Origin of the sequence: Methylobacterium sp. J-026 (assembly GCF_022829585.1) — a bacterium.
Lineage (GTDB): Bacteria > Pseudomonadota > Alphaproteobacteria > Rhizobiales > Beijerinckiaceae > Methylobacterium.
Map to the genome: position 1 here is coordinate 1 of NZ_JAKSYC010000190.1, position 57,168 is coordinate 57,168.

At 69.9% G+C, this 57,168-nt stretch carries 52 protein-coding genes, 2 tRNA genes and 2 pseudogenes (1 of these 56 only partly in view); 33 read left to right on the plus strand and 23 right to left on the minus strand.

The annotated features are described in order from the left end of the window. The 19 genes and pseudogenes from tuf to greA form a co-directional block, all read left to right on the plus strand. Window positions 1–145, plus strand: a pseudogene (gene tuf, locus MKK69_RS17470) (elongation factor Tu); the annotation flags it as partial. A gap of 161 nt (window positions 146–306) precedes the next feature. Further along, window positions 307–1,197 (plus strand): hypothetical protein, encoded by an 891-nt coding sequence (locus MKK69_RS17475; RefSeq protein WP_243969859.1) that lies wholly within the window; start codon window positions 307–309, stop codon window positions 1,195–1,197. 211 nt (window positions 1,198–1,408) lie between these two features. After that, window positions 1,409–1,485 (plus strand) — tRNA-Trp (locus MKK69_RS17480). 181 nt (window positions 1,486–1,666) lie between these two features. Then, window positions 1,667–1,963 carry a preprotein translocase subunit SecE gene (secE, locus tag MKK69_RS17485; protein ID WP_243969861.1) on the plus strand — a complete coding sequence of 99 codons (297 nt, stop codon included), beginning with the start codon at window positions 1,667–1,669 and terminating at the stop codon, window positions 1,961–1,963. Window positions 1,964–2,021: 58 nt separating this feature from the next. Next, window positions 2,022–2,555 (plus strand): transcription termination/antitermination protein NusG, encoded by a 534-nt coding sequence (gene nusG, locus MKK69_RS17490; RefSeq protein ID WP_243969957.1) that lies wholly within the window; start codon window positions 2,022–2,024, stop codon window positions 2,553–2,555. A gap of 206 nt (window positions 2,556–2,761) precedes the next feature. Further along, entirely contained in the window at window positions 2,762–3,211 is a 450-nt protein-coding gene (rplK, locus tag MKK69_RS17495) for a 50S ribosomal protein L11 (protein WP_243969862.1), read from the plus strand. 11 nt (window positions 3,212–3,222) lie between these two features. Further along, entirely contained in the window at window positions 3,223–3,921 is a 699-nt protein-coding gene (rplA, locus tag MKK69_RS17500; protein ID WP_243969864.1) for a 50S ribosomal protein L1, read from the plus strand. A gap of 73 nt (window positions 3,922–3,994) precedes the next feature. Then, window positions 3,995–4,285: a GIY-YIG nuclease family protein gene (locus MKK69_RS17505; protein WP_243969865.1), complete on the plus strand. Its 291-nt coding sequence runs from the start codon at window positions 3,995–3,997 to the stop codon at window positions 4,283–4,285. Window positions 4,286–4,526: 241 nt separating this feature from the next. Continuing rightward, the gene (locus MKK69_RS17510) at window positions 4,527–6,182 is read left to right on the plus strand and encodes a B12-binding domain-containing radical SAM protein (protein ID WP_243969867.1); all 1,656 of its coding nucleotides are present in this window, start codon (window positions 4,527–4,529) and stop codon (window positions 6,180–6,182) included. Window positions 6,183–6,217: 35 nt separating this feature from the next. After that, window positions 6,218–6,487: a type II toxin-antitoxin system ParD family antitoxin gene (locus tag MKK69_RS17515; protein ID WP_243969868.1), complete on the plus strand. Its 270-nt coding sequence runs from the start codon at window positions 6,218–6,220 to the stop codon at window positions 6,485–6,487. Next, entirely contained in the window at window positions 6,477–6,653 is a 177-nt protein-coding gene (locus tag MKK69_RS17520; protein ID WP_243969870.1) for a type II toxin-antitoxin system RelE/ParE family toxin, read from the plus strand. Before MKK69_RS17515 ends, MKK69_RS17520 begins: the two co-directional genes overlap by 11 nt. Window positions 6,654–7,308: 655 nt before the next feature. Further along, window positions 7,309–7,827, plus strand: coding sequence for a 50S ribosomal protein L10 (gene rplJ, locus MKK69_RS17525; protein WP_243969872.1), 519 nt, complete (start codon window positions 7,309–7,311; stop codon window positions 7,825–7,827). A 49-nt stretch (window positions 7,828–7,876) separates the two neighbouring features. Next, the gene (rplL, locus tag MKK69_RS17530; RefSeq protein ID WP_243969874.1) at window positions 7,877–8,254 is read left to right on the plus strand and encodes a 50S ribosomal protein L7/L12; all 378 of its coding nucleotides are present in this window, start codon (window positions 7,877–7,879) and stop codon (window positions 8,252–8,254) included. Between the two features lie 248 nt (window positions 8,255–8,502). Beyond that, on the plus strand, window positions 8,503–12,627 hold the full coding sequence (rpoB, locus tag MKK69_RS17535) for a DNA-directed RNA polymerase subunit beta (protein WP_243969875.1): 4,125 nt from the start codon (window positions 8,503–8,505) through the stop codon (window positions 12,625–12,627). 174 nt (window positions 12,628–12,801) lie between these two features. Continuing rightward, on the plus strand, window positions 12,802–17,010 hold the full coding sequence (rpoC, locus tag MKK69_RS17540) for a DNA-directed RNA polymerase subunit beta' (protein WP_243969877.1): 4,209 nt from the start codon (window positions 12,802–12,804) through the stop codon (window positions 17,008–17,010). Between the two features lie 288 nt (window positions 17,011–17,298). Continuing rightward, on the plus strand, window positions 17,299–18,393 hold the full coding sequence (locus tag MKK69_RS17545) for a cell wall hydrolase (protein WP_243969959.1): 1,095 nt from the start codon (window positions 17,299–17,301) through the stop codon (window positions 18,391–18,393). Between the two features lie 213 nt (window positions 18,394–18,606). Then, entirely contained in the window at window positions 18,607–19,197 is a 591-nt protein-coding gene (locus MKK69_RS17550; protein WP_243969879.1) for a hypothetical protein, read from the plus strand. Between the two features lie 80 nt (window positions 19,198–19,277). Then, window positions 19,278–20,265: pseudogene (locus tag MKK69_RS17555) on the plus strand (MDR family oxidoreductase). 43 nt (window positions 20,266–20,308) lie between these two features. Continuing rightward, window positions 20,309–20,782, plus strand: a complete 474-nt coding sequence (greA, locus tag MKK69_RS17560; RefSeq protein ID WP_243969881.1) for a transcription elongation factor GreA — start codon at window positions 20,309–20,311, stop codon at window positions 20,780–20,782. Between the two features lie 6 nt (window positions 20,783–20,788). Here greA and MKK69_RS17565 read toward each other — a convergent pair whose 3' ends face one another. Further along, the gene (locus tag MKK69_RS17565) at window positions 20,789–21,661 is read right to left on the minus strand and encodes a LysR family transcriptional regulator (RefSeq protein ID WP_243969883.1); all 873 of its coding nucleotides are present in this window, start codon (window positions 21,659–21,661) and stop codon (window positions 20,789–20,791) included. Between the two features lie 147 nt (window positions 21,662–21,808). Here MKK69_RS17565 and wrbA point away from each other — a divergent pair, with 147 nt between their 5' ends. Continuing rightward, on the plus strand, window positions 21,809–22,405 hold the full coding sequence (gene wrbA / locus MKK69_RS17570) for an NAD(P)H:quinone oxidoreductase (protein ID WP_243969885.1): 597 nt from the start codon (window positions 21,809–21,811) through the stop codon (window positions 22,403–22,405). A gap of 142 nt (window positions 22,406–22,547) precedes the next feature. Here wrbA and MKK69_RS17575 read toward each other — a convergent pair whose 3' ends face one another. After that, entirely contained in the window at window positions 22,548–23,546 is a 999-nt protein-coding gene (locus MKK69_RS17575) for an L-threonylcarbamoyladenylate synthase (RefSeq protein WP_243969887.1), read from the minus strand. A gap of 133 nt (window positions 23,547–23,679) precedes the next feature. On the opposite strand from MKK69_RS17575, the gene MKK69_RS17580 reads away from it, so the two are divergent. The 4 genes from MKK69_RS17580 (at window position 23,680) to MKK69_RS17595 (ending at window position 28,967) form a co-directional block, all read left to right on the plus strand. Continuing rightward, the gene (locus tag MKK69_RS17580) at window positions 23,680–25,419 is read left to right on the plus strand and encodes an acyl-CoA dehydrogenase (RefSeq protein WP_243969889.1); all 1,740 of its coding nucleotides are present in this window, start codon (window positions 23,680–23,682) and stop codon (window positions 25,417–25,419) included. Between the two features lie 9 nt (window positions 25,420–25,428). Continuing rightward, the gene (locus tag MKK69_RS17585) at window positions 25,429–26,196 is read left to right on the plus strand and encodes an enoyl-CoA hydratase-related protein (protein WP_243969890.1); all 768 of its coding nucleotides are present in this window, start codon (window positions 25,429–25,431) and stop codon (window positions 26,194–26,196) included. A gap of 32 nt (window positions 26,197–26,228) precedes the next feature. After that, window positions 26,229–27,035: an SDR family NAD(P)-dependent oxidoreductase gene (locus tag MKK69_RS17590; protein WP_243969960.1), complete on the plus strand. Its 807-nt coding sequence runs from the start codon at window positions 26,229–26,231 to the stop codon at window positions 27,033–27,035. 243 nt (window positions 27,036–27,278) lie between these two features. Further along, a complete protein-coding gene (locus MKK69_RS17595; protein WP_243969892.1) occupies window positions 27,279–28,967 on the plus strand; it encodes a B12-binding domain-containing radical SAM protein in 1,689 nt (562 codons plus the stop codon). 729 nt (window positions 28,968–29,696) lie between these two features. Here the strand turns inward: MKK69_RS17595 and MKK69_RS17600 are convergent. From MKK69_RS17600 to MKK69_RS17620, 5 genes are all read right to left on the minus strand, one after another. Beyond that, complete coding sequence (locus MKK69_RS17600) at window positions 29,697–31,382, minus strand: methyl-accepting chemotaxis protein (protein ID WP_243969894.1); 1,686 nt, start codon at window positions 31,380–31,382, stop codon at window positions 29,697–29,699. A 97-nt stretch (window positions 31,383–31,479) separates the two neighbouring features. Continuing rightward, a complete protein-coding gene (locus tag MKK69_RS17605) occupies window positions 31,480–32,484 on the minus strand; it encodes a magnesium transporter CorA family protein (RefSeq protein ID WP_243969896.1) in 1,005 nt (334 codons plus the stop codon). Window positions 32,485–32,797: 313 nt separating this feature from the next. Further along, window positions 32,798–33,070 carry a hypothetical protein gene (locus MKK69_RS17610; RefSeq protein ID WP_243969898.1) on the minus strand — a complete coding sequence of 91 codons (273 nt, stop codon included), beginning with the start codon at window positions 33,068–33,070 and terminating at the stop codon, window positions 32,798–32,800. Between the two features lie 51 nt (window positions 33,071–33,121). After that, complete coding sequence (locus MKK69_RS17615) at window positions 33,122–34,357, minus strand: class I SAM-dependent RNA methyltransferase (protein ID WP_243969900.1); 1,236 nt, start codon at window positions 34,355–34,357, stop codon at window positions 33,122–33,124. Next, window positions 34,354–35,136, minus strand: coding sequence for a TlyA family RNA methyltransferase (locus MKK69_RS17620; protein ID WP_243969902.1), 783 nt, complete (start codon window positions 35,134–35,136; stop codon window positions 34,354–34,356). The genes MKK69_RS17615 and MKK69_RS17620 overlap by 4 nt, the downstream gene beginning before the upstream one ends. Window positions 35,137–35,245: 109 nt before the next feature. Between MKK69_RS17620 and MKK69_RS17625 the strand changes: the two genes are divergently transcribed. Then, on the plus strand, window positions 35,246–35,785 hold the full coding sequence (locus MKK69_RS17625; protein WP_243969903.1) for a superoxide dismutase family protein: 540 nt from the start codon (window positions 35,246–35,248) through the stop codon (window positions 35,783–35,785). A 557-nt stretch (window positions 35,786–36,342) separates the two neighbouring features. Here the strand turns inward: MKK69_RS17625 and MKK69_RS17630 are convergent. The 6 genes from MKK69_RS17630 to MKK69_RS17655 all read right to left on the minus strand — a co-directional run bounded on the left by MKK69_RS17630 (window position 36,343) and on the right by MKK69_RS17655 (window position 40,320). Continuing rightward, a complete protein-coding gene (locus tag MKK69_RS17630) occupies window positions 36,343–36,795 on the minus strand; it encodes an acyl-CoA thioesterase (RefSeq protein WP_243969905.1) in 453 nt (150 codons plus the stop codon). 26 nt (window positions 36,796–36,821) lie between these two features. Then, window positions 36,822–36,959, minus strand: coding sequence for a hypothetical protein (locus MKK69_RS17635; protein WP_243969907.1), 138 nt, complete (start codon window positions 36,957–36,959; stop codon window positions 36,822–36,824). 247 nt (window positions 36,960–37,206) lie between these two features. Continuing rightward, window positions 37,207–37,473 (minus strand): hypothetical protein, encoded by a 267-nt coding sequence (locus MKK69_RS17640; RefSeq protein ID WP_243969909.1) that lies wholly within the window; start codon window positions 37,471–37,473, stop codon window positions 37,207–37,209. Between the two features lie 166 nt (window positions 37,474–37,639). Continuing rightward, window positions 37,640–37,825, minus strand: a complete 186-nt coding sequence (locus tag MKK69_RS17645; RefSeq protein ID WP_243969910.1) for a YegP family protein — start codon at window positions 37,823–37,825, stop codon at window positions 37,640–37,642. A gap of 167 nt (window positions 37,826–37,992) precedes the next feature. Further along, on the minus strand, window positions 37,993–38,466 hold the full coding sequence (locus MKK69_RS17650) for an SRPBCC family protein (RefSeq protein WP_243969912.1): 474 nt from the start codon (window positions 38,464–38,466) through the stop codon (window positions 37,993–37,995). 312 nt (window positions 38,467–38,778) lie between these two features. Continuing rightward, window positions 38,779–40,320, minus strand: coding sequence for a DEAD/DEAH box helicase (locus tag MKK69_RS17655; RefSeq protein WP_243969914.1), 1,542 nt, complete (start codon window positions 40,318–40,320; stop codon window positions 38,779–38,781). Between the two features lie 479 nt (window positions 40,321–40,799). Between MKK69_RS17655 and MKK69_RS17660 the strand changes: the two genes are divergently transcribed. Then, window positions 40,800–41,351: a helix-hairpin-helix domain-containing protein gene (locus tag MKK69_RS17660; RefSeq protein WP_243969916.1), complete on the plus strand. Its 552-nt coding sequence runs from the start codon at window positions 40,800–40,802 to the stop codon at window positions 41,349–41,351. Between the two features lie 200 nt (window positions 41,352–41,551). Continuing rightward, window positions 41,552–41,824: a hypothetical protein gene (locus MKK69_RS17665; protein ID WP_243969918.1), complete on the plus strand. Its 273-nt coding sequence runs from the start codon at window positions 41,552–41,554 to the stop codon at window positions 41,822–41,824. Window positions 41,825–42,072: 248 nt separating this feature from the next. Here MKK69_RS17665 and MKK69_RS17670 read toward each other — a convergent pair. Then, window positions 42,073–42,157 (minus strand) — tRNA-Leu (locus MKK69_RS17670). Between the two features lie 120 nt (window positions 42,158–42,277). Continuing rightward, entirely contained in the window at window positions 42,278–42,583 is a 306-nt protein-coding gene (locus MKK69_RS17675) for a FliM/FliN family flagellar motor switch protein (RefSeq protein WP_243969920.1), read from the minus strand. Window positions 42,584–42,671: 88 nt separating this feature from the next. Between MKK69_RS17675 and lipB the strand changes: the two genes are divergently transcribed. Continuing rightward, entirely contained in the window at window positions 42,672–43,403 is a 732-nt protein-coding gene (gene lipB / locus MKK69_RS17680) for a lipoyl(octanoyl) transferase LipB (RefSeq protein ID WP_243969922.1), read from the plus strand. 175 nt (window positions 43,404–43,578) lie between these two features. On the opposite strand, the gene MKK69_RS17685 is transcribed toward lipB, so the two are convergent. After that, a complete protein-coding gene (locus MKK69_RS17685) occupies window positions 43,579–45,699 on the minus strand; it encodes a carbohydrate porin (RefSeq protein WP_243969924.1) in 2,121 nt (706 codons plus the stop codon). A gap of 348 nt (window positions 45,700–46,047) precedes the next feature. Between MKK69_RS17685 and MKK69_RS17690 the strand changes: the two genes are divergently transcribed. From MKK69_RS17690 to MKK69_RS17705, 4 genes are read left to right on the plus strand one after another with little or no spacing between them, the layout of a single operon-like run. Beyond that, the gene (locus tag MKK69_RS17690) at window positions 46,048–46,632 is read left to right on the plus strand and encodes an iron transporter (protein ID WP_243969927.1); all 585 of its coding nucleotides are present in this window, start codon (window positions 46,048–46,050) and stop codon (window positions 46,630–46,632) included. A 17-nt stretch (window positions 46,633–46,649) separates the two neighbouring features. After that, entirely contained in the window at window positions 46,650–46,997 is a 348-nt protein-coding gene (locus MKK69_RS17695) for a cupredoxin domain-containing protein (RefSeq protein WP_243969929.1), read from the plus strand. Next, window positions 46,994–48,427 carry a 4Fe-4S binding protein gene (locus tag MKK69_RS17700; RefSeq protein ID WP_243969931.1) on the plus strand — a complete coding sequence of 478 codons (1,434 nt, stop codon included), beginning with the start codon at window positions 46,994–46,996 and terminating at the stop codon, window positions 48,425–48,427. Before MKK69_RS17695 ends, MKK69_RS17700 begins: the two co-directional genes overlap by 4 nt. A gap of 49 nt (window positions 48,428–48,476) precedes the next feature. Then, on the plus strand, window positions 48,477–49,301 hold the full coding sequence (locus tag MKK69_RS17705) for an FTR1 family protein (RefSeq protein WP_243969933.1): 825 nt from the start codon (window positions 48,477–48,479) through the stop codon (window positions 49,299–49,301). Window positions 49,302–49,387: 86 nt separating this feature from the next. Here the strand turns inward: MKK69_RS17705 and MKK69_RS17710 are convergent, their stop codons facing one another. After that, window positions 49,388–49,876 carry a hypothetical protein gene (locus MKK69_RS17710; RefSeq protein WP_243969935.1) on the minus strand — a complete coding sequence of 163 codons (489 nt, stop codon included), beginning with the start codon at window positions 49,874–49,876 and terminating at the stop codon, window positions 49,388–49,390. 412 nt (window positions 49,877–50,288) lie between these two features. Continuing rightward, entirely contained in the window at window positions 50,289–51,134 is an 846-nt protein-coding gene (gene sseA, locus MKK69_RS17715; RefSeq protein ID WP_243969937.1) for a 3-mercaptopyruvate sulfurtransferase, read from the minus strand. Between the two features lie 397 nt (window positions 51,135–51,531). Between sseA and MKK69_RS17720 the strand changes: the two genes are divergently transcribed. Further along, on the plus strand, window positions 51,532–51,765 hold the full coding sequence (locus tag MKK69_RS17720) for a GcrA family cell cycle regulator (RefSeq protein ID WP_243969938.1): 234 nt from the start codon (window positions 51,532–51,534) through the stop codon (window positions 51,763–51,765). Window positions 51,766–51,784: 19 nt separating this feature from the next. On the opposite strand, the gene MKK69_RS17725 is transcribed toward MKK69_RS17720, so the two are convergent. The 5 genes from MKK69_RS17725 to MKK69_RS17745 all read right to left on the minus strand — a co-directional run. Continuing rightward, a complete protein-coding gene (locus tag MKK69_RS17725; protein WP_243969940.1) occupies window positions 51,785–52,762 on the minus strand; it encodes a type II secretion system F family protein in 978 nt (325 codons plus the stop codon). A gap of 113 nt (window positions 52,763–52,875) precedes the next feature. Continuing rightward, window positions 52,876–53,868: a type II secretion system F family protein gene (locus MKK69_RS17730; RefSeq protein WP_243969942.1), complete on the minus strand. Its 993-nt coding sequence runs from the start codon at window positions 53,866–53,868 to the stop codon at window positions 52,876–52,878. A gap of 5 nt (window positions 53,869–53,873) precedes the next feature. Continuing rightward, window positions 53,874–55,316: a CpaF family protein gene (locus tag MKK69_RS17735; RefSeq protein ID WP_243969944.1), complete on the minus strand. Its 1,443-nt coding sequence runs from the start codon at window positions 55,314–55,316 to the stop codon at window positions 53,874–53,876. A gap of 30 nt (window positions 55,317–55,346) precedes the next feature. Then, window positions 55,347–56,624 carry a CpaE family protein gene (locus MKK69_RS17740; protein ID WP_243969945.1) on the minus strand — a complete coding sequence of 426 codons (1,278 nt, stop codon included), beginning with the start codon at window positions 56,622–56,624 and terminating at the stop codon, window positions 55,347–55,349. A 69-nt stretch (window positions 56,625–56,693) separates the two neighbouring features. After that, window positions 56,694–57,168, minus strand: the 3' portion of a protein-coding gene (locus tag MKK69_RS17745; protein ID WP_243969947.1) for a CpaD family pilus assembly protein. It continues 272 nt past the right edge of the window; 475 of the gene's 747 nt are visible here — the last part of the coding sequence; the start codon falls outside the window, past its right edge; the stop codon is at window positions 56,694–56,696.

The window sequence follows — 57,168 nt, forward strand, 5'->3', positions numbered from 1 at the left end:
CACCGAGATGGTGATGCCGGGCGACAACGTGACCATGGACGTGGTGCTGATCGTGCCGGTGGCCATGGAGGAGAAGCTGCGCTTCGCCATCCGCGAGGGCGGCCGCACCGTCGGCGCCGGCGTCGTCGCCGCCATCAACGACTGAAACGCGCGCGAGGCCCGGCGCACCGCGCGCCGGGCCGCAAGCACTCCGGGGTGAGTCCAGTGGATATCGACCCGGATCGATATGAGTCCCGCCGGCCTTCGTCTTGACGGAGCGCCGGCGTTGATTTGTCGTGTCTCCGCGCGGTCTTCGGGGAGACTCGGATGTCGGTCGGCTCCATTCTCCGGGCCGGGTGTCTCATGGCCCTGATCTGTGTGGGAGCGGCGGTCCTGGCCGGCGCGGCCTGGGGTGATGCGCTGACCGACGGACGCTTCCGCGCGGAGGTGGCGGTGCTGATCCAGGGCCTCCGGCCGGGGGCGAAAATCCTTCTGGAGGCGGATCCGGCGCAGATCAGCGTCGGCACGAAGACGATCGACCTCACCAACCTGTATCAGCGCGTCGACGGCCTCTCCGAAACCGAACGCCGTCGGGAGGTGGAGGAGTTCCTCGGCGTCGCCTTCGCGAAGGCCGTCCCCGCGCCGGACACGGGCGACTTCGCGGCGATCCGGTCGCGCCTGCGCCCGCAGCTCGTGCCGAACGAGATCCTCCAACAATACAAGATGCTCGCGCATCGTCGGTTTTCCGAGACGCTGCACGTGGTCTACGTCCTCGACGAGCCGAATCGCTATCAGTACGTGACCCGCGAGATGCTCGCGGGCTGGCAGGTCGATCCCGCATTGGTGGAGACGACGGCCGTAGCGAACCTGGCCGCCACCTCGGCGGATGCGCCGTTCGAGCTCGTGCTCGGGGACGGTGCGCCCCTGTTCGCCATGGCCGATCCCGGCGACGACTTCGCCATCGCGCGGCTGCTCGTGCCGTCCTATCTCGACGAGATCCGGACCGCCCTCAAGACGGACAGCATCACGCTGGCCGGACCGACGCGCAACCTGCTCCTCGCCTGGCCGTCCGGCAGCCCGGCCCGACGCGACCTGGCCGCGGAAGCGACGCGCTACCTGCGCACCGGACCGTATGGCCGCAGCGACGAGCTGTTCTGCTTTGACGGCCACCAGGTCCGGCCGCTGAACACGACGGAGCGGGCGGATCACGGCCGCTGATTCCCGGCGGCTGCGCGGTTCGCCGTAACCGGGGATGCCTCCGGCCGATCGGGCCCGGCAGCGCGGCGCCGAAACCGAGGTCTCGCGCCCTTCGCGGGGCCGCATCCCCACGTGACCGGGATGCAGGGATGCGATTCCGGGTTCGCCGGCCTCCACCATGCCGCCGAACCCCTTGCAAGCCGGTCCACGATGAGGCATTGGGCAACGCGCTAGGAGTGTAGCTCAACTGGTCAGAGCGCCGGTCTCCAAAACCGGAGGTTGCGGGTTCGAGTCCCTCCACTCCTGCCAGACATCCTGCCCGATCCCGCGCGGCGGCCCGGTCGACAAGCCGCCGGAGTTGCGCTAGAGCGGGCCCAATCCGAGATCTGAAGCGACCGTCGGTGCGGGCCCATCCGGGTCCTCGGCGCCGACATTCGCGTTCCCGGAGCGGTCTCTGCCCGGGGCCGAACACGCGACAGACACTGGCACCATGGCATCGAACGAAGCGACCAAGAAGGTGGATCTGGTGCGCGGCGCGGCCCGCGGTCCCGCGAACCCGCCGCCGGCCCGTCCGGCGACGCCGGTCCGGGCGCCGCAGAAGCGCGCGACCCCCGGCGAGTTCTTCGCCCAGGTCCGCGACGAAGCGCGCAAGGTGACGTGGCCGAGCCGCCGCGAGACCACGATCACCACGATCATGGTCTTCGTGATGGTGGTGGTGACGAGCCTGTTCTTCACCGTGGTGGACCAGGCCCTGCGCTTCGTGGTCGGCCTGATCCTCGGCCTCTGAGGCCGGGGCGCGATTGAACGAGGGAGACCTCGCGGACTTGTCGGAGTTGAACGCAACCGTGTCGAAGCGCTGGTACATCGTCCACGCCTACTCGAACTTCGAGAACAAGGTCGCACAGTCCATCAGGGACCAGGCGGCCCAGCGCGGGCTGGCCGAGCTGTTCGACGAGGTCATGGTCCCGATCGAGAAGGTCGTGGAGGTGCGCCGCGGCCGGAAGGTCGACGCCGAGCGCAAGTTCTTCCCCGGCTACGTGCTGGTGAAGTGCGACCTGACCGACGAGGTCTACCACCTCATCAAGAACACCCCGAAGGTCACGGGCTTCCTCGGCGCCGACAAGTCCAAGCCCGTGCCGATCCCCGATTCCGAGGCCGAGCGGATCAAGGGCCAGGTCGCCGAGGGCGTTGACCGGCCGAAGCCGTCCGTCTCGTTCGAGATCGGCGAGACCGTCCGGGTCGCCGACGGCCCCTTCGCCAGCTTCAACGGCACCGTCGAGGAGATCGACGAGGCCCGCTCCCGCCTCAAGGTGGCCGTGTCGATCTTCGGCCGCGCCACCCCGGTGGAGCTCGAATACGCCCAGGTCGAGAAGGCCTGATCGTAAGAGGCGAATGGCGAATGGCGAATGGCGAATAGGGGGCTTCGGCCTTCCACGCGCCATTCGCCATTCGCCGCTTGCCGATCACCCGCGGGAGATCCGCCCGGCCTCGCCTCCGGGATCCACGGATCGCACCGCGACCTGCAACCGTCCGACCCGCCCGCGCTTAGGCAGCCCGGCGGCGGACGCAGTTTGGGAGATATCCCATGGCGAAGAAGATCACGGGTTACGTGAAGCTTCAGGTCCCGGCCGGCGCGGCGAACCCGTCGCCGCCGATCGGCCCCGCGCTCGGTCAGCGCGGCCTCAACATCATGGAATTCTGCAAGGCCTTCAACGCGAAGACCGCGCAGATCGAGAAGGGCACCCCGATCCCGGTGGTCATCACCGCGTATCAGGACCGCTCGTTCACCTTCGAGATGAAGCAGCCGCCGGTCACCTTCTTCCTGAAGAAGGCCGCCGGGCTGAAGATCGGCAAGAAGCCGGCCTCCGGCTCGAAGACCCCCGGCAAGGGCCCGACCGTCGGCAAGATCTCCGAGGCGCAGCTGCGCGAGATCGCCGAGAAGAAGATGCCCGACCTCAACTGCGACTCGGTGGAGTCGGCCGTTGCCATGATCCGCGGCTCCGCCCGGGCCATGGGCCTCGAAGTCACGGCCTGAGGGAGGACATCATGGCTAAGGAAGGCAAGCGCATCCGCGCCGCCCGCGAGGGCATCGAGGTCACCAAGCTCTATTCCCTCGACGAGGCGATCAAGCTGGTGAAGGAGCGGGCCACCGCGAAGTTCGACGAGACCGTCGAGGTCTCGATGAATCTCGGGGTCGATCCCCGCCACGCCGACCAGATGGTCCGCGGTGTCTGCAACCTGCCGAACGGCTCCGGCCGGACGGTCCGCGTGGCGGTCTTCGCCCGTGGCGCCAAGGCGGACGACGCCAAGGCGGCAGGCGCCGACATCGTCGGCGCCGAGGATCTCCTGGAGATCGTCCAGGGCGGCAAGATCGAGTTCGACCGCTGCATTGCGACCCCGGACATGATGCCGCTGGTCGGCCGTCTCGGTAAGGTGCTGGGCCCGCGCGGCCTGATGCCGAACCCGAAGGTCGGGACCGTCACCATGGACGTGAAGGGCGCCGTCGCCGGCGCCAAGGGCGGCTCGGTGGAGTTCCGCGTCGAGAAGGCCGGCATCGTCCATGCCGGCGTCGGCAAGGTCTCGTTCGACGCCGACAAGCTCGTCGAGAACATCAAGGCCTTCGCCGATGCGGTCGCCAAGGCGAAGCCCGCGGGCGCCAAGGGCACCTACGTCCAGCGCATCGCCGTCACCTCGACGATGGGCCCGGGCGTGAAGGTCGAGCCGAACACGGTGCTGACCGCCTGAGGCAAGGCATAGCATCTACGCTGCGGAGCGCCCGGCCGGAAACGGCCGGGCGTTTTCCGTTGCGGGGGCGCGGATGGAGCGGCTGTCCCACGTGTACATTCTGCCGAGCCGGCGGACCGGCACGCTGTACACCGGCTCGACCACGGATCTGGCGCGGCGTGTTTGGGAGCATCGTACGGGCGCCATGCCGGGGTTCACCCGGGATTACGGCGTGACCATGCTGGTCTGGTACGAAGCCTATCCGCGGATCATCGATGCCCGGGTACGGGACTATGCGATCAAGCGCTGGCGGCGGGCCTGGAAGCTCGCGCTGATCGAGGAATTCAATCCCGCGTGGCGCGACCGGTATGACGATTTGGTCTGATGAGCCGCTTCGCGGCGAGTCTTGTGCTGGGTCCCGGATCAGGTTCCGCTGTCGCTGCACCTGTCCGGGAAAGGGTGGTGCAGGATGAAACACCCACCCTTTCCCGGGCGCATGGAGCGCTAGCGGAATGCGACCCGGGACCCAGCACACAAATCGCCGCGACAGCGGCGCCACTTTCCTCACGGTATTCTTAACGGTGAAGGGGGGCGCCAATGCGCGCGGCTGTGCTAGATAGGCCGCCATGCGATGCACCCTGACGGTCACCTCCAAGCGACGCATTCTCTGCGTCTTCCCCGCCTACACGCCGTCCTTCGGGACATTCTCCCACGCCTATCCGTTGATGGGCGGGGTGAAGGCGTTCATGCCGCCGCAGGGGCTGCTGCTGATCGCGGCCTACATGCCCGAGGCGTGGGAATGCCGGTTCATCGATGAGAATATCCGCCGCGCCGGCCCGGCCGACTTCGCCTGGGCCGATGCGGTCTTCGTCTCCGGGATGCACATCCAGGAGCCTCAGATCCACGACATCCGCGACCGTGCCCGTGCGGCCGGCAAGGTCACCGCGCTCGGCGGCCCCTCGGTCTCCGGGGCCCCGGAGAAGTACGGCGATTTCGACTACCTCCACGTCGGCGAGATCGGCGACGCCACGGACCAGCTGGTCGCGCGCCTCGACGCCGACCTCACGCCGCCCCCCGCCCAGGTGGTGCTGGAGACCAAGGACCGCCTCGCCCTCGCCGATTTCCCGGCCCCGGCCTACGAGGCGGCGCCGCTCAAGCGCTACCTGATCGGCTCCCTGCAATTCTCCTCGGGCTGCCCCTATCGCTGCGAGTTCTGCGACATCCCGCAGCTTTACGGCCGCCAGCCGCGGCTGAAGAGCCCCGAGCAGATGTGCGCCGAACTCGACGCCATCATCAGCCAGCCGGGCCACCCGGCGGTGGTCTACTTCGTCGACGACAACTTCATCGCCAACCGCAAGGCGACCCGCGAGATGCTGCCGCACCTCGTGGAGTGGCAGAAGAAGAACGCCTACCCGCTGCAGTTCGCCTGCGAGGCGACGCTGAACATGGCCAAGCAGCCCGAGATCCTCGAGCTGATGCGGCAGGCGAACTTCATGACCGTGTTCGTCGGCATCGAGACGCCGGAGGCGGACGCCCTCAAGGGCATCGACAAGACCCACAACGCCGCCGTGCCGATGTACGAGGCGATCGAGACGCTCAATTCCTACGGGCTCGAGGTGACCTCGGGCATCATCCTGGGGCTCGATTCCGATTCGGACCAATCCGAGCAGAACCTGATCGACTTCATCGACCGCTCGGCGATTCCCGTGCTGACCATCAACCTGCTCCAGGCCCTGCCCAAGACCCCGCTCTGGGACCGGCTTACCCGCGAGGGCCGGCTCATCCACGATGCCAGCCTCGAATCGAACGTCCTGTTCAAGCGCCCGCACGACACCGTCGTGAGCAGCTGGCGCCGGGCCATCGCCCATGCCTACACGCCCGAGAAGATCTTCGAGCGGTTCAAGCACCAATGCGCGGTGACCTACCCGAACCGGATCACCACGCCGACGGCGGGCAAGCTGACCCGCACCAACCTGCGCCGGGGCCTGATCCTCGGCTTCAACATCATCACGCGGGTCGGGATCTTTTCGGATTATCGCAAGCCGTTCTGGAGCGCGGCCGGCTACGCGCTGAAGCGGGGGCAGATCGAGGCGGTGTTCAACATGGGCTTCGTCGCCCACCACCTGATCCGCTTCACCCGGGAGGCCCTGCGCGGCGAGCACAACGCCTCGTTCTACGCCGCTAGGGCCGCGGAGGCGAAGGAGGCGGAGAAGGCCGCCCGCGACCGGACCTGGTGGGAGGCGGCCCGGCGCAAGCTGGTGCCGGAGCGCGAGGCGGCGTAGCCTGTGCCACGAGCTCCGGATTGCTGTAGCCACGCATGGCTGACATCGACCTGACCTCCGACCTCGACCGCTTCGTGCGAAGCCAAGTCCAGGCGGGTCGATTTCCGACTCCATCCGATGTGATCGCCGTGGGTTTGCGCCGGCTGGAAGAGCACATTGCGATGGAAGCCGAGCACCGGGACGAACTCCTCGCCGCGATCGTTGCCGCCTTCGACGATTCACGACCGGGGATCCCAGTTGCTTCAGCCTTCGCCTGGCTGGAGGAACGGCACGCACGCCGGGTGGACGGCAACGGTGGACTTTGAGGTCACGCTCCGCGCCGAGGCGGTCGCGGATCTCGATGCGCTTTACGATTACATCGCGTCTGACAGCCCGGAACGCGCGATCACATTCATCCGGCGGATCCGGAACCGTTGCGAGTCGCTATCTCAGCTTCCGAAGGCTGGTTTTACCCGGGACGATCGATCTTAGGCCCGGGCTACGGCTCGTCGCATTTGAGCGTCGCGTGGTCATCGCATATGCCCTGCGTGAGACGCGCATCGATGTCCTGCGCATCCTCTATCGCGGGCGCGACGTCGACGCTCTGCTCGGTCGGTCGGCAAAGCCGAGCGAGGCGTGAGTGGCGAGGACAGTCCGAGCCGGCAAACCCTTGCCTGCGGCGGAAAAGTCGCGCTTCGGCCCTTGGCAGGCGGTTTGCTAGGCTCTATACACCGCGCCTTACGCATTTCATCCTCACGGAAGGAGACGGCCGATCGGCCGTTTTCCGCTCGAAATGTCGCCCGGGCAACCGGGTGGCACTGGCCGGTAAGGATCCCAGGGGTGACGAGCCCCGCGGAGCCTTGTCCGGCCATGTCCTGTCCGAGACTGCAGGCGCCGGTTCGCCGGCTTAATCCACCAGCCTGCACAGACGGGGAAGACCGAATTCGACAACGCCTCGCCCCGGCCCCGGCCGCGGGAGGGGTATCGGTTTGAACCCACTCGCCCGAGGCGGCCTCCAGGGGCACGCGCGGGGACAGGGCCGCGAAGCGTCGTTCGGGCGTTCCCGGTCTTACGGCCGAGATCACGTCCGGGCGGCATGTGCAACCGGCGGACCCGAATCCGGGTTCCGCCAACCGGAGAGAGCCCAGTGGACCGGACAGCTAAAGCTGATCTCGTCTCGACGCTCAACGGCGTGTTCAGTCAGAGCGCCGTCGTCGTCGTGGCCCACTACAAGGGCCTCACGGTCGCCGACATGCAGAAGCTGCGTTCGCAGATGAAGCAGGCCGGCGCCACCGTGAAGGTCGCCAAGAACAGCCTCGCCGGCATCGCACTCGATGGCACGGATGTCGCCTCCATCAAGCCGCTCCTGAAGGGCCCGACCCTGCTCGCCTATTCGGGCGATCCGGTCGCCGCCGCCAAGGTCGCGGTCGATTTCGCCAAGGCTAACGAGAAGCTCGTGATCCTCGGCGGCGCGATGGGGACGACTGCCCTGAACCCGGACGGCGTGAAGGCCCTCGCCTCGCTCCCGTCCCTCGACGAACTGCGCGCCAAGATCGTGGGCCTCGTGCAGGCGCCCGCGACCAAGATCGCTCAGGTCGTCAATGCGCCGGCGGCCAAGCTCGCCCGCGTGTTCGGGGCCTATGCCACCAAGGACGAGGCCGCCTGAGGCCCTTCAAAAATCACCTGTTCGAACCGATATCTGAGAGGAATTGAAAATGGCTGATCTTGCCAAGCTCGTCGACGACCTGTCCTCGCTGACCGTTCTCGAGGCCGCCGACCTGGCCAAGATGCTCGAAGAGAAGTGGGGCGTCTCCGCCGCCGCTGCCGTCGCCGTGGCCGCCGGCCCGGCCGCTGGTGGCGCCGCCGCTGCCGTCGAGGAGCAGACCGAGTTCACGGTCGTCCTCGCCGCCGCCGGCGAGAAGAAGATCGAGGTCATCAAGGAAGTCCGCGCCATCACCGGCCTGGGCCTCAAGGAAGCCAAGGATCTGGTCGAAGGCGCGCCGAAGCCCGTCAAGGAGGCCGTCTCCAAGGACGAGGCCGAGAAGCTCAAGGCCCAGCTCGAGAAGGCTGGCGCCAAGGTCGAGCTCAAGTAAGTCGACGATGGGCCGATCCCGGCCCGTCACCCCACGGAGGTCCGTTCCGGGCCTGTCGTGACTGGAGCCCGCGGGTGTCGTGCCCGCGGGCTTTAGGCCGCTTCGGCGGACGGTCCCGTCAGGGGCCGGAGATGAGATTTCGGTTCGGTGGCGCCGCCCGGCGGGGCGCGCGTCACGGCCCGGTGCGGGAGGTCCCTTCGCGGGAACGCTTCCCCGGGCGTGAGGCACGCGGGTAGGAGCGAGGTCACATGGCCAACACGCTGGTCGGTCGCAAGCGCATTCGGAAGTTCTTCGGCAAGATCAAGGAAGTTGCCGAGATGCCGAACCTCATCGAGGTTCAGAAGGCGTCCTACGACCAGTTCCTGATGGTCGACGAGCCCGAAGGCGGGCGCGGCGACGAGGGCCTGCAGAGCGTGTTCAAGTCGGTCTTCCCGATCTCCGACTTCGCCGCCACCGCCCTGCTCGAATTCGTGCGCTACACCTTCGAGGCGCCCAAATACGACGTCGACGAGTGCCGCCAGCGTGGCATCACCTTCGCGGCCCCGCTGAAGGTGACCCTGCGGCTGATCGTGTTCGACGTCGATCCCGACACCCAGGCCAAGTCGGTCAAGGACATCAAGGAGCAGGACGTCTACATGGGCGACATGCCCCTGATGACGGAGAACGGCACCTTCATCGTCAACGGCACCGAGCGGGTCATCGTCTCGCAGATGCACCGTTCGCCGGGCGTGTTTTTCGATCACGACAAGGGCAAGACCCATTCCTCGGGCAAGCTCCTGTTCGCCGCCCGCATCATCCCGTACCGGGGCTCCTGGCTGGACGTCGAGTTCGACGCCAAGGACATCGTCCATGTCCGCATCGACCGGAAGCGCAAGCTGCCGGCGACGTCGCTGCTCTACGCGCTCGGCCTCGACGGCGAGGAGATCCTGTCGACCTTCTACAACCGCGTGGCCTATGACCGCGACGGTGCCGAGTGGCGCGTGCCGTTCGACGCCGAGCGGATGAAGGGCATGAAGGCCACCGTCGACCTGATCGACGCCGATTCCGGCGAGGTCGTGCTCGAGGCCGGCAAGAAGCTCAACGCCCGCAACGCCCGCCAGATCACCGAGAAGGGCACCCGGTTCCTCAAGGCGACCGACGAGGATCTCGTCGGCCAGTACATCGCCGAGGATCTGGTCAACGCGCAGACCGGTGAGATCTGGGCCGAGGCCGGCGAGGAGATCACCGACAAGCTCCTGAAGAGCCTAGACGATGTCGGCATCACCGAGTTGCCGGTGCTCGACATCGACCATGTCAATGTCGGTCCCTACATCCGCAACACCCTGGCGGTGGACAAGAATTCCGGCCGCGAGGGCGCGCTGTTCGACATCTACCGGGTGATGCGCCCGGGCGAGCCGCCGACCCTCGACACCGCCGAGGCGATGTTCCACTCGCTGTTCTTCGATTCCGAGCGTTACGACCTCTCGGCGGTCGGCCGCGTGAAGATGAACATGCGCCTCGACCTCGACGCCGCCGACACCGTGCGGACGCTGCGCAAGGAGGACATGCTGGCGGTGGTGAAGGCGCTGGTCGAGCTGCGCGACGGCAAGGGCGAGGTCGACGACATCGATCACCTCGGCAACCGCCGCGTCCGCTCGGTGGGCGAGCTCATGGAGAACCAGTACCGCCTGGGCCTCCTGCGCATGGAGCGCGCCATCCGCGAGCGCATGAGCCAGGTCGATATCGACACGGTCATGCCGCAGGACCTGATCAACGCGAAGCCCGCGGCGGCCGCCGTGCGCGAGTTCTTCGGCTCGTCGCAGCTCTCGCAGTTCATGGACCAGACCAACCCGCTCTCCGAGGTGACGCACAAGCGCCGCCTCTCGGCGCTCGGCCCGGGCGGTCTGACCCGCGAGCGCGCCGGGTTCGAGGTGCGCGACGTGCACCCGACCCATTACGGCCGCATCTGCCCGATCGAGACGCCGGAAGGTCCGAATATCGGCCTGATCAACTCGCTCGCCACCTTCGCCCGGGTGAACAAGTACGGCTTCATCGAGACCCCGTTCCGCCGCGTCCGCGACGGCGTAGTCACCGACGAGGTCGCCTACCTCTCGGCCATGGAGGAGGCGAAGTACTACGTCGCCCAGGCGAACGCCCAGATGGACGAGGCCCGCAAGCTCACGGAGGACCTCGTGGTCTGCCGCCGGGCCGGCGAGGTGATCGTCGTGGGGCCCGAGCGCGTCGACCTCATGGACGTGTCGCCCAAGCAGCTCGTCTCGGTCGCCGCGGCGCTGATCCCGTTCCTGGAGAACGACGACGCCAACCGCGCCCTCATGGGCTCGAACATGCAGCGCCAGGCGGTGCCGCTGGTCCGCGCCGACGCCCCGTTCGTGGGCACCGGCATGGAGGCGGTGGTCGCCCGGGATTCCGGCGCCGCCATCGCGGCCCGCCGGGCCGGCATCATCGATCAGGTCGATGCCACCCGTATCGTCATCCGCGCCACCGAGGAGGCCGACGCCACCAAGCCGGGCGTCGACATCTACCGCCTGCAGAAGTTCCAGCGCTCCAACCAGTCGACCTGCATCACGCAGAAGCCGCTGGTCCGCGTCGGCGAGTTCGTGAAGAAGGGCGAGATCATCGCTGACGGTCCCTCGACCGAGTTTGGCGAGCTGGCCCTCGGCCGGAACGTGCTCGTCGCGTTCATGCCGTGGAACGGCTACAACTTCGAGGATTCGATCCTGCTCTCCGAGCGGATCGTGAAGGATGACGTGTTCACCTCGATCCACATCGAGGAGTTCGAGGTGATGGCCCGCGACACCAAGCTCGGGCCGGAGGAGATCACCCGCGACATCCCGAACGTCTCCGAGGAGGCGCTCAAGAACCTCGACGAGGCCGGCATCGTCTACATCGGTGCCGAGGTGAATGCCGGCGACATCCTCGTGGGCAAGATCACCCCGAAGGGCGAGAGCCCAATGACGCCGGAGGAGAAGCTGCTCCGCGCCATCTTCGGTGAGAAGGCCTCCGACGTGCGCGACACCTCCCTGCGGGTGCCGCCGGGCGTCACCGGCACGATCGTCGAGGTGCGGGTGTTCAACCGCCACGGCGTCGACAAGGACGAGCGCGCCCAGGCGATCGAGCGCGAGGAGATCGAGCGGCTCGCCAAGGACCGCGACGACGAGCAGGCGATCCTCGACCGCAACACCTATGCGCGTCTCGCGGACGTGCTGATCGGTCAGGCGCCGGTGGCCGGCCCGAAGGGCTTCAAGAAGGACACCACGCTCACCCGCGAGCTGATCAACGACTACCCGCGCTCGCAATGGTGGCAGTTCGCCGTCATCGAAGACCGTCTCATGACCGAGATGGAGGCGATGCAGAAGCAGTACGACGAGTCGAAGAAGCGCCTGGAGCAGCGCTTCCTCGACAAGGTCGAGAAGCTGCAGCGCGGCGACGAGCTGCCCCCCGGCGTTATGAAGATGGTCAAGGTCTTCGTGGCGGTGAAGCGCAAGATCCAGCCGGGCGACAAGATGGCCGGCCGCCACGGCAACAAGGGTGTCGTGTCGCGGATCGTGCCGATCGAGGACATGCCGTTCCTGGAGGACGGGACGCATGCCGACATCGTGCTCAACCCGCTGGGCGTGCCCTCGCGCATGAACGTCGGACAGATCCTGGAGACGCACCTCGGCTGGGCGGCTGCGGGCCTGGGTCGCAAGGTCTCCAAGGCGGTGGATGCCTATCTGAAGTCGCACGACATCGCGCTGCTGCGTCAGGAGATGGAGGCGATCTACTCGCCGGGCGAGCTCGACGGCCTGACGGACGAGGAGCTGGCCGAGGCCGGCAACAACGTCCGCCGCGGCGTGCCGATGGCCACCCCGGTGTTCAACGGCGCCAAGGAGGCCGATATCGAGCAGATGCTGGAGATGGCCGGCCTCGACCGCTCGGCGCAGTCGACGCTCTACGACGGGCGTACCGGCGAGCCCTTCGACCGCAAGGTGACGATGGGCTACATCTACATGCTGAAGCTGCACCACCTGGTGGACGACAAGATCCACGCCCGGTCGATCGGCCCGTACTCGCTCGTCACCCAGCAGCCGCTGGGCGGCAAGGCGCAGTTCGGCGGTCAGCGCTTCGGCGAGATGGAGGTTTGGGCGCTGGAGGCCTACGGCGCGGCCTACACGCTGCAGGAGATGCTCACGGTGAAGTCGGACGACGTGGCCGGCCGCACCAAGGTCTACGAGGCGATCGTCCGCGGCGACGACACCTTCGAGGCCGGCATCCCCGAGTCGTTCAACGTGCTCGTCAAGGAGATGCGCTCGCTCGGCCTCAACGTCGAGCTCACCTCCTCCAAGAAGGCCGCCAACGACCAGCTCGAGCCGCCGGCGGACGCCGCCGAGTAGCGATCGTCGCAAGAGACCTCCCGTGGCGGCGGATCGACGCCGCCACGGTCGAGCGGGGAGGGGCGGGGCCTCCGGTGACGACGGTCAGCGGCGCTCGAACGGGGCGCGGCGCCGGATCTTTTTCAGGACACGATGGCCCGGCGCGGGGCGATCGGCGTCAGCAAGGAGCGGATCATGAACCAAGAGGTCATGAACCTTTTCAACCAGCAGGCCACACCGGTCAGCTTCGATCAGATCAAGATCTCGATCTCGTCGCCGGAGAAGATCCTCTCCTGGTCGTACGGCGAGATCAAGAAGCCGGAGACGATCAACTACCGGACCTTCAAGCCCGAGCGCGACGGCCTGTTCTGTGCGCGCATCTTCGGGCCGATCAAGGACTACGAGTGCTTGTGCGGCAAGTACAAGCGCATGAAGTACAAGGGCGTCATCTGCGAGAAGTGCGGCGTCGAGGTCACCCTCGCGCGCGTCCGGCGCGACCGGATGGGCCATATCGAGCTGGCCGCGCCCGTCGCCCACATCTGGTTCCTGAAGTCGCTGCCGTCGCGCATCGGCCTCCTGCTCGACATGGCCCTCAAGGACCTCGAGCGGATCCTGTACTTCGAGTCCTACTGCGTCATCGAGCCGGGCCTCACCCCCCTGAAGGAGCGTCAGCTCCTGTCGGAGGAGGAGTATCTGCGCGCCCAGGAGGAGTATGGCGAGGATAGCTTCACCGCGATGATCGGCGCCGAGGCCATCCGGCGCATCCTGCAGGAGCTCGACCTCGACAAGATCGCCAACGATCTGCGCGAGGAGATTGCGGTCACCACCTCGGAGCTGAAGCCCAAGAAGCTCCTGAAGCGGCTCAAGATCATCGAGGCCTTCCAGATGTCCGGCAACAAGCCGGAATGGATGATCCTGACGGTCGTGCCGGTGATCCCGCCGGACCTGCGCCCGCTGGTCCCGCTGGATGGCGGCCGCTTCGCGACCTCCGACCTGAACGACCTCTACCGCCGGGTCATCAACCGCAACAACCGCCTGAAGCGGCTGATCGAGCTGCGCGCCCCCGACATCATTATCCGCAACGAGAAGCGGATGCTGCAGGAGGCCGTCGACGCCCTGTTCGACAACGGCCGCCGCGGCCGCGTGATCACGGGGGCCAACAAGCGCCCGCTGAAGTCGCTCGCCGACATGCTGAAGGGCAAGCAGGGCCGGTTCCGCCAGAACCTGCTCGGCAAGCGCGTCGATTATTCCGGCCGCTCGGTGATCGTGGTCGGTCCGGAGCTGAAGCTGCACCAGTGCGGCCTGCCCAAGAAGATGGCGCTCGAGCTGTTCAAGCCGTTCATCTACGCGCGGCTGGACGCCAAGGGCTTCTCCGCCACGGTGAAGCAGGCGAAGAAACTGGTCGAAAAAGAAAAGCCGGAGGTCTGGGACATCCTCGACGAGGTGATCCGCGAGCACCCGGTGATGCTGAACCGCGCGCCGACGCTCCACCGCCTCGGCATCCAGGCCTTCGAGCCGAAGCTGATCGAGGGCAAGGCGATCCAGCTGCACCCGCTGGTCTGCGCCGCGTTCAACGCCGACTTCGACGGCGACCAGATGGCCGTGCACGTCCCGCTGTCGCTCGAGGCGCAGCTGGAAGCGCGCGTCCTCATGATGTCGACCAACAACATCCTGCACCCGGCCAACGGTCAGCCGATCATCGTGCCGTCGCAGGACATCGTGCTGGGCCTCTATTACCTGTCGATCGTGGCCGACGGGGCGCCGGGTGAGCACAAGCCGGGCAACACCAAGAACCCGATGCAGGGCGTCTACGGCGAGATGGGCGAGCTGGAGCATGCTCTCGCCGCCAAGGCCGTGTCGCTGCACTCCAAGATCAAGTGGCGCTGGACCGGCATCGGCCCAGACAACGAGCCCCTGACCAAGACCTACGAGACCACCCCGGGCCGGGTGATCCTGTCGGGCGCCCTGCCCAAGCACGCCAAGGTGCCCTTCGACGTCGTCAACAAGCTGATGACCAAGAAGGAGATCTCGGCGATGATCGACACCGTCTACCGCCACTGCGGTCAGAAGGAGTCGGTGATCTTCTGCGACCGGATCATGGCGCTGGGCTTCAATCACGCGTTCAAGGCCGGCATCTCGTTCGGCAAGGACGACATGGTCGTGCCGGACAACAAGTGGTCGATCGTCGACACGACCCGCGCGCTCGTGAAGGATTACGAGCAGCAGTACAACGACGGCCTGATCACCCAGGGCGAGAAGTACAACAAGGTGGTCGATGCCTGGGCCAAGTGCTCGGACAAGCTCGCCGCCGAGATGATGAACCGCATCTCCAGCGTCCAGAAGGACGAGAACGGCGCCGACAAGCAGGTCAACTCGATCTACATGATGAGCCATTCGGGTGCCCGTGGCTCGCCTGCCCAGATGAAGCAGCTCGCGGCGATGCGCGGCCTCATGGCCAAGCCGTCGGGTGAGATCATCGAGACGCCGATCATCTCGAACTTCAAGGAAGGTCTGGACGTGCTGGAGTACTTCAACTCCACGCACGGTGCCCGTAAGGGCCTCGCCGACACCGCCCTGAAGACCGCGAACTCCGGTTACCTGACCCGCCGCCTCGTCGACGTGGCCCAGGACGCGGTGATCCGCGAGGTGGATTGCGGCACGACCAACGGCATCAAGATGCGCGCCATCGTGGATGCCGGCCAGGTCGTGGCGACGCTCGCCACCCGCATCCTCGGTCGCGCCACGGCCGAGGATCTCGTGGCCGCGGACGGCACGGTGATCGTCAAGACCGGCGAGACCATCGAGGAGCGGCACCTGCCGGCGATCAACGCCGCCGGCATCCAGGAGGTGAAGATCCGCTCGGTGCTGGTCTGCGCCACCAAGAGCGGCGTCTGCGCCACCTGCTACGGGCGCGACCTCGCCCGCGGCACGCCCGTCAACATGGGCGAGGCCGTCGGCGTCATCGCGGCGCAGTCGATCGGCGAGCCGGGCACCCAGCTCACGATGCGGACCTTCCACATCGGCGGTGCCGCCCAGATCGCCGACTCGTCCTTCATCGAGTCGAGCTTCGAGGGCACGATCAAGGTCCGCAACCGGACGATCGCCAAGAACACGGACGGGGACCTGATCGCCACGGGCCGCAACGTGGCGGTGGTGATCGTGGGCTCGGACGGGGTCGAGCGGGCGGTCCACCGCCTGCAATACGGCGCCAAGCTCCGGGTCGACGAGGGTGACAAGATCAAGCGCGGGCAGCGGATCGCCGAGTGGGATCCCTACACCCGTCCGATCCTCACCGAAGTCGACGGCCTCGTGGCCTACGAGGATCTGGTCGACGGCCAGTCCATGACCGAGACCACCGACGAGTCGACCGGCATCGCCAAGCGCGTCGTCGTCGACTGGCGCGGCTCGGCCCGGACCTCGGACCTCAAGCCCGCGATGGTGGTGGTCGACAAGGAGGGCAAGGCGCTCAAGCTGCCGCGCGGCTCGGACGCCCGCTACTTCCTGCCGGTCGACGCCATCATCGGCTTCGATCCCGGGGCGAGCGTGAAGGCCGGCGACATCCTGGCCCGCGTCTCGACCGACTCGGCCAAGACCCGCGACATCACCGGCGGCCTGCCGCGGGTGGCGGAGCTGTTCGAGGCCAGGCGCCCGAAGGACGCGGCGATCATCGCCGAGAAGTCGGGCACCATCGCGTTCGGCCGCGACTACAAGAACAAGCGCCGGCTCACGCTGACGCCGCATGACGGCTCGGAGGCGGTCGAGTACCTGATCCCGAAGGGCAAGCACATCCACCTGCAGGACGGGGACGTGGTCGAACTCGGCGATTACATCGTCGACGGAAACCCCGCGCCGCACGACATCCTGGCGATCAAGGGCGTGGAGGAACTCGCGGCCTACCTCGTCAACGAGATCCAGGAGGTCTACCGGCTGCAGGGCGTGTCGATCAACGACAAGCACATCGAGGTGATCGTCCGGCAGATGCTGCAGAAGGTCGAGGTGACCGACGGCGGCGATTCGGACATCCTCTCGGGCGACCAGATCGATCGCACAGAGCTGACCGACTTCAACGAGAAGCTGCTCGCCGAGGGCAAGAAGCCGATCCAGGGCGTCCCGGTCCTGCTCGGCATCACCAAGGCGTCGCTGCAGACGAAGTCGTTCATCTCGGCGGCCTCGTTCCAGGAGACCACCCGCGTCCTCACCGAGGCGGCGGTCAACGGCAAGGTCGACACCCTGGAAGGCCTGAAGGAGAACGTGATCGTGGGCTCGCTCATCCCGGCCGGCACCGGTTCGATGGTGGCGGATATCCGCTCCATCGCCCGCCGCCGCGACGCGATGATCCTGCAGCAGAAGCAGGCCGGCAGCGCCGCCGATCCGATCGAGGAACTGCCGCCCGCCGCCGAGTGACGCCCGTTACGACGCAAGGGGGTTCGAGACGAGACAGGGCGGCCTCCGGGCCGCCCTTTTTCGTGGGCGCCACCGCGGGTGGGTCGAACCGGGCCGGTCCGCCCGGCCCCGACTTAACCGGGGCTCAACCATACCGGGCGATAAATTCCGCTCGGCCGCAGAAACACCCTGGAAACGGGGAGGATCGGGCCGGTTCGGGTGCTTGAGTACGGGTCTGGCGTCGTGGGCATGAGACGAGGACGACGGGAATCGAGCCTGCGCTGGCTCTCGGCCGCCATGACGCCCTGGATGGCCGGGCTCGGCCTCCTGGTCTCGTTCACGGCCGATGCCGGCACGGAGAACGCCATCGGGGCGAGCCGGCGCGCGGTGATCGACGCCGACACCGTTCCGCCGCTGCCCCCGGGCACGGTGCTGATCGGATCCGCCCTGCGCGCCCTCGGCGACGCCCCGCCCCAGACGGTGTTCAAGACCGGCGCACACGTCTTCCCGGTGGTGCAGCGGGCCGGCAAGGGCAACCCGGCCCGGCCGCCGGCCGAGAGCTTCGCCCGGCGGGCCGCCGCCCTGCGCGAGGCCGGGGGCGCCCTGGTGTTCGGCGACGTCACCAGCAGCGTCACCGGCGTGCTGACGCAAGGTTCGGCGGTCTGGGACCCGGATTCCGAGGAGCCGGGCTTCGTCTCGGTGCCCGATCTCGGCCTCACCACCGGCGCCGGCAGCGCCGCCTCGACGGGCGAGGGGACGGCCGACCTCACCGAGGACGGCGACCCCGCGCGGTTCGACGGCTCGACCCCGCCGGTGCCCCGGGCCGTCGCCCTATCGTCGACCACCCCGGCGCCCGCCGACGCGATCCCCGTCGAGGTGGCGGCGGCGAGCCTGGCGCTGCCCGATTTCGCGATCCGCACCGAGCGCCCGGACAGCGCCCAGCCGGTGCCGGAGGATGCGCGGCGGCGCTACGCCGACCTGATCGACCCGGAATCCCTCGACAAGGAACAGCGCTGCCTGTCGGAGGCGGTCTATTTCGAGGCCCGGAGCGAGCCCGAGGCCGGTCAGGCGGCCGTCGCCCAGGTGGTGCTCAACCGGGTGAAGAGCGGCCTCTACCCGGCGAGCGTCTGCGGCGTCGTCTATCAGAACCGGCACCACTACATGGGCTGCCAGTTCTCCTTCGCCTGCGAGGGCAAGTCCCTGCGCATCACCGATGCCGGCGCCTGGGAATCGGCGACCCGCATCGCCCGCTCGGTGATCGAGGGGCGGACCTACCTGGCCGAGGTCGGGGCCGCCACCCATTACCACGCCGATTACGTGCGGCCGGGCTGGGCCCGCCGCCTGCGCAAGATGGACGTGATCGGCCGGCACATCTTCTATCAGCTCCGGGCCGGCCAGACCTGACCGCATCCGCTCAGGACTTCATAAGAGATTCTGACCAGGATCCGAACAATCCTACCTAGGTAGACGACATCTAAGCAGTCGAAACCGAGGGTTAATTTTACCTTCGTTCCCGATAATGCTTGCGCGTCGGGCAACGAGTCTGGCCTCTGGTGCGTCGAGACGTGCGCCGCGTTCGCGCCGCGTCTCGCCCGTATCGCGTACCCGAGGATGTCCATGACCGCGCCGGTCGCTCGCACTCTTGTTCTCGCCGCCCTCGGCGGCCTGCTGCTCGCCGCGCCGGCCCGGGCCGGCGGCTGCTACGGCTCCGAATGCTACCGCCACGTGGTCGCGCCGCCGGTCTACGACACCGTGCAGGAGACGATGCTCGTGCGCCCGCCGCGGACGGTCTACCGCACCGTCCCGCCGGTCTACGACACCGTGTCCGAGCGCGTGATGGTCTCGCCGGGCGGCCGCTTCTGGCAGACGAGCCGCGGTCCCGGCGGCGAGTTGATCGGCTGCTGGGTGACCACGCCGCCGCGCTTCGCGGTGCGGACCCGGACCGTGCTGGTGCGGCCCGCCGAGTCGATTCCCGAGACGATCCCGCCGGAATATGCCAGCGTCAGCCGGCGCGTCCTCGTGGCGCCCGCCCGGGCCGGCTGGGTGCCGGTCGGCGGCGGCTACGGCGGATACGGCTATCGTCCCGCCGCCTATGGCGGCCCGCTGATCGGTTCGATCCCGGACGCCCTCGGCATGACCGGCGCCAGCTCGTCGGACGTCGGCGTCGCCCTCGGCTTCTCCAACGGCAGCCGCTACGAGGGATACTGATCCCCCCGGGACCGCCTTGATTCCGGACGTCCCGGCGACACCTCACGGCGAAAGGCGATCCGCGCCGGCGGGAGGTGACGATGGGAACGTTCAAGGCCTGGGTGGTCGAGAAGGGCGAGGCCGGCCAGAGCCTCGCGTTCCGGGACTTCGACGAGGCCGACCTGATGGACGGCGACGTTACCGTGCGGGTGACGCACTCGACCCTGAACTACAAGGACGGCCTCGCGCTCACCGGCCAATCGCCGGTGGTGCGCCGCTTCCCGATGATCCCCGGGATCGACTTCTCCGGGATCGTCGAGACTTCCGAGCATCCCGAGTACAAGCCCGGCGACGCCGTCGTGCTCACCGGTTGGGGCGTCGGCGAGACGCATCTCGGCGCCTACGCGCAGCGCGCCCGGGTCAAGGGCGACTGGCTGGTGCCGCTGCCCGAGGGTCTCACCGCCGAGCAGGCCATGGCGGTCGGCACCGCGGGCTACACGGCGATGCTGTGCTGCCTGGCGCTGGAGGCGCACGGGGTGACGCCCGACCACGGTCCGGTGATCGTCACCGGCGCCTCCGGGGGCGTCGGCTCGGTGGCGGTGGCGCTGCTCGCCCGGGCGGGCTGGCACGTGATCGCCTCCACGGGCCGGGACGGGGAGGCCGACTACCTGAAAAGCCTCGGCGCCGCCGAGATCCTCGACCGGGCGGAGCTGTCGAAGCCCGGCAAGCCCCTGGGCAAGGAGCGCTGGGCGGCGGGCGTCGACGCGGTCGGCTCCACCACGCTGGCCAACGTGCTCGCCATGACCAAGGCCGACGGCGCCGTGGCGGCCTGCGGCTTGGCGCAGGGTAATGGACCTGCCGACCTCGGTGGCGCCGTTCATCCTGCGCGGGGTCTCGCTGCTCGGCATCAACAGCGTCACCACCCCGCAGGCGAAGCGGCGCGCGGCCTGGGCCCGGCTCGCCCGCGACCTCGACCTCGGCAAGCTCGCCGCCATGACCAGCCGGGTGCGCCTGGAGGAGGTCGGTCAGATGGGCGAGGCGATCCTGGCCGGCAAGGTGCGCGGGCGGACGGTGGTCGAAGTCGGTTGAGGGCGGCTGGAACCTGTGCCGTTCCCGGCGTGTTACCGTGCTTATGAGCGTCGCATTCGTCAAAGAGCCTGAGGGCGGGGAAGCATTCGAGAACCTGCCGGACCGGCCGGTCTCGCCCCACACCAATTTCGTCACCGCGGAGGGCCTGGCCCAGATCGAGGCTGAGGTCGCGCGTCTGGAAAAGGAGGTCGCCTCCCTGGATCCCGCCGACAAGGCCGAGGATTCCCGGATCGGGCGCGATTTGCGCTACTGGGCGGCTCGAAAGAACACCGCGCAGCTCGTGGAGCCGATGAGCGGCGACACGGTGCATTTCGGCTCGACCGTCACGGTGGTCCGCGAGGACGACGCCGGCAAGGAGACGCGCCAGACCTTCCGGATCGTCGGCGAGGACGAAGCCGATCCGCACAAGGGTTCGATCTCCTACGTGGCGCCCCTCGCCAAGGCCATCACCGGCAAGACGATCGGCGACGTGGTCGAGGTGAACGGCCACGCTGTCGAGGTGGTGGAGATCCGCTGAGCCGGCTTACCGGCCTTCGAAGCGCGGCCGGAGCGGCAGGATCGCCGCCGCGAAATAGTCCATGAAGGCCCGGACCCGGGCGGCATGGCGCAGATCCGGATGGGTTAGCAGCCAGAGATCGGCCCCGAGGTCCGGCTGCAGGCCGCCGAGCCGCCGCAGGGCTGGGTTCGCGTCAGCTTCGAAGCAGGGCAGGGGACCGATTCCGAGTCCTGCCGCCACCGCGGCGTCGAGCCCGGTCACGGTGTTGAGCCGGAGCACCACCCGTTCTGGCGGGATCCGCCCTTCGCCGTCGCGGGCGAACAGGCCGCCCGCGACGGCCGGTCCCGGTACGACCCAGGCCTCCCGGCTCAGGTCGCCGTAGTCCCGGTCGGCCCTGCCGTAGATTGCCCAGGCCAGCCCCGTCAGGCGGCGCCCGACCAGAGTCTCGCTCGGACCCCGGCTCGCGCGGATCGCAACGTCGGCATCCCGGCGTGACAGGTTGAGGGCCTCCTCCGCGAGGATCAGATCGATGCGGATCGCGGGATAGCGGATGCAGAAATCCGCGAGGATCGGCATGAGGAGACCCGTCGCGAAGCCGGTGGGCGCCGTCAGCCGCAACTCCCCCGCGGGTGTCTCGCCCTGGCCGGCCACGGTCCGCGCGAACCGGGTCACGTCCGTCTCGATCCGGGCCGCGGCCTCGATCATCGCCTGCCCGGCGGCCGTCGGCACGTAGCCGGCGCGCAGGCGCTCGAACAGCCGCACGTCGAGCCGCGCTTCGAGGGCCCCCAGGCGCCGAAACGCGGTCGAATGATTGATCCCGAGGTCCTGGGCGGCGGCGGCGAGGCCGCCGCCATCGGCCACCGCCTTGACGAAGCGGAACTCGTCCCAGTCGAGCGGCACGTCGCGATCCTTGCAGAATAGCAAGACCATTCTTGCACGCGAGGGCATTCATGCAAGGCGCAAAACGCGGCATGGAGAAGCGACCACGCCGCTGCGTGATTCGGTCGACCGCTGGCGGTTGGATCAGGAAAGACGGGAGATCACCGCATGGCCAAGGTTCTGGTGCTGTACTACTCGACCTACGGGCACGTGGAGCAGATGGCCTACGCCGTCGCCGAGGGCGCCCGCGAGACGGGGGCCGAGGTCGCCGTGAAGCGCGTCCCGGAGCTGGTTCCGGAGGAGTTTGCCCGGCAGAGCCACTTCAAGCTCGATCAGGCCGCCCCGATCGCCACCGTCGACGAGCTGGCCCAGTACGATGCGATCATCTTCGGCACGCCGACCCGCTACGGCAACATGGCCGCACAGATGAAGCAGTTCATCGACCAGACCGGCGGCCTGTGGATGAAGGGCGCGCTGGTCGGCAAGGTCGGCTCGGTGTTCACCTCGACCGCGTCCCAGCACGGCGGGCAGGAGACCACGCTGACGAGCTTCCACACGGTGCTGTTCCACCACGGCATGGTGGTGGTCGGCTTGCCCTACAGCTTCCAGGGTCAGGGTGGGGTCGAGGCGGTCAAGGGCGGCACGCCCTATGGCGCGAGCACGATCGCGGGTGGCGACGGTTCCCGGCAGCCCAGCGCCGTGGAACTGGAGGGCGCCCGCTTCCAGGGCCGCCACGTGGCGGGGATCGCGGCCAAGCTTGCCTGAGGCGAAAACCCAAGAAAAAAGGCTCGGATTGCTCCGAGCCTGGAAGGGAAAAGGCCATTGGGGGCTGAGAAGGCCTTCGTGACCAATCAACAGGCGCCGGCGGGATCCGTTCCGCGTCCGTCGAAAAAAATCCTCGGCGCATTCACCGGGGCGCGGCGGCCCGGGCCAGCCGGTCGCGGATCGCCTCGCCGAGGCCGTCCGCCGGGATCGGCACCACCGCGATGGTGGCGGCCCCCGAGGCGTCGAGGTCGCGCAGCACCCCGAACAGGCGGGACGCCGCCTCGGCCGGGTCCCCCGCAGGGCTCAGGTTCAGGGTGGCGCAGGCCCGCGCGTGACCCTCGGGCTGGCCGGCGCCGAACAGCAGCAGCGCCTCCCCGGGCTCAAGGCTCACGATGTCGAGGCGCACCCGCGCCCGCGGCGCGTAGTGCGAGGCGAGCAAGCCCGGCCCCGCCGGCCGGTCGGCATCGTCCGCAGCGGGACCGTCCGGCTCGAAGCCCAGGACCGCGCGCAGCGCCGCCCGGGTGGTTCCCCCCGGCCGCAGCAGCCGCGGCGTGCCGCCGAGGCAGGCCACCACGGTCGATTCGACGCCCACCGGCGTATCGCCGCCGTCGAGCACCGCGGCGATCCGCCCTGCGAGATCGGCGAGGACATGGTCCGCCCGGGTCGGGCTGACCCGGCCCGAGCGGTTGGCCGAGGGCGCCGCCACCGGCCCGCCGACCCGATCCAAGAGGTCCCGCGCGAGCGGATGCGCCGGCACCCGCAGGGCGACGCTCGGAAGGCCGGCGCGGGCGAGGTCGCAGACCCCCGTGCCCGGTCGCGCCGGCACCACCAGGGTGAGCGGGCCCGGCCAGAACGCCTCAGCGAGGCGGCGCGCCGGATCGTCGAACAGGCCCTCCGCCAGGGCCGCGGCCGTATCCGGGAGATGCGCGATCAGCGGGTTGAAGCGCGGCCGGTCCTTGGCGGCGAAGATCCGCGCCACCGCGCGCGCGTCGGTGGCGTCCGCCCCGAGGCCGTAGACCGTCTCGGTCGGGAAGGCCACGAGGCCGCCCGCCCGCAGGAGCGCGGCGGCCTCGCCGAGGCCGGCCGCGTCGGGGGCGAGCCGCCGGGTCGCGGCCGGGACCGTTGACCCGGGATCGTTCATGCGGGAAGCCGTTCCACGGGGTGATGGCGGCGCGCCGCGCGCGCGCCTATCCTCGGCCCGCCGTAGCCCCGCTCCGCGGGCGCGGTCAAACCCGCCCCGGGTCGAATGGGCGGACCGCGACGAGGAGGATCGTATGAGTTACCGCGCCCCGGTCCCCGAGATGCTGTTCAGCCTCCGCCACGTGGCCGGGCTCGGGGCGTTCGATCAGGAGGATGCCGAGGCGATCCTCACCGAGGCCGGGCGGATCGCCGCCGGGGTGATCGCCCCGCTCAACCGGGTCGGCGACCGGCACGGCACGCCGTTCGCGGACGGGCGGGTCACCACGCCGCCGGGCTGGCGCGAGGCCTACCGCACCTTCACGAAGGGCGGCTGGAACGGGCTCTCGGCGGAGGCCGATCACGGCGGCCAGGGCCTGCCGAAGCTGATCGAGGCCGCCTGCACCGAGATGTGGAACGGCGCCAACCTCGCCTTCGGCCTCTGCCCGCTCCTGACCCAGGGCGGCATCGAGGCGCTGGCGGCCCACGGCTCCGACGCTCTGAAGGCGCGGTATCTCGAGAAACTGGTCTCGGGGGAATGGCCCGCCACCATGAACCTGACCGAGCCGCAGGCGGGCTCCGACCTCGCCCTGCTGCGGACCCGGGCCGTTCCGGCGGGCGACGGCACCTACCGGATCACCGGCACCAAGATCTACATCACCTACGGCGAGCACGATCTCTCGGACAACATCGTCCACCTTGTCCTGGCCCGGCTGCCGGAGGCGCCCGTGGGCACGCGGGGCATCTCCCTGTTCCTGGTGCCGAAGGCGCTGCCGGACGGGAGCCGCAACGACCTCCGCTGCGCGGGCGTCGAGCACAAGCTCGGGATCCACGCCTCGCCGACCTGCTCCATGGCCTTCGGCGACGACGGCGGCGCCACCGGCTGGCTGATCGGCCAGGAGAACAAGGGGCTGGCCTGCATGTTCACGATGATGAACGCGGCGCGGCTCAACGTCGGCCTCCAGGGCGTCGGCGTCGCCGAGGCCGCGACCCAGCGGGCGCTCGCCTACGCGCGGGAGCGCCGCCAGGGCCGGGCGATCGGCGCCGCCGAGGCGACGAGCCCGATCGCGGCCCATCCGGACGTGCAGCGCATGCTGCTGACCATGAAGGCCTATACGGCTGCGGCCCGGGGCATCTGCTACCTCACCGCCGCCGCCCTCGACGCGTCGAAGGGGGCGGAGGGCCAGGCCGGCCTGGACCGCGCCTCCCTGCTGACCCCGGTGGCGAAGGCCTTTTCCACGGACCTCGCCAACGAGGTGACCTCGCTCGGCGTGCAGGTCCATGGCGGCATGGGCTTCGTGGAGGAGACCGGGGCGGCGCAACTGATGCGCGACGCCCGCATCCTCGGCATCTACGAGGGCACCAACGGCATCCAGGCCATCGACCTCACCGCCCGCAAGCTGCCGCTCAACGGCGGCGCCACCGCCCGGTCGCAGATCGCCTGGATGCGCCGGGCCGCGGAACAGATGCTCAAGGCGGGCGACCCCGCCTTCGGCCATATGGCGGCGCGGCTGCGGGACGGGATCGGCAGCCTCGACCGGGCGACCAGTCACCAGCTCGCGGCTCTGGGCTCGAACCGCCCGGAGGCGGCTTTGGCCGGGGCGAGCCCGTATCTGCGCCTGTTCGGCCTGGTCCTGGGAGGGGCCTGCCTGGCGCGGAGCGCGCTGGCGGCGAGCGCGGCCCTGAAGGCCGGCGAGACCGACCCCGCCCATGCTGGCCGCATCGCGCTCGCCCGGTTCTACGCCGAGAATCTCCTCGTGGCCGCGGGCGGGTTGGAGCAGAGCGTTGCCGAGGGCGGTGCCTTCACGGACGAGGCCGCGCTGGCGCTGGCGGTTTGAGGGGACGACATGGCCGACACCATCGCGATCGACGATCTCCAGGGCGGCGTTCGCCTGATCACCCTGAACCGCCCGGAGAAGAAGAACGCGCTCACCGGTGCGATGTACGACGCCATGCGCGACGCCCTCGCCGAGGCCGACGCTTCGGACAGCATCGGCGCCGTGGTCTTCACCGGCCAGCCGGGCATGTTCAGCGCCGGCAACGACCTCGCCGACTTCATGGGCCGGGCCGGGGACGGGTTCAGCGCCTCGCCGGCGCTGGCCTTCATCCGCCAGCTCGCCCGGACGCGCACCCCGCTGGTGGCGGCGGTCGACGGGATCGCGGTGGGCATCGGCGCGACCCTGTGCCTGCACTGCGACCTCGTCTACGCCAGCCCGGCGGCGCGGCTGCGCATGCCCTTTGTGGAACTCGGCCTCGTGCCGGAGGCGGCGTCGAGCTACCTGCTGCCGCTGCGGGTCGGCCGGCTCCGGGCGACGGAGCTGCTGCTCCTGTCTCGCCCCCTCGACGCCGACGAGGCGCAGGCGCTCGGCCTCGTCAACGCGGTGCTGCCGGCCGACATGCTGGTCGAGCAGGCCCTCGCCCAGGCGGCCAAGCTCGCCGCCCTGCCGCGCGGGGCGCTGGCCGCCTCCCGGGCGCTGATCCGGGGCGACCAGGCTCAGGTCGAGGCGGCCCTGGAGGCGGAGGCCAAGGCCTTCGACGCGCAGCTGCGCTCGCCGGAATCGCACGAGCGGCTCGCCGCCTTCCTGTCGCGCGCCAAGCCTGCTTCGTCGGCGTGAGCACGCCCGATCTGTCCCGGAAAATCTGCCTGGTGGCGGGGGCGTCGCGGGGCGTCGGGCGGGGGCTCGCCCGGGCCCTGGGGGAGGCCGGGGCCACGGTGATCGTCACCGCCCGCTCCAGCGAGACCGGGGCACGCACCGAGATGCGGCCCGAATCGATCGAGGACACCGCCCGGATGGTCGATGCCGCGGGCGGGCGCGGACACCACTACCTGTGCGATCACCGCTCCGAGCGCGCCACCGACGCGCTGGTGCACTGGATGCTGCGGCGCTTCGGCCGCATCGACGTGGCGGCCTGCAGCGTCTGGGGCGGCAACGAGGGCTATGACGGCGAGCGCTACCCCGACGGGGCCGGCTGGGGCACGCCGTTCTGGCGCCGCTCGGCCGAGCCGTATCTGGGCTTCCTGGAGGCGGGGCCGCTGCCGGCCCTGCTGCTCGCCCGCGCGGTCGCCCCCGCCATGGTGGCGGCGCGCGCGGGGCTGATCGCCCTCGTCTCCTTCGGGACGGAGGCCTATCTCGGCGACATCTTCTACGATTCGGCCAAGGCCGCCACCAATCGGCTGGCCCTGGCCTTCGCCCGGGAACTCGCGCCGCACGGCGTCACCGCCCTGGGCCTGTCGCCGGGTTTCGTCGCCACCGAGCGGGCGCACGATCTCGGACAGGACGAACACGCCACCGAGGGCCCGCTCTACGCGGGCCGGGCGCTGGCCGCCCTCGCGGCCGACCCGGATGTCGCCGCCCATGCCGGGGCGGTGCTGCACGCGGGCGATCTCGCCCGGATCTACGGCTTCACCGATGCGGACGGGACCCGGCCGGAGCGCTTCCAGGTCGCGCCGTGAGTGTGCGGCGCGGGGCCTGTCGCGGAAATGGCGCAGCCGCCCGACAATCGCGGCGCCGCAGCCGTCGCGCGGCCCCGCGGGCTTGATTCGGGGCGCTGGGCCGGGCGTCCTGGCGGCAGCGGCACGTCGGATTGCTGCGGGAGCGAAAAACGGCCTCAATTCGCCCGCAGGTCAGGGGGCGATTCTGCGCCCGGTCGAATTGGGATCGGGCGGGGCCGCCTGTAGGGAATGAGGTTGACTGGCATGTCGGATGCGAACACGGCCCCGCGCGTGCTGATGGTGTTCCCGAAGTTCTACGAAAACTCCATGTGGAACTTCAAAGAGGCGATGGAGCTGCAGGGCGCCCGCGCGCCCGCGCCGCCGCTGGGCCTAATCACGCTGGCCGCGATGCTGCCGCCGCGCTGGCAGGTGTCGCTCGTCAACCGCAACTGCGAAGAGCTGAGCGACGACGAGATCCGGGCCGCCGACCTCGTGATGACCGGGGGCATGCTCCCCCAGGAGCCGGATTGCCTGGTCGTCATCGACCGGTGCGTGGCGCTCGGCACGCTGGTCTGCGTCGGCGGTCCCGCCCCGACCTCGACGCCCGAGGTCTACGACAAGGCCGATTTCCTGGTGCTGGGCGAGGCCGAGGGCATCCTCGACACCTTCGTGGCCGCCTGGGAGGCCGGTGAGCGCCGCGGCCGGTTCACGGCGGAGAAGTTCAAGGCCGACGTCACCACGAGCCCGATTCCGCGCTTCGACCTGCTGACCTTCAGCCACTACCTCTACATCGGCGTCCAGTTCTCCCGCGGCTGCCCGTTCACCTGCGAGTTCTGCGACATCATCGAGCTCTACGGCCGCGCGCCGCGGACCAAGACCACGCCGCAGATGCTGGCCGAACTCGACCGGCTCTACGGCCTCGGCTACCGCGGCCATGTCGATTTCGTCGACGACAACCTGATCGGCAACAAGAAGGCGATCAAGCTGTTCCTGCCGCACCTGATCCGGTGGCAGGAGGAGCACGGCTACCCGTTCAAGTTCTCCACCGAGGCCTCGCTGAACCTCGCGGACGACGAGGAACTGCTCGGGATGATGCGGGACGCGAACTTCTTCGCCCTGTTCACCGGGATCGAGACGCCCGACGAGGCGACGCTGATCCAGACGCAGAAGAAGCAGAACACCAAGCGGTCGATCGCCGACAGCGTGCACAAGCTCTACGAGCACGGCATGTTCGTCACCGCCGGCTTCATCGTCGGCTTCGACACCGAGAAGGACAGCATCAGCAAGGCGATGTCCCTGTGCATCAGCCAGACCGGCATCCCGATCGCCATGGTCGGCCTGCTCTTCGCCCTGCCGAACACGCAGCTCTCGCGCCGCCTGCGCAAGGAGGGCCGCCTCTACGAGAACTACGCGGCGACCACCGCCGACCAGGGCGACCAGTGCACGCAGGGGATCAACTTCGTGACCCTGCGGCCGCAGCGCGACGTGCTGGGCGATTACCGCGACGTGCTGGAGGAGATCTACGATCCGGCCAACTTCTTCGACCGGGTCCGGGTCGTGGCGCGGCGGGTGAAGCGGCCGAAATTCGCCGCCCAGAAGCTCAACTGGCGGCACATCGCCCACGACCTCTGGTCGCTGGCCCGGGTGTGCTGGCGGATGACCGTGCGGCGGCCGGAACTGGCCAAGCACTTCTGGAGCGTGTTCCTGGAGACCGCCCGCCACAACCCGGCCGCCCTTGAGGCGGTGGTGTCCAACATGGTGATCTACCTGCACGTCTACCCGTTCTCGCGCTACGTGATCCGCGAGATCAACGGCCGGATCGCCGAACTCGACGCCGGCCGCTGGGTGCAGCCGCCGGTCCTGGCTCCGGAAGCCGAGGTCAGCGGCAAGGCGGCGCCGGTGGGCAAGGTGGTGGCGCGGGCGGAGGTCAAGCACCTCGCCGCGGTGGCCTGACGGATCGGCAGATCCAATTCGCCCCATCCCGGCGGTCTGCGCAGGTTGGGGCTCGGGCGGTCGGGCAGGCTGCGACGCGCGGTCGATCGTGCGGCGGCTATTGGATTGACAAATCGCGATCTGATCGATCGCCCGGTCGACGGGCAGGGCGGTACCGAACGGTCACGCGCCCTCCCGTCCCCCTCTGCGGGGCAACGATGTTCACACATCGCTGGCCGACGCGTTCTCTCTGCCCCCTTGCGGCTACGGGCGACACAGGGTCAAGGCAGGCGGCGCATGACCCGGCGCGACAGGCCCCCTCTCCCGGGCGGGAGAGGGGACCCGCGCCCCGCCGATCTGACCGGCGAACTCGCTGAGACCTCAGACCTGTGTCGCCCGCAGCCCTTGCGGGGCGGCGTTGGAGGTGGGGGGCGGTGCAGGATCGAACGCTGCGGTGCCGTCTGAGCCACCCCCACCCCTGACCCCGCCCCGCAAGGGGGGGAAAGCGCTCCTTCTTCAGAGTGTTGGTGTCAGACTGAGACGTGCGAATCCGTTGGCTCTGCGGGGAAGGGAAGGCGCGGGGTGGCTTTGGACTGCCACACCCGTCGACCGGGCGATGATCCCAAACGCAATGTGTGAGACCGGTAGCCCGCAGAGGGGCGCGCCGCTGAATCCGGCCGGTGCCCTCATCCGGCAGGGATGGTGAAGATCGTCGCTCGCAACCCGCGCCCCGCAGCGGCGGCGTCGCCGTCAGGCGGCCCGGACCGTCGCCAGGAAGGTGTCGATCTCCCGGCGCAGGTCCGCCGATTGCTCCGAGAGGCTCGCCGCCGAGGCCAGCATCCGCGTGGCGGCCGTGCCGGTCGCGTCGGCGGCCTGCGCCACCGCGTCGATCGTCCCGGTGACCGCGCCGGTCCCGGCGGCCGCCTCGGCGACGTTGCGGGCGATCTCCCGGGTCGCCGCGCCCTGCTGCTCCACGGCGGCCGCGATGGAGGTCGCGACGCCGTCGATCTCGCGGATCCGCGCCGCGATGCCGTCGATCGCCCCCACGGTCTGACCGGTCGCCTCCTGGATGCGCCCGACCTGACCGGTGATCTCCCCGGTGGCCTTGGCGGTCTGGGCGGCGAGCTGCTTCACCTCGGCGGCGACCACCGCGAATCCCCGCCCGGCCTCGCCGGCCCGGGCGGCCTCGATGGTGGCGTTCAGCGCGAGCAGGTTGGTCTGGCCCGCGATATCGGTGATCAGCCGGACCACGTCCCCGATCCGGCCCGCCGCCGTACTCAGCTCCTGGACGAGGCCCGCGGTCTCCCCGGCCTGAACCACCGCGCCCCGGGCGAGATCGGCGGAGCCGTCCACCTGACGGCTGATCTCCTGGACCGAGGCGCCGAGTTCCTCGGCCGCCGCCGCCACCGTCCCGACATGCGTGGCAGCTTCCTGCGCGGCGCCCGACACCGTCGCGGCACGCTCGGCCGTGTCCGTGGCCGTGCCGGACATCGCCTCGGCCTCGGCGCGCAGGCCGAGCGCGGCGTCCGCCACCCGCGCCAGCACGCCGCCGACGGCGGCCTCGAAGGATTCCGCCATGGCGTGGACGGCGCGCCGGCGCTGGATCTCCGCACCTTCGCGGGCGAGGGCGGTCTCCTGTTCCAGGGCGCGGCTGCGGATCAGGTTGTCCTTGAACACCTGGACGGCGGCCGCCATCGCGCCGATCTCGTCGCGGCGGCCCGTATGCGGGACCGGCACGGTCTCGTCGCCCTCGGCCAGCCGGCCCATCGTGCCGGTCATCCGCTCGATCGGGCGGGCGATCCCGAAGATGGCGAAGAGCATCGCCGCGGCGGCGACCGCGAGACCGACCACGGTGGCCGCCAGGGCGATGCGCTTGGCCTGCGTGGCTTCCTGCGCGGTCTCGGCGACGTTGGCTTCGGTCTGCGCCCGGGCCGAGGCGATCGCGGCGGTGAGGCTGGCGACCGCGGCCTCGTTCTGCGCGCCCGTGGCGGGATCGAGCACCAGCGCCAGGGCGCCCGCCCTGTCGCCCGCGATCATCAGCTCGACCACCTGGAGCTGGATGTTCTGGTAGGCGTTCCAGGCCGTGGTGAAGCGCTCGTAGGTCGCCCGGTCGGCCGGCGCCGTCAGGTGGGTCTGGAAGGCCTGGCGCAGGTCGGCGAGCGACCCGAGCGTGTCGGTCAGCGCCGTCTGGTTCTTGTCCAGGGCGACGTCATCGGGGGAGGCCACCGCGATCCTGTAGAGGTTCAGCCGCGCGTCCCGGACGGCCGTCCCGATGGATTCGGCCAGGTTCTGGGCGGGCAGGGCCCGTTCGGAGACCGCCCTGGCGTTCTGCTCGATCTCCGACAGGGAGACGACGCCGGCGATGCCCTGGCCGACGGCGGCGAGCGCCAGCAGGCCGATCGCGCCGGAGAGGACGGTCTTCAGGGAGAATCGCATGGCCACATCCGTCTTCGCGGACGGGCCGCGGTTTCAGGCTCGGACGTTCTCTCAGAGACTTCTTAATTATTTACTGGATCTGCCCCAGCACTCTTGGCTACAGCCACTTCTTCCACCGGAAGAAAAAGTACGGGAATACGGCGGCAATCACCATCATGACCAGCGCCATGGGGTAGCCGTACGAGAGATCTAGTTCCGGAATGGACTTAAAGTTCATGCCGTAGATCGAGGCGATCAGGGTCGGCGGCATGAAGACGACCGCCATGACCGAGAATAGCTTGATGATGTTGTTCTGCTCGAGATTCACGAGGCCGAGCGTCGCGTCGAGGAGAAACTGGATCTTGTTGTTGAGGAAGGTCGCGTGTTCCTCCAGGGATTGAAGATCCCGCAGGGTGGAGCGGACATCCTCCCGCAGATCGCGCGGCGCCTTGTTGGTCCGGTAGGTCGCCGAGAGCGAGAGCAGGATCCGCTCCATGGAGACCAGGCTCTCGCGCTGCTTCGAGATCAGGTCACCGTGCCGGCCCAGCGCCCGCAGCGTGTCCTGGAGGGCGGTGTTGCGGGCGGAGGGGTCGTCCTGCACCTCGAAGATCTTGCCCGACAGGCGGTCGATCCGCTCGCCCTGGAGCTGGAGCACGTCGGCGGCCCGGTCGATCACCGCCTCGATCAGGCCGGCCAGGATGGTCTCGCCGGAGGTGACGGAACCGCCGCCATTGCCCATCGAGCGGCCGGCGCGCTGCGTGTACATCCGGAAGGCCTGCGGCTCCTCGTAGCGCACCGTCACGAGCCGGTTGCCGCGCAGGACGAAGGTGATGCCGGCCAGGCCCGGCTCCTCGGATTCGCTCACCTTCGACAGGACCCGCCCGGTCATGTAGCGGGCGCCCTCCTCGACGTAGAGCAATTCGGAGGGCTCGATGTCCTTCATCTCCTCGCGGGTCGGCACCTCGATGCCCGCGAAGGCCTCGACCTTCAGCTCCTCCTCGCGGCTCGGGCGGATCAGGTCGAGCCAGACGGTGTCCTCGGGGATCGTGTCCTGAAGATCGATGACGCGGCGTTCAAGCAGCGTGGATCCGGCGCCGATGGCGGGCTGGTGGATGAAGATCACGAACGGGTCTCGGATGCAGGACGGTCACGACACAGCGCCGGGTTGAGTCCGAATCCGGCACGGGGATGCCCGGCGCAAGCGGCGCCGCGGGTGTGGCGGTGTTTTCTGACGCTTCCGTGACATCGCGACCCGCATTGCGGGGACGGCGGCCAGATCGGGCGCGGATTCAGGCGGTGTGGCCGCTGCGCCTCCGCATGCGGGCCGGTCCCCGCCGCCCGGATCCCCCCGGACATCGGACCCGGGACATGCCGCCCGATCACGGACAGGCGCCGTCTCGTCCCGGAAACCGATGCCCACCGCTCGGGCGGCTGCGCTAATTGCAGCCGTCGCAGATGCTGCCGTCGATCGTGTCGGTCAGCGTCCGCTCGCGACGCCGTTCCGTCCGGGTCGGGACCTCGCCCGGTCCCAGGGAGGTGCCCGGGGGCTTGGTCACGCCGAGGCGGTTGGTGTTCGGCGCCGTGACCGTCGAGGCCGGTCCGCCGCCCGTGCCGGTCTGATCCGGCGCGACGGTCTGTGCCGCCAGCGAGACGGGAACGGCGAGGCTCAGGGCTGCCAGGGCCAGGGGGCGCAGGGATCCTCGGGTCATGGAACCTCCAATCGCCGAGAGAACGTGAGACTCGGCGGCCGGTTGCGTGGCTCACGGGCGCCGCGCGGCGCGGCGGAACACCCCGACCATCTCGATATGGGCCGCGTGTCGGAACTGATCGACCGGCGTGACCGTCTCGAGCCCGTAGCCGCCGGCCGCGAGGGTCGCCGCGTCCCGGGCGAAGGTGCCGGCGTCGCAGGCGATGCCGACCACCAGCGGCACCCGCGACCCGGCGAGCTGCCGGGCCTGGGCCTCCGCGCCGGCCCGGGGCGGGTCGAACACCACCGCGTCGAAGGCGTCCAGCTCGGTCGGCAGCAGCGGCCGGCGGAACAGGTCGCGGCGCTCAACGGTGATCCGCCGCAGGCCCGTGGCCGCGCGGGCGGCCCGGTCGAGGCCGGCCAGGGCCGCCGCATCGGATTCCACGGCGTGGACGGCGGCCTGCCTGGCCATCGCCAGGGTGAGCGGTCCGCAGCCCGCGAACAGGTCGGCGACCCGCCGCGGACGCGGTCCGAGGGCCGCAAGGGTCAGCGCGGTGAGGGCGGCCTGCCCGGCGGCTGTGGCCTGCAGGAAGCCGCCGGGGGACGGGTAGAGGGGCGTGCCGCTGCCGGCCACCGAGACCGGTTCGGCCTCCATCAGGCGCTCGCCGTGGAGCGACAGCCGGGCGAGGCGGAGTTCGCCGGCGATCCGCACCAGGGCGGCAGCGACGCCGGCGCTCACCGGACCGTGGCCGCGCAGGTCGATGTCGAGCCCCTGGTCGGTGGCGGTGACCGCCACGTCGAGGGGTTTTCGGCCGTGGCCGAGGGGGGCGGCGAGGCGGCGTGCCGCCTCGGGTGCCGCGTGCAGCGCCGGCACGGTGATCGGGCAATGGTCGATCGGCACCAGCGCGTGGCTGCGCGCCGCCATCAGCCCGGCCTCGGCCCGGCCGTCGACCGCCCGGACATGGAGCGTGAGCCGCCGCCGCCCGGCGCCGTGCGCGTCGATCGCGGGTTCGGGCTCCACGGCGAGCCTGGCCTGGGACAGGGCCTGCGCGACGAGGCCCCGCTTCCAGGCCAGTTCGGCCGGCCGCGCGAGGTGCTGCGTCCGGCAGCCGCCGCATTGCATGACGTAGGGGCAGAACGGCGCCACGCGATCGGGGGAGGGCCGCTCGACGCCGAGAAGCTCGGCGCGACGCCCGTCCCGCCGGATCGCGACCTGCTCGCCGGGCAGCGCGTAGGGGACGGGGGTCCCGTCCTCCGCGATGCCGTCGCCCCGGGATCCGAGTTCCTGAATCGTGACCGTCTCGCTCACGGCAGCCTCGCGCCGACTAGGAACTCGGCATTGCCGTCGCCGCCGGTGACGGGCGAGTCGATCAGCCCGAGGATCGCGGCGCCGAACCCCTCCAAAGCGGCGCGGATCGCCGCGCAGACCTCGGCATGGACCGCCGGATCGCGGACCAGGCCGCCGCGGCCGATCCGGGCGCGCCCGGCCTCGAATTGCGGCTTGATCAGCGCCACGATCGCCGAGCCCGGCGCCAGCAGCCCCGGGAGGGCCGGGAGGACGAGGCGCAGGCCGATGAAGCTCACGTCGACGCTGGCGAAGTCCGGGGGCGGCGTCAGCCTGGCCGGGTCGAGGCTGCGGATGTCGGTGCCCTCCAGGTTCGTGACGCGGGGATCGGCGGCGAGCCGCGGATGGAGCTGCCCCCGGCCGACATCGACCGCGTGGACATGGCGCGCACCCCGGGCGAGCAGCACGTCGGTGAAGCCGCCGGTCGAGGCGCCGACGTCGAGGGCGGTGCGGCCGGCCGGATCCAGATGGAACGCGTCCAGGGCCGCCGCCAGCTTGAGGCCGCCGCGGGAGGCGTAGGGATGCTCAGGGCCGGCCTCGATCCGCGCCCCGGGGGCGATCGGCTCCGAGGCCCGCGCCAGTGGCCGGCCGTCGACGCTGACCCGCCCGGCCCGGATGGCTGCCTGCGCCCGGGCTCGGCTCTCGAAATGACCGTGCTCCACCAGGAACAGGTCGGCCCGCCGGGCGCCCGGGCGATCGTCCGCGGGCGGGGCGCGGTCCGGGAGGGGCCGGTCTCGGGTCATCAGGGCTTCGTGCGGTCCGGGCAGATCTGCGGCAGAGGTCTGGACGCGCGGCCCTGTCGCGGGCCGGCGCGCTCCCTAACTAGACCGGACCGCACAGGAGAGCCACCGCATGACCCGTACCCTGCCGCTGCTCGCATTGCTCGGGACCCTCGCCGCGGGCGGCGCCCACGCCCAGGAACCCCCGAAGGAGGCGGCCAAGCCGGTCGAGACCTTCACGGCGCCGATTAAGAACGCCAAGGGCGACACGATCGGCACGCTGGCGATCCGCGACGGCGCCAACGCCCTGGTGCTGCGCGTCGCCCTTCAGGCCGGCGCCCTGCCGCCCGGCTGGCACGGCCTGCATTTCCACGCCGTCGGCGACTGCTCGGATCCGAAGTTCCTCAATTCGAAGGCGCATGTGAACCACGATCAGAGCAAGCACGGCCTGCTCAACCCGGACGGCCCCGACGAGGGTGACCTGCCGAACCTCTACGTGGCGCAGGACGGCTCGGCCAACGCCGAGGTCTGGAGCGAGACGCCGCTCAACGGCGAGGGCGGTCTCAAGGACGGGGACGGCTCGGCCCTGATCATCCATGCCAACGAGGACGACCACACCACACAGCCGATCGGCGGCGCCGGCGACCGGGTCGCCTGCGCGGTGATCAAATAGACGGTCGGGCCGGTTCGAAGCACGGTCCGCGACGGCGGTGTGGGCGTCGCAGCACGAGGTTCGAGATGCCTCCGCCGCTCGGGCACACCCATTCACGGCGCACGCCCCGAATGGGTGTTTCCGGAAGGGGAGTCGGTTCCAGCGCTGACACGCGCCCTCCCACACAGAGGCGACCGGACTTACACGTCTCGATCTGACTCCAACCTTCCGAAAGAAAGGCGCTTTTCCCTCCCCGCAAGGGCTACGGGCTACAGAAGTTTGAGGTCTCAGCGAGCTCGCCGGTCAGATCGGCGGGGCGCGGGTCCCCTCTCGCGCACGGGAGAGGGGGCCTGTCGCGCTGGGTCATGAGCCGCGTGCCTCGAACCGGTGTCGCCCGTAGCCGCACGGGGGAGGAGAGCACGTCGCGCGTGTCAGATTACGATGCGCGCATCCGGTAGCGCGCGGAGGGGGGAGGGGGACGCGCCTGCAGTCCGGCCGGTGTCCCCGTCCGACCCTCATAGCCCGCTCGGAGGCTTCGGCACCTCGCCGCCGCGAGCGATCGAACGCGGGGCGTTGCGCTAGGTCGCCGCCTGGGGCGACGGCATCGCTGCCGGGATCGGCCGCGGGCGGCCGGCCTCGTCGATGGCCACGAAGGTGAAGGTCGCCTGCGTGACCCGCTCGCGCACCTGGGTGCAGAACCGCCGCGCCCAGGCCTCGACCTCGATCTTCATCGAGGTCCGGCCCACATGCGAGACCCGGGTGTAGACGCACAGCACGTCGCCGACCCGGACCGGGCGGATGAAAGTCATGGCGTCCAGCGCCACGGTGACGACCCGGCCCTGTGCCCGGTCGACCCCCGCGATCCCGCCGGCCTGATCCATCTGCGACAGCACCCAGCCGCCGAAGATGTCGCCGTTGGCGTTGGTATCGGCCGGCATGGCGATGGTGCGCACGGTCAGGTCGCCCCGGGGCAGATCGACCTCCGGCGGCGGCGGGACGCTGGCGGCCTGCGCGAGTCCGACGTGCTGCATGCCGTCCATCCGTCCGTCGCGCGCCGTCAGGGAAGCAGGCCGGCGAGCTTGAGCCCCGCCGCCAGCAGGATGGCGGCCGCGCTCAGGATGCATTCGAGCGGGATCAATTGCCAGAGGTCCGGCGTCGCCGCCGCCGGCTCGGCGCGCTGCGCAAGATCGTTCATCAGGCGTCCTCCCGGGCCGGCCGATCTGTCGTCGCCGGTCCCGTTCCCTGCATCATACCGCATGGACGCCGCGGGTGCATCCCGAATCGGGATCCGCATGCCTCGTCCCGGATGTCGGAACCGGAGCGCTGTATCGCTCCTCCCGGACGCAGCGCATGGCCCGAAGGCGGCCGATCACCGGCCAGGACGATAACCGAAAGGTCCGGCGGCTTGGGGGAGCCGCCGGACCAATCCTGTCAGCGATCGCTTAGTAGTAGAACCGGCGGCGGTAGTAGGGCCGGCGCCAGTAGGGCCGCGGTCCATAGAACCGGCGGCGGAAATAGGGCCGGCGGTAGTAGGGCCGCGGGCCGTAGAAGCGGCGACGGTAGTAGTACTGGGCCTTCTCGGTCATCGCCGGGGCGGCATTGGCCGGCAGGGCGAGGCCCGGACCGACGGGCGCGGCGGACGCTCCCTCCGGCGCCGCGGCCGCGAAACCCAGCACCAGCAGGGCCGCGAGCAGGAATTTCCTCAGCACGGTGTCGACTCCCTTTGTGTGATTGCGTCTCGGACGACGAACCGCACGGGAAGCGAGAACCCACCGCCCGGTCCGAAACGCTGCAACGCATGGGCGAAGCGAAGCGTTGCAGCGTAACCGCTGCGACGTGTCGGACAGGGTTGACGGTGGGTTGAGGGCCGCGGCCTCAGGCGATCTTGGTGGTCATGTCCTCGATCCGGGCCTCGGCGCATTGTCGCACCAGGGCGATGCCGTGCTCGCAATCCTCGCGGCGGACGTAGCCCTCGCCCGAATCGGCGATGACCTCGCCGTTGCGCGCCCGCAGGCGCCAGCGCCACTCGCCCTTGGCATCCCGATAGAGTTCGAACCGCATGGTACCGGCTCCCTGATCATCCGCCGGATGAGATGGGTTGCCGGGCCCGGAAGGGAAGGCGTCCACCACGCCGATGGCCGCGCCCGCATAAAGGGGGCCCGAGGCTCCGGGTGCGCGGGTGGCGGGAAAACGGGGACCCGTTTTCCCGCACCGAACCGATGGCCCTGTCAGTGCGCCTTGTCGGCGAGGCCCTTCAGTCCGGCCTCGTAGACGCCGGCGATGGCCTCCTTGGCCTTGTCGTCCGGAGCCCCCTTCGCCTTGAACGTGCCCGTCCACGTCACCTTCGAGCCGGTGCCGGCCTTCGCGACCATGATCGTCGAATGGTAGTCGGTCACGGGCAGCGGACCCTCCAGGATCGTGTAAGTGTAATCCATCTTCTTGTCGCTGCGCGCTTCTTCTTCTTCGACGATCGTTCCGCCGCCCTTCAGGCTGAGCGTGCGGACGTCTTTGCCGCCCTTCTTGGACAGGGCGCATTTCTCGATCACGGGGTGCCAGTCGCCGATCCCGCAGAACCCGCCGACGGTCTTCCAGACCGTCTCCGGCGCTGCGGCGATGTCGACCGATTTCGTGACTTCGAGGGCCTGAGCCGAAGAGAGCGACGCCACGATGATTGCGGCAGCCGGTACGAAAACCCTGAACATTCGGCGTTTCCCCTGACGATTGACGGTTATCGGCCTTGAAGGCCAGTCAATCACCTAGCGCGCCAGGGAGCCGTTACGAGACGAGCGGCCCCGCTTTCGCGGATGTGTGAGCGCGCCGATGCCAGGCCCGGAGGGGCCCATGGGACGCTGCGCGGTGCCGAACGACGAGACGCGGCACCCCCGGCGTTGCGCCTCCGAGGACGTGGACCCGTGACCCTGGTCCCGGCCACCCACCGCAGGGGCCTCTGACAAAAACCGCCCGGGACGATCCCGTCCCGGGCGGTTGTTCAGATGTCTACGGTGCGGTCAGGTTCAGGAGCGGGGCGCCCGCTCCAGCCAGCCGATGTTGCGGCCCTCGCCGCCGCCACCGCCGCCGCCGCTGCGCGGGCGGGCATCCGTCCGCTGGGGCCGGCCGTCCCGGCTGGGGCGGGCCTGCTGGCTCGGGCGCTGCTCACCCTGCGGCCGGGCGGGCCGGTCCGCGCGGGCATCGCGACCCTGCACGGCCTGACCGCGGCCGTCGCCACGGGCATCGACCCGTCCGTCCTGGGGCCGGGCCTGCCGGGGCGCGCCCTGGCCGCCGAAGCCGCGTCCGCCCTCCGGGCGCCCCTGCTGGGGCCGGGGCCGCTGGCCCTGACGGCCGCCGCCCGGACGCTGCTGCTGCCGCTCGGGCCGGCGCTCCTCCTCGCGGGCGATCTCGGCCGCTTCCTGGCGGGACGGCGGCGTGAAGCCCTCGGGGAAGCCCCCCACCGGCACCTTCTGGCGGGTGATGCGCTCGATGTCGCGCAGGTAGGCCTTCTCCTCGTCGTTGCAGAACGAGATGGCGAGGCCGTCCGCGCCCGCCCGGGCGGTGCGCCCGATCCGGTGGACGTAGCTCTCCGGCACGTTCGGCAGGTCGAAATTGACCACGTGGCTCACGCCATCGACGTCGATGCCGCGGGCCGCGATGTCCGTGGCGACCAGGACCCGGGAGGCGCCGTCCTTGAAGGCGGCCAGCGCCCGCTCGCGCTGGGGCTGGCTCTTGTTGCCGTGGATCGCCGCCGCCGCGATGCCGACCTTGTCGAGGCCGCGCACGACCCGGTCCGCCCCGTGCTTGGTGCGGGTGAAGACCAGGACGCGCTCGATCGCCGGATCGCGCAGGATGTGGCCGAGCAGCGCCTGCTTGGCGCCGGTATGAACGAAGATCACCTGCTGCTCGACGCGCTCGGCCGTGGTGGCGACCGGAGTCACCGCGACCTGCACCGGATCCTTCAGAAACTGGCTCGCGAGGCCGGCGATGTTCTTCGGCATGGTCGCCGAGAAGAACAGGCTCTGGCGCTTCTCCGGCAGCATCTTCACGATGCGCTTGAGGGCGTGGATGAAGCCGAGGTCGAGCATCTGATCGGCCTCGTCGAGGACCAGGATCTCGACGCCCTCCAGCGTCAGCGACCGGCGCTCGATCAGGTCGATCAGCCGGCCGGGGGTGGCGACCAGGACGTCGACGCCCGGAGCCAGCGCCCGCTCCTGGCGGCTGATGGTGACGCCGCCGAACACCACGGTGGTGGTGTAGGACAGGTGGCGGCCGTAATCGCAGAACGATTCGGCGATCTGGTTGGCGAGCTCGCGGGTCGGCGAGAGCACCAGCACCCGGCAGCCGCGGCGCGGGGCGCGGCGGTCCGAGAGCGAGAGGCGGTGCAGGATCGGCAGCGCGAAGGCCGCGGTCTTGCCGGTGCCGGTCTGGGCGATGCCGCAGAGGTCGCGGCCCTCCATGGCCGGCGGGATCGCCTGGGCCTGGATCGGGGTCGGCGTGACGTAGCCAGCCTCGCCGAGCGCCCGCAGCACGGGCTGGGCAAGGCCGAAATCGGTGAATTGGGTCAAGGATGTATCCGATGCAGCAGGACCGGCCGGGCGCCTCGCGTGATGGGCGAGCAGAGCCGTGTTCGAGTCGGTCCGTTGGCAGGGGGCAGCCCGCGTGATGGGGCGGCCCGGGTGCATGCACGTTATGAAGAGGGGGGCCGGATCACGCCGGGTGGCGCCCGATCCGTCACGCAGCCCCCTCAAGCGGGCCATGACGGCCGCTGACGCTGCACCGCCGATATGCGGGTGTGCGGCTGCGAAGTCAATGCAGCACGGCGCGTCCCGGCGCATGGCACCGCCCCCGCCGGCGCACGGCTCGATAGAAAAACCGGGTCCGATGCCGGGCAACGGCGGCGCCCGGCATGGACACGCCCGGGCGCGGCTCGGACGAACCTTGAATCGCCCGGCGTGATCCGTGAGGAAGCACGGACAATGTCGCGGCTCCGCACCATCATGGGGCCAGCCAAAGAGGGGGAAGAATGACCCGATCTGTTCTGACGGTGAGCGCCGGTCTGGCGGTGATCGCGGTCGTTCTGGCATCCCTGTGGGTCGGGTTTGGCCCGCGCCCTCAGGTCGCCCCGGACAAGCGGGCCTCCGCCGGCATTCCCTTGTCGCAACAGCAGCGATCCCCCGTGGATGCCAAGGGGCAAGCGATCCGGACCATCGCGCCGGCATCGCCGTCCGATCCGGGGATGGGCGCGACGGCGCCCCCGGCCTCATCCCCGTCCGCGGCCGCTCCGGCCAACCCGTCGGCGGCCCCCGGTTCGTCGGCCGATCTCGGTTCTCCCGCGCGGCAATCCGACGGCACGTCCACGACGGGTCTGAGAACGGAGACGCCCCCCGGAGAGGCGCACGAACCCTCCGTGCCGCCCGGTGAGGGCGTCGATCTCAACACGGCGTCCGTCGAGCAGTTGAACGGGCTCGGCGCGGGCATGATCGGTCGGAGGATCATCGAGTTCCGCCCCTACGCCTCGCCCGATGAACTCCTGACGCGCCGTGTCCTGAAACGTGCCGATTACGACACCATCAGGAGCGCGATCACCGTCCGATAGCCCTGGAGATCCTTGCTTCCGCATCCTCCCTTTCCCGAAAACCGGCCGCCACCTGTCGGGATGATGCGCCTTGAGCGGCCAAGCCAGTCGAAGGCGGCGGCCGTCTTCCGTGAGCGTCGGCCGTGAACACGCGTCGCGCGCGGACGTTGATGCCCGGGTCACGCGCGAGACGTGATCGTGGAACGCTCGAGGAATCTGTCATGCGCATGACCGCACTGATCGCGGCCGTCGGCCTGGTGTCGATGGGGACCGCCAGCTTGGCCGCGGAGACGGCCGGCGCCACCGGTACGTCCGGGAACACGCCCCGTATGCAGGGTTCGCCCAACGCCGCGGGCTTCGGCAAGGCGGAGACCACCGGGACCGCCGGCGCGAACACGCCGGACAGCACACCCAGCCAAGACGGCAAGATGAAGGGCCCGCCGAACGCCTCGGGATTCCAGCACGGCAATTCCGGCACGCCAGCGGGCCGCTGAGCCGGAGCAGGGTCGATCCCCGGCTGCCGTCTCGCGGGACCGCACTCTCTTGCGGCCCGGTGCGACGGTTGCCCTCGGAGGCCCGATCGGGATGGACATCATGCGGGCGCCGGCGACCGATCCCTGCCAACAGGGTCGGTCCCGCGCCTAGCGATTCTGGGAATGATATGCGGCGACTGCTCCCCGGGGGCCGGTCGCCATCGTCAGTCGTTCTGCACCGAATCTCTTCTCATCGGGAGAGAAACGATTGGTGCGGCCAAGAGGACTCGAACCTCCACCCCTCGCGGGACTAGCACCTCAAGCTAGCGCGTCTACCAATTCCGCCATGGCCGCATCGGACGCGAAAACCCGCCCGTTCGCTCGACCGGTGCAGCCGCGGGAGAACCCGAAGCCGCCGTCGTGTCGCGCGGCGCAGCGGATAACAGATCGCCCCGCCGCCGACAAGCGCTTCGCTCACGCGGCGGCGAAGCCGCTCTCCAGCAGCGCGGCCGCGCCCTCGCCGATGCTGGCGCCGGGCTCGACGATCGAGGCCGCCTTGCGGATCAGCTCCGTCACCTCGACGGAGATGCGGTCGCCGGTCACCACGATCTGCCCGCGGGCGATCGGATGGCCGTTGGCCAGGATCTCGACCATGTCGCTGTCGCTGGCGTCGAGCTCGATCACGGCGCCGCGGCCCATGCGCAGCAGCATGTGCAGCGGCATGCGCGTGCGGCCGAGCACCACCGTCAGATCGACCTTCAGGGTCTCGAAGACCGCCACAACCCGCCATCCCTCTCGCGGCCGAAACCTTGCAACCGCAGGCCGCGGATGTTGAAGGCTTCGACCATCGACGCAGGATGGTGAAGCCTTGGTAAACACGCCCCGCCTCACGGTCAGTCCCCACGCCTTCCCGAAGCGGGCCGGCTCCGGTCCGGTCGCGGAGCCCGTGGGCTGGCGCGTGAGCGATGCGTCCGTGGACTACGATGCGGCGGTGGCCTGGATGGAGGCCCGCGCCGAGGCCATCGCCCGCGGGACGGCGCCCGAATGCGTCTGGCTGCTGGAGCACCCGCCGCTCTACACGGCCGGCACCTCGGCCCGGCCGGAGGATCTCGTGGCGCCGGGCCGGTTCCCGGTCCACGCCACGGGACGGGGCGGCCAGTACACCTATCACGGCCCCGGCCAGCGCGTGGCCTACGTGATGCTCGACCTCGACCGGCGCAGCCGCGACCTGCGCGCCTACGTGGCGAGCCTGGAGGCGTGGCTGATCGCGACGCTCGCCGCCTTCAACGTCCGCGCCGAGCGTCGGGAGGACCGGGTCGGCGTCTGGGTGCGCCGCCCCGAGAAGGGACCGGGCGTCGAGGACAAGATCGCGGCGATCGGCATCCGGGTGCGCCGCTGGGTGAGCTTCCACGGGATCAGCCTGAACGTCGAGCCGGACCTGTCGCATTTCGACGGGATCGTCCCCTGCGGCGTCCGGGAGCACGGGGTGACGAGCCTCGTCGATCTCGGCCTGCCGGTGAGCTTGGCCGAAGTCGACATGCAGCTGCGGGCCGCGTTCGAGGATATTTTCGGCGCGACGGTGATCGAGGGGATAGATTGATACGGCCGCCGGTCGCGGCATTCGGTTGAGGCGCGCCATCCGTCGTCACGCGCGCAGGAGGTGACCCAGGGCCGCATGACGCCGGCGATCGTGGCGCCGCCTGGATCGGTTCGCTCCGCTCGCGTGGACGGTTGGGCCACCGGTCCTTCCGCCGAAGACCGAATCGCCGGCCCGCTCAGAAATCCGCGTGGAGCCGCGAGGCGAAGAAGTGGGCCGGGCCGCGGTCGCGGTTGTAACCGGGATTGTCGATGAATTGGTAGTCGAAGGTCAGGGTTACGAACTTGGTGAGGTTCAGGGCGTAGTAGGTCTCCAGCGCCCGCTCGGTGCCGTAGTTGAGCCGGCCGTCGCCGATCAGCAACCCGTAGAAGCCCGCCGCGAAGGCGGCCCGGTGCGAGGGCGAGAGACCGTTCATCGCCGCCCCGATCCCGACCGTGTCGTCCGGCCGGTCCCAGGCCTTGCCCTTCAGCGACAGGCCCCCCGAGAAGCTCTGGTCGATGTCGGTGAAGGAGATGTTCTCCGTCCGCCCGTCGTTCAGGCTGGCCCGGGCGAACAGGCCGAGTTCGGGTGTCAACGCCTGTTCCAGGTTGACGTAGCCGCCGGTCTTGCGGCGGGGGCGCCGGGTCGCCGCGGCCGCGTCGTTGATGTCGTCGAAGGCGCCGAACTGGGTGAGGGTCACCACCTCCCGGTTGTTGGCGGAGACGCCGACATTCGAAAACAGCCCGAAGCGCAGCTTGCCCGGCTGGTCCAGCCCCGGCAGGACGTAGCGCTGCTCGAACTCGGCGTTGAGCCCGGCGCGCCGGAACACCCGCGGGTCGAGCACGTCGCTCGACGGTTCCTTGGGCACCTGCGTGTAGGCGGCGCGGATGGCGAATTCCGGCCGGTTGTACTCGGCGTAGACGCCCTGGGTGAAGCCGGGCAGGTTCGCCGGGAAGTCCCAGGCCGAGGAGCCCCAGAGCGACCAGTTGAAGAAGTCGACCCGCGGATCGTGGGCGTAGACGTTGCCGTCGAAGAAGTCGCCCAGGGCGAACTTGCCGGCGATCAGCGTGATCCGCTCGGAATCGTAGCGGGTGGCGACCTGGTTGGGTCCGTCCGGCACATCGACGGTCTCGCCGCCGAGGTTGATCGTCTGCTTCACGTAGTAGCGGTTCGAGCGCAGCTTCGGGAACGGGGCGCCGGCCTTCTGGGCCTCGCCGTTGACGAAGCCGGCGACGCCGAGCGTCCTGGACAGGCCGAAGCCCTGGCTGAATTCGGGGTTGTAATAGACCTCGGTCGTGTCGGTGAGCCTGAACCCGAGGAAGATCGTGGCCGTGGTGGTCTGCCGGGCCTGGTTCGGAATCAGGCTCTGCGCGCCCACATAGGGCGAGCGGAAACCCGGCGTGCCCTGCGCGATGAGCGTTGTCTGCCCGTGGAGCGAGAAGCGGCCGGTATCGCCGTTGTCGGGGTCGTGCGGGGCGGTCTCGTCGGGATCCGGCGGCACCCTCAGCCCGTCCGGGAACCACATCAGCCGGGCTAACACCTGATTCGAGGTGAAGCTCGCCCGGGTCGTGACCGGGCCGCCCGTATCCCCGGGCACGACGCCCAGGGCGAAGCGCCGGCTGCCGCCGAGACCGACGTAGCGGTAGTCGATGCCCAGGGCGAGATGGTCGGTGATGGCGTATTGCACCCCCGCGCCGAGGGTGAAGCCGACATAGCCGAGTTCCCGCCGCGCCGTGTTCTGGCCACCCGTGTCGAGATCCGGATAGGTCGCCTGGAAGCGCGCGTTGGCCCCCGTGAGTCCGAAGGCGCCGTAGATCAGGTACCGGTCGAAGCTGTAGCCCATGCGCGCCCGGAGCGAGCCGTACAGGTCGGTCCGGGCGCGCACGATGGTGAAGGCCGGGTCCACGTCCGCGTAGCCGAAGCCCGCGAGGGTCGAGGCGACCGGCCGGTTCAGATTCGCCGCGTCGAGGTTGGCCTCGACCCCGTAGACCCACGGTCCGGTCTGCCAGGTCCAGCCGCCAAAGAGGCCGCCCACCGCCGTGGTGGCGTTCCGCCCCTGGTCGCTCCGGCCTGTGGAATCACCGCTCCTGAAGGCCGCCACGGGACGGCCGCCGATCGTCGTCGGCCCGAAAGCGTAGGCGCCGTAGGAGCCGCTCGCGCTGCCCTCGAGGCCCAGATAGCTCCCCGACCAATCGGCATAGGCGGCGCCCTGCGCCGCGGGCCGCGGTGCGGCGAAGTCCGCCGCGCGCACGGACGCGGTCAGGCCTATGAACAGCAGGAAGGCCGCGGTGCGGGCCGGAATCACGGAACGGGTACGCATCGGCTCTGCAGCAAGGTATAGCACTGGCTAAGTCGTGTCCCGCCACCGCGCAAGCCCTGCCCGTCGGCGCGGGAACTCGACCGAGCGGAGACTGCATCGCTCTTCCCGACCCGCGCCCATTGTCCGGCCCCCGCATGGCAGTGGCATGACGATCCGCCGTCGTTCGGGTGCGGTCAAGATCATACCGGTCACACGGCAGTGAATTGTCTTCCCCTGCGAAAGGATACCCCTTGTTTCTCGATTGAATACCAGCACAACATAACCTCCTGTCGCAGAAAGGCTTTAGATTAGAATTGTTATCATTTAAGAGCGGCGTAATTTCTGTTTGAACTTCGCGCGCGACGGATTATGTGCAGGGTCATGCGCGCGTCGAACCTCTTTCCGAATCTCCGGTTTCCGATTTGCGGCGGCTTGGCCGTGATTTGCCTCCTCGCCGGGGCTGCCGCGGCCAAGGAGGTGCCGATCGGCCCGCACGTGACCCGGAACGGCCTGGAGGTCGCCGCCGTCTACCTGCAGCCGATCGAGATGGAGCCCGCCGGCATGATGCGCGACGCCGCGCAGTCGGACCTCCACCTCGAGACCGACATCCGCGCCGCCAAGGACAACCGCAACGGCTTCGCCGAGGGCGACTGGGTGCCGGCGCTGGAGGTGCATTTCGAGGCGGTGAAGCTCGACGGCGACAAGCCCACGGACAAGAAGGTGTCCGGGATGCTGATGCCGATGGTGGCCAATGACGGGCCGCATTACGGTGACAACGTCAAGCTGTCCGGTCCCGGCCGCTATCGCCTCACGGTGACCGTCGCGCCGCCCGGCAAGGACAGCCATTTCGGCCGGCACGTGGACAAGGAGACGGGCGTCGGGCCGTGGTTCGAGCCCTTCGACGTCGTTCAGGACTTCACCTTCGCGGGCGTCGGCAAGAAGGGCGCCTACTGAAATCCCGGGGAATCCACGTGTCTCGTCCGCCGCGTCCTGCCCGCATCGCCGCCGCCGCCCTGCTCGCCACCGCCTGGGCGATGACGGCCGCGCGCGCGGACGACATGCCGGTGATCAAGGTCGAGATGCGTGACGGCCTGATCCTCCCGGCGGTGATCGAGGTGCCGGCCAACACCCGGTTCAAGCTGGAGATCGCCAATACCGGCCAAAGTCCCGTGGAGTTCGAGAGCGCGGAGCTGAAGCGCGAGAAGGCGCTCGCCGCGGGCTCGACCTCGGCGATCGTGTTCCGCACCCTCGATCCCGGCACCTACCAGGTGTTCGACGACTTCCACCCGGACGCCAAGGCGACCCTGGTGGCCAGATGAGCGCGTCGACCGCCGCGGCCTCCTCGCTCGACCTCTCCTCGGCCGGGCCGCGCCGCGCCGCCGTCGACGCGCGGCTCGCCCGCCTGGGGGACGGGCTGCGCCGCTACGGCTGGGCCATCCGGGCGGTGCAATGGCTGATCATCGCGGTCTACGCGGTTCTGGTGATCGTGCCGGCCCTGCTGCCGCTCCCCGGCAACGCCGCGCATATCTGGACCAACCTGACGCTGGCCGCGCAGTTCGCCTTCTGGGGGATCTGGTGGCCGTTCGTGCTCCTCAGCATGGTGCTTGTCGGCCGCGCCTGGTGCGGGGTGCTCTGTCCGGAGGGCGCGCTCAGCGAGTTCGCCAGTCGCTGGAGCCGCGGCTACGCGGTGCCGCGCTGGATCACCTGGCAGGGCTGGCCGTTCCTGGCCTTCGCCGGCACCACGGTCTACGGCCAGATGACCAGCGTGTACGGCTATCCGAAACCGGTGCTCGCGGTGCTGGGCGGCTCGACCCTGGCGGCGATCGTGGTCGGGCTGCTCTACGGGCGCAACAAGCGGGTGTGGTGCCGCTATCTCTGCCCGGTCAACGGGGTCTTCGCGGTGCTCTCGAAGCTCGCCCCGATCAGCTTCCAGGTCGACCGGGCCGCCTGGGCGGTCTCGCCCAAGCCGGTCCGGGGCGGGGCGGCGTTCAACTGCGCGCCGCTCGTGCCCGTCCGGACGATGCGCGGGGCAGGGGCCTGCCACATGTGCGCCCGGTGCAGCGGCCATCGCGGGGCGGTGCGCCTCGCCCTGCGCTCGCCCAACCACGAGATCGTGCACGTGGCCGGCACCGAGCCGGATCTCGACCAGACCGTGCTGATCCTGTTCGGCATGCTGGCCCTGGCGGTCGGGGCCTTCCAGTGGTCGGCGAGCCCCTGGTACGTCGAGGCCAAGCAATGGGCCGCCACCTGGCTCATCGACCGCGGGGTGACCTGGCCGCTGGAAACCTCCGCGCCGTGGTTCGTGCTGACGAACTATCCCGACCGCAGCGACGTAATGACGCTCCTCGATGGCGGGCTGCTCCTGGCCTATATCGGCGCCGCTACGGTGATCCTCGGGCTGGCCCTGTCGGGGATCGTGGCGCTGGCGACCCTGACCCTCGGGGGCTGGTCGACCCGGCGCTTCCACCACCTGACGCAGACGCTGATCCCGGTGGCGGGCTGCGGCGTCTTCCTGGGTCTGTCGGCGCTCACCGTCACGTTCCTGCGGGGCGACGGCATCGTGATCCCCTACGTGACTGAGATGCGCGCCGGCCTGCTGGCCGGGGCGAGCCTGTGGAGCGTCTGGCTCGCCTGGCGCGTCGCCGGCCTCAGCGCCGGCGGCCTCCGGCAGGCCGGGGCCGCGGCCTGCATCGCCGGGGCGGCCGCCCTGTCGGTGGTCAATTGGGTGCTCATGTTCTGGATCTGGTAGCGCGGTCCGCGCGCCGCACGGCAACATTCCGCAACGTTGGGAGACCGCCATGATCGGCGCCTTCGTCATCGCCTTCCGCGAAGTCATCGAGGCCGGCCTCATCATCTCGATCGTGCTGGCGGCGACCCGCGGCATTCCAGGCCGCATGCGCTGGGTCCTGCTCGGTGTCGCCGGGGGGCTGGCGGGGGCCGGTCTCGTCGCCCTGTTCGCGGAGCGGATCTCCAACGCCTTCGAGGGCAGCGGGCAGGACATCCTGAACGCGGCGGTGCTGATCGTCGCGGTGCTGCTGCTGATCTGGCACAACACCTGGATGAGCAAGCACGGCAAGGAACTCGCCGGTGAATTGCGCGCGGCCGGCGCGGCTGTGCGCTCGGGCGAGCGCGAGGCCGCGGCCCTGTCGATCGTGATCGGCGCGGCGATCCTGCGCGAGGGCGCCGAACTGGTGCTGTTCCTCTACGGCCTCGTCGCCTCGGGCACCTCGGGGGCCGACATCCAGTTCGGCGCCTTTGCCGGCATCGGGGCGGGGATCCTCCTCTCGGCGGTGACCTATCTCGGCCTCGCTTCGATCCCGAGCCGCTACGTGTTCTCGGTGACCAGCGTGCTGATCGTCTTCCTCGCGGCCGGGCTCGCCGCGCAGGCCGCCCAGTTCCTGGCCAATGCCGGTGTGGTCGACATCCTCGGCCACACCCTCTGGAACAGTTCCGGGCTGATCGCCGAGACGTCCTGGCCGGGCCGCATCCTGCACGCGCTCGTCGGCTACACCGACCGGCCGACCGCCCTGCAGGGGCTCGTCTACGTCGCCACCATCGCCGTCATGGTCGGGCTGATGCAGTGGAGTGCCGTCGACAAGCGCCGCGCCGTGCAGGCGGCCTGAGACGCGAAAGGTCCGGGCCGCCCGGCGGCTCGGACCTCGTTGTTGGGCAAGCCGGGACCCGGGGGCAGCGCCCCCGGAGACGGCTCTCAGGCCAGCGGAGCCCATTTCTCAGGGTCGGCCGGCTTCTCCTTGTAGATCGCGCCGGCGAAATCGACGTGCAGTTCCGTCGCCGCCCCGTCGCCCCGGCGCGCCAGGACCTCGAAGTGCTTGGGCTTGCGGCGCGGTCCATCGGCGACCGTCCAGCCGGCGGATATCGCCGCCGTGCGGGCCCGATCGGGATCCGCCGCCATGTCCGGCCGCGGATCCGCCTTCTTGGGGCCGGGGGCGTGATGGGGCTTCTTGTGGTGGATCTCCACCGGGTCCCGGCCCTCGGCCGAGATCCGCGTAACCTTGATCTCCGAAGGGCGACGCTCGCCCTCCAGGGTCACGTGCAGCCCGGTCACGGGCGCGAACGCATCCGCGCCCTTCGGACCGAGATCGGCCAGGTGGGTCTCGCCGTCCGCCTCGATGGTGAAGCGATGGGCGAAGACGTGCTGGATGGTGCCCGAGAGGGCGGTGGTGTCGTGAAGCGGCATGATTTTCTCCGTGGAGCGCCCAACCGCAGGCGCAACCGATATATCGAAATCGATCGCGCGATGGTCAAGGGGTGTTGGCAAAGCTCCGCGCTGCGAGCTTGACCGGTCGGCCAGAGGTGCCGCTTGGCCGGTCCGCGCAGGCGCTCCCTGGTCGAGGCGGCGTCGGGGTCCTGGCAGGCTGCGGACCGGTGCGCCGCGGTCCCGCGTCAAATCCGGCGATCGCTCAGAACGCCGAGCGAGCCGGCGGCAGCCGTCCCCCTCATCCCGAGGTGCGGCGCAGCCGCCTCGAAGGCGGTCTCCCGCCTGCCGCGCGATCCGGGAGGGCTCCCCCGGGGGCCGCTGGCGCGGGCACCTCAGGACGAGGGGGTGGCTCGGAGCGTCCTTCTCCCGGGACCCGCGTTCGGCCCGTCTCTCAGGCGCCGGTCGCGACGGCGCGGGCCGGATCGGCGCCCCATTCCGACCAGGAGCCGTCGTAGAGGCCGCGGGCGGGGCGGCCCATCGTTTCCAGCGCCAGGGCGATGATTGCCGCGGTCACCCCCGAGCCGCAGGTGGTCACGATCGGCCGGTCCGGATCGACGCCGTTCGCCGCGAAGACCGTTGCCAGCTCCTCCGGGCTCTTCATGTGGCCGTCGCGCTGGAGCGCCGCGTAATGCAGGTTGCAGGCGCCGGGCATGTGCCCGGGGCGGACGCCGGGGCGGGGCTCCGGTTCCTCGCCGCGGAACCGCGTCGCCGAGCGGGCATCGACCACCTGGGCCGAGCCGGTCTCCAGGGCGCGGGCGACGTCGTCCGCATCCGCCACGGCCCCGTGGTCGAGGCGGGCGGTGAAGTGCCGGCGCGCGGGCGGATGCGGCGTGCCGTCCTCGGTGGGATAGCCCGCGGCGATCCAGGCCGGCAGGCCGCCGTCCAGCACCAGGGCGTCGCGCACCCCGTAGGCCTTGAGCATCCACCAGACCCGCGGCGCCGCGAACAGGCCCTGGCCGTCGTAGACCACGATCTGCTGGCCGTCGCCGACGCCGAGCGTCCGCATCCGCGCCGCGAAGACCTCGGGACGGGGCAGCATGTGCGGGAGGCTCGACTCGGTGTCGCTCATGGCGTCGAGGTCGAAGCGCCGGGCACCGGGGATGTGGGCCGCGCGGAACTCGGCCTCGGGGTCGCGGCCGGCGGCCGGCAGGTACCAGGAGGCATCGAGGATCACGATGTCGGGGGCGGCGAGGCGGTCGTGCAGCCAGTCGGGTGACACGAGGGGCGCGTGGGCCATGGTCGGCGGGTCCGGCTCTGTTCGCGAGGGCGCACAGCAAACCACAGGTCGCAGTGGCTTGCACGCCTGGGCCAGTCCCGAGCCGGAGCGTTCGGGCCGATTGTCAGCCTGGCGAATGCCAATCGAACCGGCGCCGGCCCATGGGAGCTACGCATCCCGCACCGTGCTCCGATGCAGCGCGTGCAGGTTGGTCTTGTTTTAAGTTGCCGTAACCCCAGTTATGACAACATGATGACGCCGTTCGCGCCGGTCACCAAGGCCGGCATCGCGCGGGCAACCCCGGACATGGCTTCAACGAACGCGAGACGGGGTCGCTGCCGGAAGAAAGGCGTTCCACCCTCCCCCCAGCCGGGGCCTGCACCCACCGAGCAGGATGCACCTTGAGCCGATCGACACCATGAATCAACTCGTCCGCATGTCCCAGATCGGCGATGCCGAGACTGTCCAGGAGCCGTCCGCCGACCTGCGCGTGCCCTTCGCACAGTCGGGTGCCTTCGTCTGCAAGTACATCATCGGCGAGCCGAACGACCGCGCCATCTGCTGCGGCGCGCCCGCGGCCGACGGCAAGAGCTGGTGTGCCTACCACCGCCGGATCGTGTTCGAGCCGACCCGCCCGGGCCGCATGCGCTGACGGGCCGTCCCCCGGACCGTCACTGCGCCCGCATGATCTGGATGACGGCCGGGGTGATGATGACCACGAACAGCACCGGCAGGAAGAACAGGATCATCGGCACGGTGAGCTTGGGCGGCAGTCCGGCCGCCTTCTTCTCGGCCTCGGTCATGCGCTGGTCGCGGCTCTCCTGGGCGAGGACCCGGAGCGCCTGACCGATCGGCGTACCGTAGCGCTCGGCCTGGCTCAGGGCGGTCGCCACCGCCTTCACCGGATCGAGCCCGGTGCGCAGGACGAGGTTCTCGTAGGCCTGGCGGCGGTCCGGCAGGAACGACATCTCGGCGGTCATCAGCGCGAGTTCCTCGGCCAGCACCACCGAGGAGGTCGCGATTTCGGTGCTCACCTTCCGGAAGGCGTGCTCGATCGCCATCCCCGATTCCACGCAGATCAGGGTGAGATCGAGGGCGTCCGGCCACGCCTTGCGGATCTCCGCCTGGCGCTTCTTGGCGGCGTTGACGAGGAACAGCTCCGGCGCCTTGATGCCCGCGTAGGCGGCCCCGATGACCAGCCCGAACCGCATGAGGTAGGAGACGTCGAGCGCCTCCAGCACGAACAGGTAGAACAGCGCGCCGATCACCGAGGCGACGGGCACGACGAGGCGGAAAAACAGGAACGCGGTCTCCGCCCCCTGGCCGCGATAGCCGGCCTGCATCAGCTTGCGCTTGGCCGTGTCGGTGGCGAGCCAGCGCTGCAGCTGGTACCGCTCGACGATCGACTTCATGTAGGCCTTCGGTTCGACGCGCAGCGTGGCCCGGGTCGTGGTCCGGCTCCCCTGCGCGCGCTCGCGCCGGCGGATCTGCTCGCGCTCGTCGCCCACGAGCTTCATCCGCTTGGCGAGCTTGTCGGTCTCGAAGAACGGCTGCGCCACCGCGAAGGCGGTCGCGGCCACCGCGATGGCGGTCAGCAGCGTGCCCATGAACCGGGGATCGAACAGCTTCGCGGCGATGTCGTCGATCATGGGACGGGCTCCGGGGAGGGGCGCGCCGGGCTTCGCGGATCGGCCGGCGGGGGAGGTCTTCAGATCCGTCGGTCGTGACCGTCTCCGAGGGACAGGACGGGATCGGGCGGGTCTCAGAAGTCGAAGGCGATCATCTTCTTGATCGTGAAGATCCCGATCGACATCCAGATCGCCGCGCCCACCAGAGCGATCTTGCCGATATCGGTCGTCCACAGCAGCGAGATGTAGTCGGGGCTGGTGAGGGTGGTGATGCCCGCCACCGCGAAGGGCAGGCAGGCGATGATCGAGGCCGAGGCCTTGGCCTCCATGCTCATCGCCTGGATCTTGCCGCGCATCTTGGCCCGGTCGCGCAGCACCACGGACAAGTTGTTCAGAGCCTCCGACAGGTTGCCGCCCGATTGCTGCTGGATGTTGATCACGATCACGAAGAAATTGACCTCGGGGGTGGGCACCCGCTCGAACAGGCGCATGACCGCCTCGCCCAGCGACAGGCCGAGCGTCTGGGTCTCCACGACGTTCTTGAACTCGCTGCGGACCGGCTCCTCGGCCTCCCGCGAGACCATGCGGAAGCAATCCCCGACCGGGATGCCCGTTCGGATGCCGCGGACCACCACGTCGACCGCGTTGGGCAGTTCCGCGTTGAACTTGGCGATTCGCCGGAGCCGCAGACGGCGCAGCAGCAGGGCCGGCAAGCCGAGGCCCCCGGCAAAGGCGGCCCCGACCCCGGCCAGCGGGCTGTCGGTGACCACGAACAGCAGCAGGCCGAAGATCACGCCGCTGACGCCCGAGACCGTGTAGAAGGTCCGCTTCGTCCAATCGAGGCCGGCCCGGGCGAGCTTCAGCTCCACCGAGGCCTTGGACGCCCCCTTGGCCTTCGCCTCGATCTCGCTGAGCGTCTTGGCGACCTGCTCGCGCCGGTTGACCGCAACGCCCCGCAGCGCCGCCCCGGAGGCGGAGGTGCTGATCGCCTTGAGGCGCTTGCTCGCCCGGCGCTCGCCGCCGAGCAGGGGCAGGACCGCCACGTAGGCGACCGCCGCCACCGCGATGCCGATGAGGCCGGCGGCGATCGGAAGGTTCGACGCGGCGGCGACGGGCAGATCCGGCATCCGCGTCAGCTCCGGTCCACGACGTCGGCGGCGTCGAGCGCCTCGCCGAGCCGGCGTTCCAGGCCGTAGTAGCGGGCGCGCTCCCAAAATTTGGGCCGGCCGATGCCGGTCGAGCGGTGGCGCCCGATCAGCTTGCCGTTCGCGTCCTCCCCGAGGATGTCGTAGAGGAAGACATCCTGCGTGGTAATCACGTCGCCCTCCATGCCGAGCACCTCGGTGATGTGGGTGATCCGCCGGGATCCGTCGCGCAGGCGCGTGGCCTGGATCACCACGTCGATCGAGCCGCAGATCATCTCGCGCAGGGTCTTCGAGGGCAGCGTGAAGCCGCCCATCGAGATCATCGACTCGATGCGCGACAGGCATTCCCGCGGGCTGTTGGCGTGGAGCGTGCCCATCGAGCCGTCGTGGCCGGTGTTCATCGCCTGGAGCAGGTCGAAGGCCTCGGGTCCGCGGACCTCGCCGACGATGATCCGCTCGGGCCGCATGCGCAGGCAGTTCTTGACGAGGTCGCGCATGGTGACCTGGCCCTGGCCCTCCATGTTGGGGGGGCGCGTCTCGAGGCGGACCACGTGCGGCTGCTGGAGCTGCAGCTCGGCCGCGTCCTCGCAGGTGACGACCCGCTCGTCGTGCTCGATGAAGGCGGTCAGGCAGTTGAGCAGCGTCGTCTTGCCCGAGCCGGTGCCCCCCGAGATGACGACGTTGCAGCGCGCCTGCCCGATGATCTTCAGGACCTCCGCGCCCTCCGGCGAGATCGCCCCGAAGCGCACGAGCTGCTCCAGGGTCAGCTTGTCCTTCTTGAACTTGCGGATGGTCAGCGCCGGGCCGTCGATGGCCAGCGGCGGCGCGATCACGTTGACGCGGGACCCGTCCGGCAGGCGCGCGTCGCAGATCGGCGAGGCGTCGTCGACCCGGCGGCCGACCTGGCTGACGATCCGCTGGCAGATGTTCATCAGCTGCTGGTTGTCGCGGAACCGCACGCTGGTCAGCTGGATCTTGCCGCTGACCTCGATGAAGGTCCGGTTGGCGCCGTTGACCATGATGTCGGCGATGTCGTCGCGGGCGAGCAGGGGCTCGAGCGGGCCGTAGCCGAGCACGTCGTTGCAGATGTCGTCGAGCAGCTCCTCCTGCTCGGCGATCGACAGCACGATGTTCTTGAGCCCGATGATCTCCGTGACGATGTCGCGGATCTCCTCCCGGGCGGTCTCGGCGTCGAGGCGCGAGAGCTGCGTGAGGTCGATCGCCTCGATCAGGGCGCCGAAGATCAGGCTCTTGGTCCGGTAGTAATCCTCGGACCGCGCGGCCTCGACGACCACGGGGACGACCGGCTCGGGCCGCTTGGGCGCCGGCGCGGCCTCGCGCGGGGCCGAAGCCGCCGGAGCGGCGGCCGACGATTTCGGGAGCGGCGTGGGGGCGGCCGAAGCGCCGCCGGTGTGACGCCTACCGAACATGGGCCGGCTCCGGGGTGCGGTCCTGCCGCATTACGAGGCCTTCCCGCCGGCGAGCTTGGTTCCGCCGAGCTTGGTCCCGGCGAACCGGGCGAGCAGCGGCTCCAGCAGGCTCGCACGCCCGCTGCGCCGGGTCTCGGCCCGCCCCAGGATCACGGCCGCGAGGTCGTTGAACAGCTCCGCCACCTTCGATCCGGCCTGGATCTCGGCGATCATCTGGCCGTTGTTGGCGGCGGTGCCGAACAGCGTCGGCTCGAAGGGGATCGTCAGCGCGACCGGCGCCTCCAGGGTCTTGGCGAACTCGGCGGCGCCGATCTCGGGGCGCTTGGGCACGCCGACCCCATTGAGCAGGATCCGCGGCGGCGCGTCGTTCGGGCGTCCGTGCTTGAGCGCGCCGAGGAGGTTCTTGGCGTTGCGCAGGCTGGCGAGGTCGGGGCCCGCTACGATCAGGATCTCGTCGGCCGCCGTGAGGACGCGCTTCGACCACGCGTTCCACTGGTGCGGCACGTCGAGCACCACGCAGGGCACGCTCGCCCGCAGATACTCGATCAGGGCGTCGAAGGCGGGCTCCGACAGGTCGATGGTGCGGTCGAGGCTCGCGGGCGCCGAGAGCAGGCTCAGATTGTCGCTGCACTTCGACAGCAGCCGCTCCACCAGGGCGGAATCCAGGCGCTCGGGGGCGAACACCGCCTCGGCGATGCCCTGGGGCGGGTCCTGGTTGAAGTTTAGCGAGGCGGTGCCGAAGGCGATGTCGAGATCGGCGATCACCGTCTGGACGCCCTGGCCGCGGGCCAGCGCCCAGGCGAAGTTGTGCGCCACCGTCGAGGCGCCGATGCCGCCCTTCACGCCGTAGACCGCCACCGTGCGGCCCACCGGCTTGACCCCCGGGGCGGTGAACAGGTCGGACAGCGCCGCGATCAGGGTCAGCGGCTCGACCGGCGCCATGAGGTAATCGGACACCCCGCGCTGGATCAGCTGCCGGTAGAGCGTCACGTCGTTGAGATGGCCGATCACCAGGACGCGGGTGCCCTCGTCGCAGACCTCGGCCAGCGCGTCGAGGCATTCGACCGGCTTCGAGCGCGGTCCCTGCGTCTCGATCAGGATGACGTTGGGGGTCGGCGCGTGCCGGTAGGCCTCGATGGCGGCGGCACCGCCGCCCATCCGGACCTTGACCTGCGCCTTCTGCATGCGCCGGTCGAGGGCCGCCCCCTCGATCATCGCGGCGGTCTCGCTCGTCTCGCAGAACGCCTGGATGGTGATCCGGGGCACCGGGGCGATCGTGCGCTCGGCTGTCTCGGACTGGTCTGCCATGACGGCGCTTTCAGGTTCGCGTTCGGGAGGCGGCGTCGGGTTCGGGCGTGGGACTCTTGGCCGAGGGGGCTATTGGCCGACCTGGGACTTGACGTCGGTCTGCCCATCTTGCCGCCATGTGGTTGATGGATCCTTGCCGTCGCGCAGCTGGCCGATATCCCGGACCCGCTTGACCGTGTCGATGCGGCCCTCGGGCCGGCCGCGCACCAGGTCGATCGGATCCGCCGTCTGGGCGGCCACGGTCGCCTGCATCGAGCAGCCGAGGTTCCAGCTAGGCCGGTTGCTGTAGTCGAAGGCGAAGTCGCTGGTCCCGGTATCCTGGGGCCAGAGGCCGCAGGCGTCGGAGACCTTGGCCTGCATGCGCTGGAAGCTCAGCCGGATCGGCGCGGCGAGGCTCGGCGCCGTCACCACGTAGCCGGTGACGGCGATCTCGCGGGCACCGACCCGGTCCTGCGCACCGAGCCGACTCAGCGTGGCCGCCGTGCGCGCGACGGCGTCCGCCTGGGCGGGCGGAACCCCCCGGGGGACCTCCATCAGGAGGACG

Coding starts and splice junctions, on each gene's coding strand:
- MKK69_RS17475 (WP_243969859.1), top strand. CDS start 307: ATGTCGGTCGGCTCCATTCTCCGGGCCGGGTGTCTCATGGCCCTGATC.
- secE (WP_243969861.1), top strand. CDS start 1,667: ATGGCATCGAACGAAGCGACCAAGAAGGTGGATCTGGTGCGCGGCGCG.
- rplK (WP_243969862.1), top strand. CDS start 2,762: ATGGCGAAGAAGATCACGGGTTACGTGAAGCTTCAGGTCCCGGCCGGC.
- rplA (WP_243969864.1), top strand. CDS start 3,223: ATGGCTAAGGAAGGCAAGCGCATCCGCGCCGCCCGCGAGGGCATCGAG.
- MKK69_RS17505 (WP_243969865.1), top strand. CDS start 3,995: ATGGAGCGGCTGTCCCACGTGTACATTCTGCCGAGCCGGCGGACCGGC.
- MKK69_RS17510 (WP_243969867.1), top strand. CDS start 4,527: ATGCGATGCACCCTGACGGTCACCTCCAAGCGACGCATTCTCTGCGTC.
- MKK69_RS17515 (WP_243969868.1), top strand. CDS start 6,218: ATGGCTGACATCGACCTGACCTCCGACCTCGACCGCTTCGTGCGAAGC.
- rplL (WP_243969874.1), top strand. CDS start 7,877: ATGGCTGATCTTGCCAAGCTCGTCGACGACCTGTCCTCGCTGACCGTT.
- rpoB (WP_243969875.1), top strand. CDS start 8,503: ATGGCCAACACGCTGGTCGGTCGCAAGCGCATTCGGAAGTTCTTCGGC.
- rpoC (WP_243969877.1), top strand. CDS start 12,802: ATGAACCAAGAGGTCATGAACCTTTTCAACCAGCAGGCCACACCGGTC.
- MKK69_RS17545 (WP_243969959.1), top strand. CDS start 17,299: ATGGCCGGGCTCGGCCTCCTGGTCTCGTTCACGGCCGATGCCGGCACG.
- MKK69_RS17550 (WP_243969879.1), top strand. CDS start 18,607: ATGACCGCGCCGGTCGCTCGCACTCTTGTTCTCGCCGCCCTCGGCGGC.
- greA (WP_243969881.1), top strand. CDS start 20,309: ATGAGCGTCGCATTCGTCAAAGAGCCTGAGGGCGGGGAAGCATTCGAG.
- wrbA (WP_243969885.1), top strand. CDS start 21,809: ATGGCCAAGGTTCTGGTGCTGTACTACTCGACCTACGGGCACGTGGAG.
- MKK69_RS17575 (WP_243969887.1), bottom strand. CDS start 23,546: ATGAACGATCCCGGGTCAACGGTCCCGGCCGCGACCCGGCGGCTCGCC.
- MKK69_RS17580 (WP_243969889.1), top strand. CDS start 23,680: ATGAGTTACCGCGCCCCGGTCCCCGAGATGCTGTTCAGCCTCCGCCAC.
- MKK69_RS17585 (WP_243969890.1), top strand. CDS start 25,429: ATGGCCGACACCATCGCGATCGACGATCTCCAGGGCGGCGTTCGCCTG.
- MKK69_RS17595 (WP_243969892.1), top strand. CDS start 27,279: ATGTCGGATGCGAACACGGCCCCGCGCGTGCTGATGGTGTTCCCGAAG.
- MKK69_RS17600 (WP_243969894.1), bottom strand. CDS start 31,382: ATGCGATTCTCCCTGAAGACCGTCCTCTCCGGCGCGATCGGCCTGCTG.
- MKK69_RS17610 (WP_243969898.1), bottom strand. CDS start 33,070: ATGACCCGAGGATCCCTGCGCCCCCTGGCCCTGGCAGCCCTGAGCCTC.
- MKK69_RS17620 (WP_243969902.1), bottom strand. CDS start 35,136: ATGACCCGAGACCGGCCCCTCCCGGACCGCGCCCCGCCCGCGGACGAT.
- MKK69_RS17625 (WP_243969903.1), top strand. CDS start 35,246: ATGACCCGTACCCTGCCGCTGCTCGCATTGCTCGGGACCCTCGCCGCG.
- MKK69_RS17630 (WP_243969905.1), bottom strand. CDS start 36,795: ATGCAGCACGTCGGACTCGCGCAGGCCGCCAGCGTCCCGCCGCCGCCG.
- MKK69_RS17635 (WP_243969907.1), bottom strand. CDS start 36,959: ATGAACGATCTTGCGCAGCGCGCCGAGCCGGCGGCGGCGACGCCGGAC.
- MKK69_RS17645 (WP_243969910.1), bottom strand. CDS start 37,825: ATGCGGTTCGAACTCTATCGGGATGCCAAGGGCGAGTGGCGCTGGCGC.
- MKK69_RS17650 (WP_243969912.1), bottom strand. CDS start 38,466: ATGTTCAGGGTTTTCGTACCGGCTGCCGCAATCATCGTGGCGTCGCTC.
- MKK69_RS17665 (WP_243969918.1), top strand. CDS start 41,552: ATGCGCATGACCGCACTGATCGCGGCCGTCGGCCTGGTGTCGATGGGG.
- MKK69_RS17685 (WP_243969924.1), bottom strand. CDS start 45,699: ATGCGTACCCGTTCCGTGATTCCGGCCCGCACCGCGGCCTTCCTGCTG.
- MKK69_RS17690 (WP_243969927.1), top strand. CDS start 46,048: ATGTGCAGGGTCATGCGCGCGTCGAACCTCTTTCCGAATCTCCGGTTT.
- MKK69_RS17700 (WP_243969931.1), top strand. CDS start 46,994: ATGAGCGCGTCGACCGCCGCGGCCTCCTCGCTCGACCTCTCCTCGGCC.
- MKK69_RS17705 (WP_243969933.1), top strand. CDS start 48,477: ATGATCGGCGCCTTCGTCATCGCCTTCCGCGAAGTCATCGAGGCCGGC.
- MKK69_RS17710 (WP_243969935.1), bottom strand. CDS start 49,876: ATGCCGCTTCACGACACCACCGCCCTCTCGGGCACCATCCAGCACGTC.
- sseA (WP_243969937.1), bottom strand. CDS start 51,134: ATGGCCCACGCGCCCCTCGTGTCACCCGACTGGCTGCACGACCGCCTC.
- MKK69_RS17720 (WP_243969938.1), top strand. CDS start 51,532: ATGAATCAACTCGTCCGCATGTCCCAGATCGGCGATGCCGAGACTGTC.
- MKK69_RS17725 (WP_243969940.1), bottom strand. CDS start 52,762: ATGATCGACGACATCGCCGCGAAGCTGTTCGATCCCCGGTTCATGGGC.
- MKK69_RS17730 (WP_243969942.1), bottom strand. CDS start 53,868: ATGCCGGATCTGCCCGTCGCCGCCGCGTCGAACCTTCCGATCGCCGCC.
- MKK69_RS17735 (WP_243969944.1), bottom strand. CDS start 55,316: ATGTTCGGTAGGCGTCACACCGGCGGCGCTTCGGCCGCCCCCACGCCG.
- MKK69_RS17740 (WP_243969945.1), bottom strand. CDS start 56,624: ATGGCAGACCAGTCCGAGACAGCCGAGCGCACGATCGCCCCGGTGCCC.